General features: G+C 67.0%; 54 protein-coding genes, 1 tRNA gene, 1 other RNA gene and 1 pseudogene (1 of these 57 running past the window's edge). 27 read left to right on the top strand and 30 right to left on the bottom strand.

Annotated features, from left to right (window positions below):
- From BST15_RS00275 to hisN, 16 genes are all read right to left on the bottom strand, one after another.
- Positions 1-757, bottom strand: the 5' portion of a protein-coding gene (locus BST15_RS00275; RefSeq protein ID WP_046188479.1) for an NADH-quinone oxidoreductase subunit D. The gene continues 557 nt to the left of window position 1, outside the view; the window shows 757 of its 1,314 coding nt (coding positions 1-757); it begins with the start codon at positions 755-757; its stop codon lies off the left edge, out of view.
- Positions 757-1,452, bottom strand: coding sequence for an NADH-quinone oxidoreductase subunit C (locus BST15_RS00270; protein WP_082104073.1), 696 nt, complete (start codon positions 1,450-1,452; stop codon positions 757-759). The genes BST15_RS00275 and BST15_RS00270 overlap by 1 nt, the downstream gene beginning before the upstream one ends.
- The gene (locus tag BST15_RS00265) at positions 1,449-2,003 is read right to left on the bottom strand and encodes a NuoB/complex I 20 kDa subunit family protein (RefSeq protein ID WP_046188481.1); all 555 of its coding nucleotides are present in this window, start codon (positions 2,001-2,003) and stop codon (positions 1,449-1,451) included. The genes BST15_RS00270 and BST15_RS00265 overlap by 4 nt, the downstream gene beginning before the upstream one ends.
- 23 nt (positions 2,004-2,026) lie before the next feature.
- Positions 2,027-2,404 (bottom strand): NADH-quinone oxidoreductase subunit A, encoded by a 378-nt coding sequence (locus BST15_RS00260; protein WP_046188482.1) that lies wholly within the window; start codon positions 2,402-2,404, stop codon positions 2,027-2,029.
- A 328-nt stretch (positions 2,405-2,732) separates the two neighbouring features.
- Positions 2,733-3,137, bottom strand: coding sequence for an Rv3143 family two-component system response regulator (locus BST15_RS00255; RefSeq protein ID WP_234708210.1), 405 nt, complete (start codon positions 3,135-3,137; stop codon positions 2,733-2,735).
- Between the two features lie 87 nt (positions 3,138-3,224).
- Entirely contained in the window at positions 3,225-3,575 is a 351-nt protein-coding gene (locus BST15_RS21965) for a DUF6285 domain-containing protein (RefSeq protein WP_165757086.1), read from the bottom strand.
- The gene (locus BST15_RS00250; RefSeq protein ID WP_046188485.1) at positions 3,572-4,549 is read right to left on the bottom strand and encodes a phosphotransferase family protein; all 978 of its coding nucleotides are present in this window, start codon (positions 4,547-4,549) and stop codon (positions 3,572-3,574) included. Before BST15_RS00250 ends, BST15_RS21965 begins: the two co-directional genes overlap by 4 nt.
- Positions 4,546-5,787 carry an acyl-CoA dehydrogenase family protein gene (locus tag BST15_RS00245; protein ID WP_046188486.1) on the bottom strand — a complete coding sequence of 414 codons (1,242 nt, stop codon included), beginning with the start codon at positions 5,785-5,787 and terminating at the stop codon, positions 4,546-4,548. The genes BST15_RS00250 and BST15_RS00245 overlap by 4 nt, the downstream gene beginning before the upstream one ends.
- 24 nt (positions 5,788-5,811) lie before the next feature.
- Positions 5,812-6,426, bottom strand: coding sequence for a TetR/AcrR family transcriptional regulator (locus tag BST15_RS00240; protein WP_083070755.1), 615 nt, complete (start codon positions 6,424-6,426; stop codon positions 5,812-5,814).
- An 8-nt stretch (positions 6,427-6,434) separates the two neighbouring features.
- Complete coding sequence (locus BST15_RS00235; RefSeq protein WP_046188488.1) at positions 6,435-7,340, bottom strand: hydroxymethylglutaryl-CoA lyase; 906 nt, start codon at positions 7,338-7,340, stop codon at positions 6,435-6,437.
- Positions 7,337-8,542, bottom strand: coding sequence for a CaiB/BaiF CoA transferase family protein (locus tag BST15_RS00230; RefSeq protein ID WP_046188489.1), 1,206 nt, complete (start codon positions 8,540-8,542; stop codon positions 7,337-7,339). Before BST15_RS00230 ends, BST15_RS00235 begins: the two co-directional genes overlap by 4 nt.
- Positions 8,539-9,723, bottom strand: a complete 1,185-nt coding sequence (locus BST15_RS00225) for an alpha/beta hydrolase family protein (RefSeq protein ID WP_046188490.1) — start codon at positions 9,721-9,723, stop codon at positions 8,539-8,541. Before BST15_RS00225 ends, BST15_RS00230 begins: the two co-directional genes overlap by 4 nt.
- The gene (locus BST15_RS00220; protein WP_046188491.1) at positions 9,720-10,826 is read right to left on the bottom strand and encodes a homogentisate 1,2-dioxygenase; all 1,107 of its coding nucleotides are present in this window, start codon (positions 10,824-10,826) and stop codon (positions 9,720-9,722) included. Before BST15_RS00220 ends, BST15_RS00225 begins: the two co-directional genes overlap by 4 nt.
- 160 nt (positions 10,827-10,986) lie before the next feature.
- On the bottom strand, positions 10,987-12,195 hold the full coding sequence (locus BST15_RS00215; protein ID WP_046191514.1) for an acyl-CoA dehydrogenase family protein: 1,209 nt from the start codon (positions 12,193-12,195) through the stop codon (positions 10,987-10,989).
- Between the two features lie 49 nt (positions 12,196-12,244).
- The gene (locus BST15_RS00210) at positions 12,245-13,657 is read right to left on the bottom strand and encodes an acyl-CoA dehydrogenase family protein (protein WP_046686360.1); all 1,413 of its coding nucleotides are present in this window, start codon (positions 13,655-13,657) and stop codon (positions 12,245-12,247) included.
- A 136-nt stretch (positions 13,658-13,793) separates the two neighbouring features.
- Complete coding sequence (hisN, locus tag BST15_RS00205; protein WP_046190667.1) at positions 13,794-14,594, bottom strand: histidinol-phosphatase; 801 nt, start codon at positions 14,592-14,594, stop codon at positions 13,794-13,796.
- 23 nt (positions 14,595-14,617) lie between these two features.
- Here hisN and BST15_RS00200 point away from each other — a divergent pair, with 23 nt between their 5' ends.
- Positions 14,618-14,941, top strand: a complete 324-nt coding sequence (locus tag BST15_RS00200) for a hypothetical protein (RefSeq protein WP_046190666.1) — start codon at positions 14,618-14,620, stop codon at positions 14,939-14,941.
- Positions 14,942-15,039: 98 nt separating this feature from the next.
- Here BST15_RS00200 and BST15_RS00195 read toward each other — a convergent pair.
- Positions 15,040-16,413 (bottom strand): annotated as a pseudogene (locus tag BST15_RS00195) (FAD-dependent oxidoreductase); the annotation flags it as partial.
- A gap of 97 nt (positions 16,414-16,510) precedes the next feature.
- Between BST15_RS00195 and prfB the strand changes: the two are divergent.
- The 8 genes from prfB (at position 16,511) to BST15_RS00155 (ending at position 22,619) form a co-directional block, all read left to right on the top strand.
- Complete coding sequence (prfB, locus tag BST15_RS00190; RefSeq protein ID WP_046190665.1) at positions 16,511-17,626, top strand: peptide chain release factor 2; 1,116 nt, start codon at positions 16,511-16,513, stop codon at positions 17,624-17,626.
- Positions 17,627-17,631: 5 nt separating this feature from the next.
- Complete coding sequence (locus tag BST15_RS00185; RefSeq protein WP_046190664.1) at positions 17,632-18,534, top strand: mechanosensitive ion channel family protein; 903 nt, start codon at positions 17,632-17,634, stop codon at positions 18,532-18,534.
- Positions 18,531-19,070 (top strand): Rv3103c family proline-rich protein, encoded by a 540-nt coding sequence (locus BST15_RS00180; RefSeq protein ID WP_046190663.1) that lies wholly within the window; start codon positions 18,531-18,533, stop codon positions 19,068-19,070. Before BST15_RS00185 ends, BST15_RS00180 begins: the two co-directional genes overlap by 4 nt.
- A gap of 13 nt (positions 19,071-19,083) precedes the next feature.
- Complete coding sequence (gene ftsE, locus BST15_RS00175; protein ID WP_046190662.1) at positions 19,084-19,773, top strand: cell division ATP-binding protein FtsE; 690 nt, start codon at positions 19,084-19,086, stop codon at positions 19,771-19,773.
- A 1-nt stretch (position 19,774) separates the two neighbouring features.
- Positions 19,775-20,668, top strand: a complete 894-nt coding sequence (gene ftsX / locus BST15_RS00170; protein WP_046190661.1) for a permease-like cell division protein FtsX — start codon at positions 19,775-19,777, stop codon at positions 20,666-20,668.
- Positions 20,668-21,189 (top strand): SsrA-binding protein SmpB, encoded by a 522-nt coding sequence (gene smpB / locus BST15_RS00165; RefSeq protein WP_420093279.1) that lies wholly within the window; start codon positions 20,668-20,670, stop codon positions 21,187-21,189. The genes ftsX and smpB overlap by 1 nt, the downstream gene beginning before the upstream one ends.
- Before the next feature lie 76 nt (positions 21,190-21,265).
- Positions 21,266-21,654, top strand: a transfer-messenger RNA (tmRNA) gene (ssrA, locus tag BST15_RS00160).
- A gap of 179 nt (positions 21,655-21,833) precedes the next feature.
- The gene (locus BST15_RS00155; RefSeq protein WP_046190671.1) at positions 21,834-22,619 is read left to right on the top strand and encodes an SDR family NAD(P)-dependent oxidoreductase; all 786 of its coding nucleotides are present in this window, start codon (positions 21,834-21,836) and stop codon (positions 22,617-22,619) included.
- Between the two features lie 34 nt (positions 22,620-22,653).
- Here the strand turns inward: BST15_RS00155 and BST15_RS00150 are convergent, their stop codons facing one another.
- From BST15_RS00150 to BST15_RS00140, 3 genes are read right to left on the bottom strand one after another with little or no spacing between them, the layout of a single operon-like run.
- On the bottom strand, positions 22,654-23,664 hold the full coding sequence (locus tag BST15_RS00150; RefSeq protein WP_046190660.1) for a VOC family protein: 1,011 nt from the start codon (positions 23,662-23,664) through the stop codon (positions 22,654-22,656).
- A complete protein-coding gene (locus BST15_RS00145; protein ID WP_046190659.1) occupies positions 23,661-24,557 on the bottom strand; it encodes an alpha/beta fold hydrolase in 897 nt (298 codons plus the stop codon). Before BST15_RS00145 ends, BST15_RS00150 begins: the two co-directional genes overlap by 4 nt.
- Entirely contained in the window at positions 24,554-26,125 is a 1,572-nt protein-coding gene (locus tag BST15_RS00140) for a bifunctional 3-(3-hydroxy-phenyl)propionate/3-hydroxycinnamic acid hydroxylase (protein ID WP_046190670.1), read from the bottom strand. The genes BST15_RS00145 and BST15_RS00140 overlap by 4 nt, the downstream gene beginning before the upstream one ends.
- Before the next feature lie 104 nt (positions 26,126-26,229).
- Here BST15_RS00140 and BST15_RS00135 point away from each other — a divergent pair, with 104 nt between their 5' ends.
- The 4 genes from BST15_RS00135 (at position 26,230) to BST15_RS00120 (ending at position 30,534) form a co-directional block, all read left to right on the top strand.
- On the top strand, positions 26,230-26,862 hold the full coding sequence (locus tag BST15_RS00135; protein WP_046190669.1) for a TetR/AcrR family transcriptional regulator: 633 nt from the start codon (positions 26,230-26,232) through the stop codon (positions 26,860-26,862).
- A gap of 40 nt (positions 26,863-26,902) precedes the next feature.
- Positions 26,903-27,859, top strand: coding sequence for an acetaldehyde dehydrogenase (acetylating) (locus BST15_RS00130; RefSeq protein WP_165757085.1), 957 nt, complete (start codon positions 26,903-26,905; stop codon positions 27,857-27,859).
- On the top strand, positions 27,856-28,899 hold the full coding sequence (gene dmpG / locus BST15_RS00125) for a 4-hydroxy-2-oxovalerate aldolase (protein WP_046190657.1): 1,044 nt from the start codon (positions 27,856-27,858) through the stop codon (positions 28,897-28,899). Before BST15_RS00130 ends, dmpG begins: the two co-directional genes overlap by 4 nt.
- Positions 28,900-29,010: 111 nt before the next feature.
- On the top strand, positions 29,011-30,534 hold the full coding sequence (locus BST15_RS00120; RefSeq protein WP_046190656.1) for an aldehyde dehydrogenase family protein: 1,524 nt from the start codon (positions 29,011-29,013) through the stop codon (positions 30,532-30,534).
- A gap of 5 nt (positions 30,535-30,539) precedes the next feature.
- Here the strand turns inward: BST15_RS00120 and BST15_RS00115 are convergent, their stop codons facing one another.
- A complete protein-coding gene (locus BST15_RS00115; RefSeq protein ID WP_234808410.1) occupies positions 30,540-31,838 on the bottom strand; it encodes a PPE family protein in 1,299 nt (432 codons plus the stop codon).
- 108 nt (positions 31,839-31,946) lie between these two features.
- Here BST15_RS00115 and BST15_RS22990 point away from each other — a divergent pair, with 108 nt between their 5' ends.
- From BST15_RS22990 to BST15_RS00085, 7 genes are all read left to right on the top strand, one after another.
- Positions 31,947-32,078 carry a DUF488 family protein gene (locus BST15_RS22990; RefSeq protein ID WP_264002417.1) on the top strand — a complete coding sequence of 44 codons (132 nt, stop codon included), beginning with the start codon at positions 31,947-31,949 and terminating at the stop codon, positions 32,076-32,078.
- A 58-nt stretch (positions 32,079-32,136) separates the two neighbouring features.
- Entirely contained in the window at positions 32,137-33,489 is a 1,353-nt protein-coding gene (locus BST15_RS00110; protein WP_165757084.1) for an MFS transporter, read from the top strand.
- The gene (locus tag BST15_RS00105) at positions 33,371-34,918 is read left to right on the top strand and encodes a PucR family transcriptional regulator (RefSeq protein WP_046189952.1); all 1,548 of its coding nucleotides are present in this window, start codon (positions 33,371-33,373) and stop codon (positions 34,916-34,918) included. The genes BST15_RS00110 and BST15_RS00105 overlap by 119 nt, the downstream gene beginning before the upstream one ends.
- Positions 34,919-34,977: 59 nt before the next feature.
- Positions 34,978-36,234, top strand: coding sequence for an NAD(P)/FAD-dependent oxidoreductase (locus BST15_RS00100; RefSeq protein WP_046189953.1), 1,257 nt, complete (start codon positions 34,978-34,980; stop codon positions 36,232-36,234).
- Between the two features lie 54 nt (positions 36,235-36,288).
- Positions 36,289-36,738, top strand: coding sequence for a GreA/GreB family elongation factor (locus tag BST15_RS00095; protein ID WP_046189954.1), 450 nt, complete (start codon positions 36,289-36,291; stop codon positions 36,736-36,738).
- Between the two features lie 72 nt (positions 36,739-36,810).
- A tRNA-Ala gene (locus BST15_RS00090) sits at positions 36,811-36,883 on the top strand.
- A gap of 308 nt (positions 36,884-37,191) precedes the next feature.
- Positions 37,192-37,533: a hypothetical protein gene (locus tag BST15_RS00085; protein WP_052734828.1), complete on the top strand. Its 342-nt coding sequence runs from the start codon at positions 37,192-37,194 to the stop codon at positions 37,531-37,533.
- Positions 37,534-37,691: 158 nt separating this feature from the next.
- Here BST15_RS00085 and BST15_RS00080 read toward each other — a convergent pair whose 3' ends face one another.
- The 4 genes from BST15_RS00080 to BST15_RS00065 are packed head-to-tail and all read right to left on the bottom strand — an operon-like array spanning position 37,692 to position 41,565.
- Positions 37,692-38,651, bottom strand: a complete 960-nt coding sequence (locus BST15_RS00080) for a D-2-hydroxyacid dehydrogenase family protein (protein ID WP_198528318.1) — start codon at positions 38,649-38,651, stop codon at positions 37,692-37,694.
- On the bottom strand, positions 38,651-39,919 hold the full coding sequence (locus BST15_RS00075; RefSeq protein ID WP_046189955.1) for an amidohydrolase family protein: 1,269 nt from the start codon (positions 39,917-39,919) through the stop codon (positions 38,651-38,653). Before BST15_RS00075 ends, BST15_RS00080 begins: the two co-directional genes overlap by 1 nt.
- A 19-nt stretch (positions 39,920-39,938) precedes the next feature.
- On the bottom strand, positions 39,939-40,724 hold the full coding sequence (locus tag BST15_RS00070; RefSeq protein WP_046189956.1) for a class II aldolase/adducin family protein: 786 nt from the start codon (positions 40,722-40,724) through the stop codon (positions 39,939-39,941).
- A 52-nt stretch (positions 40,725-40,776) separates the two neighbouring features.
- On the bottom strand, positions 40,777-41,565 hold the full coding sequence (locus BST15_RS00065) for a FadR/GntR family transcriptional regulator (protein ID WP_046189970.1): 789 nt from the start codon (positions 41,563-41,565) through the stop codon (positions 40,777-40,779).
- Positions 41,566-41,669: 104 nt separating this feature from the next.
- On the opposite strand from BST15_RS00065, the gene BST15_RS00060 reads away from it, so the two are divergent.
- Together BST15_RS00060 and BST15_RS00055 are read left to right on the top strand one after the other, a co-directional pair.
- The gene (locus tag BST15_RS00060; protein ID WP_046189957.1) at positions 41,670-42,515 is read left to right on the top strand and encodes an MBL fold metallo-hydrolase; all 846 of its coding nucleotides are present in this window, start codon (positions 41,670-41,672) and stop codon (positions 42,513-42,515) included.
- Positions 42,512-43,768 (top strand): cytochrome P450, encoded by a 1,257-nt coding sequence (locus BST15_RS00055; protein ID WP_046189958.1) that lies wholly within the window; start codon positions 42,512-42,514, stop codon positions 43,766-43,768. The genes BST15_RS00060 and BST15_RS00055 overlap by 4 nt, the downstream gene beginning before the upstream one ends.
- 34 nt (positions 43,769-43,802) lie before the next feature.
- On the opposite strand, the gene BST15_RS00050 is transcribed toward BST15_RS00055, so the two are convergent.
- The 3 genes from BST15_RS00050 to BST15_RS00040 all read right to left on the bottom strand — a co-directional run bounded on the left by BST15_RS00050 (position 43,803) and on the right by BST15_RS00040 (position 47,177).
- Positions 43,803-44,600 (bottom strand): L,D-transpeptidase, encoded by a 798-nt coding sequence (locus BST15_RS00050; protein ID WP_046189971.1) that lies wholly within the window; start codon positions 44,598-44,600, stop codon positions 43,803-43,805.
- A 139-nt stretch (positions 44,601-44,739) separates the two neighbouring features.
- Positions 44,740-44,934: a YbdD/YjiX family protein gene (locus BST15_RS00045; RefSeq protein ID WP_083070752.1), complete on the bottom strand. Its 195-nt coding sequence runs from the start codon at positions 44,932-44,934 to the stop codon at positions 44,740-44,742.
- The gene (locus tag BST15_RS00040; RefSeq protein WP_046189959.1) at positions 44,910-47,177 is read right to left on the bottom strand and encodes a carbon starvation CstA family protein; all 2,268 of its coding nucleotides are present in this window, start codon (positions 47,175-47,177) and stop codon (positions 44,910-44,912) included. The genes BST15_RS00045 and BST15_RS00040 overlap by 25 nt, the downstream gene beginning before the upstream one ends.
- Positions 47,178-47,293: 116 nt before the next feature.
- Between BST15_RS00040 and BST15_RS00035 the strand changes: the two genes are divergently transcribed.
- The 4 genes from BST15_RS00035 to BST15_RS00020 all read left to right on the top strand — a co-directional run bounded on the left by BST15_RS00035 (position 47,294) and on the right by BST15_RS00020 (position 52,760).
- A complete protein-coding gene (locus BST15_RS00035) occupies positions 47,294-48,061 on the top strand; it encodes an SDR family NAD(P)-dependent oxidoreductase (protein ID WP_046189960.1) in 768 nt (255 codons plus the stop codon).
- Positions 48,062-48,083: 22 nt separating this feature from the next.
- Positions 48,084-50,249, top strand: a complete 2,166-nt coding sequence (locus BST15_RS00030) for an acyl-CoA dehydrogenase family protein (protein WP_046189961.1) — start codon at positions 48,084-48,086, stop codon at positions 50,247-50,249.
- A gap of 97 nt (positions 50,250-50,346) precedes the next feature.
- A complete protein-coding gene (gene poxB / locus BST15_RS00025; protein WP_046189962.1) occupies positions 50,347-52,083 on the top strand; it encodes a ubiquinone-dependent pyruvate dehydrogenase in 1,737 nt (578 codons plus the stop codon).
- A 281-nt stretch (positions 52,084-52,364) separates the two neighbouring features.
- Positions 52,365-52,760, top strand: a complete 396-nt coding sequence (locus BST15_RS00020; RefSeq protein ID WP_234708335.1) for a 2-isopropylmalate synthase — start codon at positions 52,365-52,367, stop codon at positions 52,758-52,760.
- Between the two features lie 20 nt (positions 52,761-52,780).
- Here BST15_RS00020 and BST15_RS00015 read toward each other — a convergent pair whose 3' ends face one another.
- Together BST15_RS00015 and BST15_RS00010 are read right to left on the bottom strand one after the other, a co-directional pair.
- Positions 52,781-54,259: a cytochrome P450 gene (locus BST15_RS00015; protein WP_046189964.1), complete on the bottom strand. Its 1,479-nt coding sequence runs from the start codon at positions 54,257-54,259 to the stop codon at positions 52,781-52,783.
- 220 nt (positions 54,260-54,479) lie between these two features.
- Entirely contained in the window at positions 54,480-55,955 is a 1,476-nt protein-coding gene (locus tag BST15_RS00010; protein WP_046189965.1) for a cytochrome P450, read from the bottom strand.
- Between the two features lie 165 nt (positions 55,956-56,120).
- Between BST15_RS00010 and BST15_RS00005 the strand changes: the two genes are divergently transcribed.
- Positions 56,121-56,723 (top strand): TetR/AcrR family transcriptional regulator, encoded by a 603-nt coding sequence (locus BST15_RS00005; protein ID WP_046189972.1) that lies wholly within the window; start codon positions 56,121-56,123, stop codon positions 56,721-56,723.
- Positions 56,724-56,771 lie beyond the last annotated feature (48 nt).

Genomic DNA, 56,771 nt, shown 5'->3' with positions numbered 1-56,771 from the left:
AGCCTGTCGAGCGCAGCACCGGACCGGTGATGCCCAGCGTCATGCAGCCGGTCAGGTCGAGGTAGCCGACCCCTCGGGTGCGGGCCTTCCAGATGTAGTTCTCGGTCAGCAGGTCCTCGATGTCCTTGAGCCGCTGGGGCATCAGTTTGAGGAAGTCGCGAATCATCGGGATCGCCTGGTCGGGCAGGTCTACCGACACCCCGCCGGGGCGGACGTACTGGTGGTTCATCCGCAGGCCGGTGATCGCCTCGAAAATGTCCAGGACCAGTTCACGTTCCCGGAAGCCGAACAGCATCACCGTGAGTGCGCCGAGCTCCATGCCGCCGGTAGCGAGCGCGACCAGGTGCGAAGACATCCGGTTGAGTTCCATCATCAGAACCCGAATGACGCTGGCGCGCTCGGGAATCTCCTCGGTGATGCCGAGCAGCTTCTCCACACCTAGGCAGTAGGCGGTTTCGTTGAAGAACGGTGACAGGTAGTCCATTCGGGTCACGAACGTGACGCCCTGGGTCCAGTAGCGGTTTTCCAGGTTCTTCTCGATGCCGGTGTGCAGATACCCGATGCCGCAGCGGGCCTCGGTCACCGTCTCGCCCTCAAGTTCCAGGATCAGTCGCAGCACGCCGTGCGTCGATGGGTGCTGTGGGCCCATGTTGACGACGATGCGCTCGCCGGGGTCGGCCGCTCGGGCGGCCTCTACCACCTGATCCCATTCCTGCCCACCGACATTGAGAACGGTGTGCGGCGTCTCGGTACTCATTACTTGTACGCCCTCCGCTGGTCTGGCGGCGGTATCTGCGCGCCCTTGTACTCCACCGGGATGCCGCCCAACGGGTAGTCCTTGCGTTGGGGGTGGCCGTGCCAGTCGTCGGGCATCTCGATGCGGGTCAACGAGGGATGCCCGTCGAAGATGATCCCGAAGAAGTCGTAGGTCTCCCGCTCGTGCCAGTCGGTGGTCGGGTACACCGCGAACAGCGAAGGAATGTGCGGATCTGCATCGGGGGCAGCGACTTCCAAGCGGACGCGGCGGTTGTGGGTGATGGATCGAAGCGGGTAGACCGCATGCAACTCGCGGTCGGTGTCGCCGGGGTAGTGCACGCCGGAGACTCCCAGGCTCAGCTCAAATCGCAGGGCCGGCTCGTCGCGCAGCAGCTGGGCCACCGCGGGCAGCGCGGCGCGATCGATGTAGAGGGTCAGCTCGCCGCGGTACACCACGACTTTCTCTACGGCATCGGCGAATACGATGCCGGTGCGCTGCAGGGCCTCGGAGAGGGTGTCGACGAGTTCATCGAAGTAGCCGCCGTAGGGCCGCGGGGTCTCGCCGGGCAGGACGGCCTCGGTCACCAGACGCCCGTAGCCGGATGTGTCGCCGGTTCCCGCGGCGCCGAACAGGCCGTGGCGGACCTTGATCACGTCTTCGGGTGCGCCGGCGCCCGCGTCGTCTGCCTCGCTCACCGCAGCAACCCCTTCAGTTCCCAGGTGGACGGTGCCGACAAGGCGGCCTGCTCAGTCGCGGTGATCGCCTGCTCCCGGTTGACTCCCAGGGGCATCGCGCGAATCTTCTCGTGCAGCTTGAGGATTGCGTACATCAGCATCTCGGGCCGGGGTGGGCACCCGGGCAGGTAGATGTCGACCGGGACCACATGGTCCACTCCCTGCACGATCGCGTAGTTGTTGAACATGCCGCCCGACGATGCGCACACTCCCATGGACAACACCCATTTGGGTTCCACCATCTGGTCGTAGATCTGGCGCAGTACCGGTGCCATCTTCTGGCTGACGCGGCCCGCGACGATCATCAGGTCGGCCTGGCGTGGTGAGGCCCGGAACACCTCCATCCCGAAGCGGGACAAGTCGTAGTCGGGCGCCATCGTCGACATCATCTCGATGGCGCAGCAGGCCAACCCGAAGGTGGCCGGCCACAGCGAGCCGGTGCGGAAGTATCCTGCGAGGTCTTCCACGGTGGACAGCAGGAGACCGCTGGGGAGCTGCTCTTCTAATCCCATTTCCTAAGCCCGCCTACTTCCAATCAGTCCCAGTTCAGGCCGCCGCGCCGCCAGACGTAGGCGTAGGCGACGAACACGATGAGGGCGAACAACACCATTTCGATGAGCGCGAACGCCCCGAGTCCGTCGAAGGCAACGGCCCAGGGGTAGAGAAAGACGATCTCGATGTCGAAGACGATGAACAGCATCGCGGTCAGGTAGTACTTCACCGGGAAGCGCTGTCCAGGCGGGGCGTGCGGCCCGCTGACCGGCTGGTCAGTGGGCTCGATGCCACATTCGTAGGCCTCGAGCTTCGATCGGTTGTAGCGGGATGGACCCACGAGCGTGGTGGCGACCACGGAGAATACGGCGAATCCGGCGGCGAGCGCGGCGAGGACCAGGATCGGCAGGTACAGGTTCATGCAGTGACGTAGTTCCCTTCCGGGAGCCGATGTGACTTCAGGCACAGCCTAGCCCGAGGCAACCAGGCGGTTGGGAAGAATCCGAAATTGCGGACAACTGTGACGGGCATCACCTGTAGCGGTAACGGGGACAGGGGATTTCGGAGCTGAGGCTGCCCTAACCCGGCAGGTCAGCGAGGCTCGACGAAGGAGAGGTGAAGCTGGGACTGCCGTGTGGTTTGGGCGGTTCAGCGAGGCTCGACGAAGCAGGGGTGAGGCTGGGACTGCCGTGTGGTTTGGGCAGTTCAGCGAGGCTCGACGCAGCAGGGGTGAGGCTGGGACTGCGGTATTAGCTGGGCGTCGGTGTGCGGAGCAGGCCCAGAACCGCGTGACTCAGTGCCATCGGGTCCAGCGGGTGCGCGACCGCGGCGTCGGCGTGTGACCACTTGGCCAGCCATGCGTCATCGGCCCGGCCGGTCAGCACCATGATCGGCGGGCACGGAGTGATCTCATCCTTGAGCTGCTTGCAGATGCCCATTCCGCCGGCCGGTGTGGCCTCGCCGTCCAGGATGGCCAGGGCGATGCCGCCGGCGTCCATCTGACGGATCACCACCGGCTCGGTTGCGACTTCGACGTAACTCAGTTCCGGTAGGTCCGGGTGCAGCCGCCGGCCCAGCGCGGCGATCACCCGAGCACGGGTCGCGGCGTCGTCACTGTAGACAAGTATTCGCAGCGCAGCGGTGGAGTCGGACACGGTGCAGATGCTACTGCGCATACCCTGCCGATATACCGGGTTTGGCGTAGCACTGTCGAAGTGGTTGTCGCGCAGTCACTCTACGGACTACTGGGCGTACCCAGGATGGTCGATCGCGAGTCGATGCCGTACCAGGGTGTACAGGCATGCGCTGACCGCTTCGGGCTGGTCATCGAGGTCGCCGGCCCGGATCGCCGCAGCCAGCTGCGCCTCGTCGCTGAAGCCCAGGGCGGTCAACGCATCCTGGACCACGGCGCCGGTGGTGTCGTTGAGCTCGCGTTCGACGATACGCAGCGCGTTGGCGGCCACCCGGGCGTGGAAGCGGACCTGGCCGTCGGTGGCAGCGTCGCTGTCACGGTGCACCAGGGCGGTGTCCAGGAACTCGGTGACCGCGGCGACGAGTTCGGCCGCGGTGGGCCGCCGGTCCCCGGCGCTCACGGCCGGACCCCGTCGAGCAGCCGCAACAGGTCCCATTCGGTTTCGGAGACCCGGCGGCCGATGGTCGCCAGTTCCACCGAGCGGGTTTGGCCGCTGAGGTGACGTTGGGCCTGGTAGCGGCAGATGATGCCCCATCGCAGCGTGCCCAGCAGCAGCCACCAGTCGAACCGACTCGGGTCCACGTGTACGCCGGTGGCCTGCGCGTAGGCGGCCAAGAGCGAATCGACATCACCGAGTCCGCCGGCGCCGCGTTCGGGTGGTGCGCCGAACCGCCAGGCGCGCAGGCAGAACCAGGCGAGGTCCTCAACGCCGTCGCCGAGGTGCACCAGCTCCCAGTCGAGCACGGCGGCCAGGTCTCCGGCGCCGGAGACCATGAGGTTGCCCATCCGGAAGTCACCGTGCACCAGCTGTGCGGGTACCGGTGCTGGCCGATCCGCGGCCAGCCGGCGCAGGGCCCACTCGAAGGGGGCGGTGGTGTCGGGAAGGGCATCGAGCTGGGCGCGGCATGCGGACAGCTGGTCTTCTGCGCTGAGCGTGACCGCGCCGGGGTCGGCCCGATGAATGGCGCCCAGTGCCTGTGCGCACTGGTCCAACAGGCGTGTGCGTCCCGCGTCGTCGAGTTGGCGCTCGATGCGGCGCACCACCGTCTCGCCCTCGATCAGATCGCAGATCAGGTACGGGTTCCCGAGTGCCGCAGGGGAGTTGTCGGCGATCAGTACGTTCGGTACCGGAGCGCCGGATGCGCCCGCGACGCGTTGCGCGTGGGCCTCGAGTTCCATGCTGGCGTAGAGCTCCTCGAGTGGACCGGTCCGCAGGATCAACGAGCGAGGCGCGTCGGTGCCGTTGACGGCATCGAAAGCCCAGGTGATGCGGCTGGCCCCGCCGGTCAAGGCGCGCAGGTCCTTGACGCTCACGGGGCCCAGCGCCGGTGCCAGCACGTCGGCCAGCCGGTGTGCCAGCTGTTCGGTGGTCATCGCCGTCGGTCGAACCCGAAAAGTCGCTGCGCGACCCGGCGGATCTGGATCTCCTCGGCGCCCTCGGTGATCCGGTAGCGGCGGTGGTGCCGATAGATGTGCTCGAACTGCTCATGGCGGGTGTAGCCGATGCCGCCGTGAATCTGGATGGCGCGGTCGGCGGCCTCGCATACCAGCCGGTTGGCCCGGTAGTTGGCCATCGATACCTTGTCGGAGACCTCCAGGTGATGGTCGCGGTCCAGGTGCCAGGCCGCATAGTTCACCAGCAGTCGCACCATCTGGGCTTCGGTCTGCAGTTCAGCCAGTGGCCATTGCACCGCCTGATTCACCGACAGGGGCTTGCCGAACACGATGCGTTGCCGGGCGTAGTCCGCGGCGCGGTCGATGCAGTACTGCGCTGCGCCCAGGCTGGAGGCCGCCTGCCGGATCCGGTTCTCGTGCAGGAATGTCTGAGCCACCTCCAGGCCGCCGTCGACCTCACCGAGCACCGCCTCGGCGGGCACCCGGACATTGCGCAGTTCGACCTCGCCGTGATCGCTGGGCATGTTGAAGGTCCACCAGTAGAACGGAACGCTGAAGCCCGGTGTGTCGGTGGGCACCAGGAAGGCGGTGATCCCGCGAGCCGAGCCGGCTTCGCCGGAGGTGCGAGCGAACACCAGGTCGTGGGTGGCCCGGTGCACACCGGTGTTGAAGCGCTTGGCGCCGTTGATCACCCAGGTGTCGCCGTCGAGCTCGGCGCGGGTCTCCAGCCACGTGGCATCCGAGCCGTGGTCGGGTTCGGTGAGGCCGAAGGCCATCGATCGCTCGCCGGTGATCATGGCCTGGGAGAATTCGCGGCGTTGTTCGTCGGTGCCGAACCGCTCCATCATGATCACCTGGGGGAAGTTCCCGACGATCGATGACTCGTCCTGCAGATCGTTGTGCAGGCCCAACCCCTTGTGCGCCAGGTGTTCACGGATCACCGCCATGTCGACGTTGCTGCCGTCGCGGCCACCCAGTGAGGCCGGCAGCCCATAACGCAGCCAGCCGGCCGCGTCGGCGCGGCGGCGCATCTCGTCGAGCAACTCCTCCCACTCGCGCCGGGGTGTGCCACCGTTCTCCACGTCGGTGCGGGCGAACTCGCGCCGATGGTCGAAGTACTGCATGTGGTCGGCCTGCAGCGGAGCGATCTCGCGCTCGATGAAGTCGTCCATCTCGGCAAGCAGGCCGGGAAGGTGGTCCGGAAGTGTGAAATCCATGGCGGCTCCTTCAGTTCTCAGCGGTCATCGGCCGTACAGGGTCTTTCGCCAGATCGTCGCCAGCGTCGCGACGGCGTCACTGTCGCTGATCTGCCAGCCCGGTCCTGAGGGGCCGACGAACACGACGGTGAAGTTCTCGAACAGCAGCGCAATGGCGGCGGCGATGTGATCGGGGTTCAGGTCGGCACCGTAGCCCTGCTGTTGGGCGTGGCGCACCGAAGCGGCGACGATCTCCATGCCGAACCGGCGGAACTCGTTCTGCAGTGCGGCGAAACGTTCACTGGTCGCCGCCAGCTGCGCGACCGCGATCATGACGCCGATGTTCGGCTTGAACATGGCCCAGTAGGCGCTGGCCACCGACGAGAAGAACTCGGTGTCTTCCGGGGACTCCGGCAGTCGCATCTTCAGGCCCGACGGTTCCACCACCTGGGTCAGAAACGACTCGGCCAACGCGGCCAGCAGGTCTTCCTTGTCGTGGAAGTACCGGTAGAGCACCGCGGTGGATTTTCCGGCGGCCGACGTGATGTCGGCCAGCGTGGTGCCGTGAAAACCGCGTTCGGCAAACAGTTCTCGGGCGGCCTGCTCGATGGCGCCGCGCGTCAGGCGGCCCTTCGAGCTGAGCTCCCGCTGGGTAGACATCGAGGCGCTCAGTCCCGCTTCCGGTCGCCGGCGGCCAGCAGGGCGCTCGGCAGCCCGTGGCCGACGACGGTGCTGGCCACGCCTGCCGCGGTGATGGCGGCGTCCAGGTCGATTCCGGTGTCGATGCCGCAGTCGCCGAGCAGGTATACCAAGTCTTCGGTGGCGATGTTGCCGGTGGCGCCCGGAGCGAACGGGCAGCCGCCGAGACCACCGGCCGAGGCGTCAAGGCGGGTGATGCCGGCCTGCACTGCCGCGTAGGCACTGGCCAACCCGGAACCGCGCGTGTTGTGAAAGTGCGCCCCCAGCGGGATGTCGCCGATCAGCGGCTGGACCGCTGCGATCAGGTCGGTGACCCGGCGCGGGGTGGCGGTGCCGATGGTGTCGGCGATGGCGAGCCGGTCGACCCCGAACGCCCGTGCCGATGCGGCGATGTCGGTGACGCGGCCGGGATCTGTGGGGCCCTCGAACGGGCAGTCCCAGGCGGTGGCGATGATGACCTCCACCGAGGCGCCGGCATCATGGGCGATTCCGGCGATGTCGGTGGTGGCCGCGACGGCCTGTGCGGTGGGGCGCCCCACGTTGGCGGTGCTGAACTCGTCGGAGGCGCACACCACGTACTCGATGGACTTCAGTCCGGCCGCCACCGCCCGTGCCGCACCGCCGGGGCTGGCGACCAGCGCGGAGAACTCCAGGCCGGGGTAGCGCCACAGTTCGGCGGCCAACTCGGCGGCATCGGCCAGGGCCGGGACCTTGGTGGGGGAGACGAACGAGGTGACCTCGACTTCGCGCACACCGGTGGCGGCGATCGCGGCCAGCAGTTCGAGCTTGGCGCTCAACGGGATCGGTGCTTCGATCTGCAGGCCGTCGCGCAGCGCGACCTCGCGGATCGCGACGTGGCGGGGCAGTGTGCTCACAGCACGCCCTCCCTGCGTAGGTCGTCCAGCTCCGCATCGGTCTTGCCGAGCAGCTCGATGTAGACCTCGTCGTTGTGCTGGCCGGGCCGGGCCGACCCGGCGTTGCGGATGGTGCCGGGGCTCTCCGAGAGCACGGGCATGACACCGGGTCCCAAGACGGTGCGCTCGGCGCCTTCGTCCCAGTGCTCGGCGAGCATGCCGCGGGCCCACAGCTGCGGGTCCTTGACCACCTCTGCGACGGTGTTGATGGGTCCGGAGATCACGCCGGCATCGCTCAGCGTCGCGATGATGGCATCGGGTGCCCGCTGGGCCGCCCATGCGCCGATGATCGCGTCGAGCTCGTCCTGATTGCGGCCACGCGCGCCGTGATCGGCGAACCGCGGGTCGGTTGTCAGCTCTGGCTGTCCCATGGCCTGGCACAGCCGGGCGAAGACACTGTCTTGGTTGGCGGCGATCACCACCCAGCTGCCGTCGGCGGACTGGTAGATATTGGAGGGGGCGATGCCTTCCAGGCGGGTGCCGGACGGCCCGCGGACCACGCCGCCGACGTCGTAGTCGGGGATGGTGGATTCCTGGATGGCCAAACAGGATTCGGTCAGTGCGACATCGACCACCTGGCCCACGCCGGTGACGCTCCGGCGGTACAGCGCGGCGAGGGCACCTTGGGCGGCGAACATGCCTGCGAGGCTGTCGCCGAGGGACAGTGCCAGCCGCGGCGGCGGACCGCCGGGAAAGCCGTTCATGTGGCGCAGTCCGCTGGCGGCCTCGGCGACCGAGGCGTAGCCGGCCTTGTGGGCGTCCGGCCCGGTCTGCCCGTAGCCCGAGACCCGCACCAGGATGAGACCCCGGTTGTGCCGATGCAGTACATCGAAGCCCAGTCCCCAGCGCTCCAGCGTGCCGGGGCGGAAGTTCTCCACGACGATGTCGGATCTCTCGACGAGCTCAAGGAACAGTGCGCGGCCCTTCTCGGTGCGCAGGTCCAGGGTGATGGCCTTTTTGTTGCGGGCGTGCACGGTCCAGAAGAAGTGGTGGCCGTCGACTTCGGCTTGCCCCCAGGTGCGCAGCGGATCGGGCCTGCCGGGCAGTTCGATCTTGATGACCTCTGCGCCCATGTCGCCGAGCAGTCGCCCAGCGAAGGGGCCGGAGATCAGCGTGCCGAGCTCCAGAACACGGATCCCGTCCAGCGCACCTGTGGTGTTCATTGTGACGAGCCTACGAAATCATGCTGGGCCAGCCAATCACTGACGATCGTTACGGCCTGTCGCAGCGCGTCGCGCTGATCCGGGCCGGCGTAATAGTGGTTGGCGCCGGGGATTTCATGCATCGCCTTATCGCCGGTGCCGATGGCCTCGAACAGTCGGCGGGTGTGGCTGGGTGTGCAGGCGTCGTCCGCGAGGTTGCCGATCACCAGGGTGGGCACCGCGATATCTGCTCCGCAGTCCAGTCCGTCGCCGTGGGCGTCGTCGTAGCTCCATTGCGACAGCCAGCTGCGCAGCGTGCAGAACCGGGCCAACCCGACCGGGCTCATGTTCACCACCGCGGGCTCGCCCAGGTAGCAACTTCCTGGGGTGCGATCGTTGGGATCGACCGTCGGATCCAGCCAGCGCGGGTCGGCCATGGTGCCGTGCACGACGAACCCGAACTCCTGATCCGGCAGGCCGGCATCGGTGAACTCGGCCAGCTTCGCCTTGACCCAGGCGGTGATCCTGCGGTTGCGGGCGATCTGGGCGGCCCGGTAGCGGTCCAGGAACTCCGCGCTGTAGGGCGGCTGGTTGGGGTTGTCCGGGTTGTAGAGGTCCAGTTCCGGGTCGCGTTTGGTGGGGTCGGACTCGTCGAGGATCGACGCGTCCAGCCATTCGGTGAGCGTGCCGTGGCGGCTGATGTGTGCGGCGAGCAGCATCACACCGTCGGCCGGGATCAGGTTCAGTTTGGTCAGGTCGGGGCCGTCACCGGAGGGGCTTGCCGTCACCGTCGGGTGCTGCGCCTGCTGTTGGTAGAACAGCGACAGCGAACCTCCGCCGCTCCAGCCGGCCAGCACCACCTTGCGGTAGCCCAGTCGGTTCTTGGCGTCTTTGATGCATTCGCCGAGGTCTTCGACCACCTTCTCCATCAGTAGCGCGGAGTCGGTGCCGCGGAACCGGCTGTTGCAGTAGATGACGTGGTGTCCGGCGCGGGCCAGGGCATTGACCATCGGCAGATAGGCGCCGCCGCCGATCGGGTGCATGAACACCAGCACGGTGTCGCTGGGTGCGGATCTGGGGCGCAGCAGATAGCTCTCCAGAACCACCAATTCGGCGACGCCGCCATAGACGTCGCGGACACCCGAATTGTTCTGGTAGGCAATCAGGTAGGGGATTCGGTCGTAGTCGTGCTTGACGGTCATGCGTGCTGTCCTAGGTCGGCGGCGAGAACTTCGGGGGAGGGCGTGAGACGGCGCCGGGTGTCGATGGCGATGACTTGCCAGTCCACCCGTTGGTATTCATCGAATTTTCGCCGGGACCTTTCGCGGGCCTTCTCCGGCGCGCCGTGGTGCACGCCTTGGGGTGCGTGGCTGATCAGGCCCGGGGGCATGGGAATCCCGTAGAGCGATCCGCCGTGGAAGAACGCGATCTCGTCGTAGTCGACGTTGCGGTGGTACCAGGGGGTGCGTTCGGTGCCGGGCACGGTCTCGGCGGGCTTGGGCAGGAAGTTCATCACATACACCCCGGTGGCCTGCATGAACAGGTGCACGGTGGGAGGCAGGTGCACGCTTTCGGAAGTGATCACGTTGTAGTCGGCGATGTTGAACGAGAACGCGAAGTTGTCCCCGCGCCAGCCCTCTACGTCGAGCGGATTGTGTTGGTAGTGAAGCGTTGTCGGCCCGCCGTCGTGGATGAGCCGGACTTCGTAGCTGTCACGTCCGTCACCGAAGGGGTCTTCCTCGGCCGGGCCCGGTTCGGGGATCACCACCAGCGAGGGGTCGAAGGGAAAATGCCTGCCCAACGGACCCGGCGGCGGCACCTGGAATTCGTCGGTGGCCTCGATCATCAACCAGGTCGACTCGGTGGCGGGAAGCTGCCGCCAGGTGGTCGCCTTGGGCAGATACAGCCAGTCGCCCTCGCGGTAGTCCAGCGGGCCGAATTCGGTCTCCAGTCGCCCGGAGCCGGCGTGCACGAAGCACAGCAGGTCGCCGTCGACGTAGCGGACGTGAAACGGCATGGCGGCGCTGCGCCGCGACAGCTTGATGCGGCAGTCGGCATTGCTGAACAGCAGCAGCGGGTCGCCCGCGGCGTCGGCTGCGTCGGTGGGCGCCAGGAGCGCGGCCAGGACGTCGACCGGCCGCAGCGGGCCTTCGGCGCGATAGGCGGTGGGGTCGTGGCGGCGGTACATGTTGGCGGTGCGCCCGGTGAAGCCTCCGCGACCCAGTTCGTCGTCTTTGAGGCCGTCGAGGTCGGCGTGGATGCGGCGCGGTGTGGTGCCTTTGCGCAGGTGGACAAAGGATTCCATCAGCGACTCCCGGGGATCGACAGCAAAAGTAAAAGCAACATTACTTTTTCTTTTGGTCCGCGGCAAGGGTGCAGTGCGGTGGGCGACCAGACGCAGAATCGCACCCGCGGGGCCCCGCGGGTGCGATTCTGCGTCTGCTCAGCGCTAGAGGAGAGCTGGGCTACTTGAGCTCGGCCGACGTCAGGCCCAGCAGCCGGCGGGCCACCACCAGCAGCTGAATCTGCTGGGTGCCCTCGAAGATGTCGAGGATCTTCGAGTCACGGCTCCACTTCTCCAACAGGGTCTGCTCGGAGTAGCCCAGCGTGCCGGCCATCTCGACGGCCTTGAGGGTGATGTCGGTGGCGACCCGGCCGGCCTTGGCCTTGCCCATCGACGCCTCTTTGGAGTTGGGGATGCGGTTGTCGGCCTGCCATGCCGAGCGCAGCGTCAGCAGGTTGGCCGATTCCCAGTCGGCCTCCATGCGCAGGAACTCCGCAGCCGGGGCGCTCTGGGCGTGCGCAGGCTTGTCGTAGCTGACCTCGATGCCCGCCGCGGTGAGCAACTTGCGCAGCTCTTCCAGCGCAGCGCGCGCGACCCCGACCGCCATCGCGGCCACGATCGGCCGGGTGTTGTCGAAGGTCTCCATGACCCCCGAGAAGCTCTTCTCGGTGTTGATGTCCGGGCTGCCCAGCAGGTTGTCCTTGGGAATGCGGGCGTTGTCGAAGCGGATCACCGCGGTGTCGGAGGCCTTGATGCCCAGCTTGTGCTCCAGGCGTTCGACCGTCACGCCGGGGTGCTCGCGCGGCACGATGAACGACTTGATGGCCGCCCGCCCCAATGCCTTGTCCAGGGTCGCCCACACCACGATGTGGGTGCAGCGCGATCCGGCGGTGACGAAGATCTTCTCGCCGTTGATCACGTACTCGTCGCCATCGAGGGTGGCCGTCGTGCTGACCGCCGCGGAGTCGGAGCCGAAGCTGGGCTCGGTGATCGCCATGGCGGCCCACACCTTGCCCAGGCGCGCGAGCTGCTCGTCGGTGGCGACACCGGAGATGGCCGCATTGCCGAGTCCCTGATAGGGCACCGACAACATCAAAGCGACGTCGCCCCAACTCATCTCCAGTACCTGCAGCATCGCGGCCATGTTGGACGCGTTGCGGTTGCCGGTCTGCTCTCCGGAGGCGCGGAAAGCCTCGGCGCCGGCCATTGCGTTGTCGCCGGTTCCCGAGACCCCGTCGAACAGGGTCTCGAGGGTGTCCAGTTCGACCGGATAGGCGTGCTCGCGCGCGTCGTATTTGCGCGAGATCGGGCGCAGTATCTCCGCCGCGCCGGCGTGGGACATCTCGATGACTTCGTGCAGTTTGCGGGGCAGTTCCAGATTGATTGCCATGGTCAGACTTTCGTTGTCGCTGCGGATAGGCCGGGTGGCTCGGGATGGCTCAGATGACCAGGACGCCCTCGGCGATGCCGAGCGCGCGCAGATCCCGGTACCAGCGCTCGACCGGGTGCTCCTTGGTGTAGCCGTGGCCGCCGAGCAGCTGTACTCCGTCCAAGCCGATCTGCATGCCCTTGTCGGTGGCGATCCGCTTGGCCAGTGCGGCCTCCCGGATGAACGGCAGGCCCTGCTCGCACCGGGAGGCGCCGCGCCAGGTCAGCAGCCGCAGTCCGTCGAGCTCGATGGCGATATTGGCGCACATGAACGCCACGGATTGGCGGTTGGCGATCGGTTCCCCGAAGGCCTCGCGCTCCTTGATGTAGGGCATCACGTGGTCGAGCACGGCGTGGCTGGTGCCGACGGCCACCGCGGCCCAGCCCAGTCGCGACAGCGCGATCGCCTGTGAGTAGTCGGCATCGGCTGCGGCATCTTCGCCCAGGCGGGCGGTCAGGGGTACCGACACCTTGTTCAGCTCGATCTGGCCCAGGGCGGCGGCGCGAAGGCCCATGCTGGGGTCGGCCTTGACGGTCAGGCCGGGGGCTGAGGACTCCACGATGAACAGCGCCGGCTTGCCGTTGAGTTGGGCGGCGACGATGAACAGCTCCGCGTCGGCGGCGGCCGGAACCAAGGACTTCACGCCGTCGAGCCGGTAGCCGCTGGGGGTGCGCACCGCGGTGGTCTTGAGGTTGGTCGGGTCGAACAGCGGATGCGGTTCGACGATCGCGACGCAGGCCTGCGGGACGTTCTCCCCGGCGAACTCCGGCAGGTAGGTGGCCTGCTGGTCGGCGCTGCCCCAGTGGGTCAGCGCCGAGGCCACCCCGCCGGGGGCCAGGATCGGCAGTGCCAGGCCCATGTCGCCATATGCCAGCGCCTCGGCGACCAGCACGTTGGTGACCGCCGAGCGGTGTGCGGCGATGCCGTCGAACTCCTCGGGGATGTTGATTGCCGTGATGCCCAGTTCGGTGGCCTTGCCGAGCAGCTCGCGCGGGTAGTCGAGGGCCTCGTCGGCGTCGTGGGCCGCCGGGCGCAGCAACTCGGCGGCGAACTCCTCGACGGTGTCGATGATCATCTGCTGATCGTCATCGGGGGTCAGGTCGAAGTAATCGCTGCCCTTCGCGCCGTTGGCGCCGGCGGGGGCGGCGAGTCGGGCCGGCGCCTTGCCCAGGCCCTGGACCTTCTTGAACTGGCGGGTGGAGGCTCCGGCGACGGAGAACACCGTCTTCACGCCGTAGTGAAGCCCTCGGTTCAGTGGCTCCCGGAGGCGGTAGCGGTCCAGAAAATCCTGGCTGACCAGCGGCGTGACCAGCGACAGGGCGGTCGCCATCGGGCTGCGCTTGCGCGGAACCGACCCGACGCCGCTGGCGCGGCTGTTCAGCCGGACCTTTGAGCCGTTGGTGGCGGGGGCGATATCAGTCATGTCAGAGCCTCACTCGAGGGAAGGTATCGATGAGGTCACCTTACTCCGAAGTAAGATGACTCGTAAGTAAGGTGTGACGTAGTCCTCAGACGCAGACGTCAGGGGCAGTCCGGCATCGCCCCCGCTGATCGCAGGCTCAGTCCGTGGTGAGTGCCGCCATCACCTGCTTGTGCAGGGCGGGGTTGGCGGCGACGGCGCAGTTGCCATGCGGGCCCGGATTGCCGGACAGGTCGGTGAACACCCCACCGGCCTCGCGCACCAGGATGTCGACGGCGGCCAGGTCCCAGACCGACACCGCCGGTTCGATCGCCGCGTCCACCGCACCCTCGGCGACCAGGCAGTAGGCCCAGAAATCGCCGTAGGAGCGGGTCCGCCACACCGACGCCGTCAGACTCAGGAACTGCTCGCGCAGGCCACGCGCCTCCCAGTAGTTCAGCCCGGCGAACGTCAGGCTCGACGAGTCCAGGTCCGCCACGGCCGACACCGACAGTTGTCGCGCGGGCGCCCCGGCGACAGACCCGAATGCACCCTGGCCGCTGGTGGCCCACCAGCGCCGGTGCAGCGCCGGGGCGCTGATCACCCCGAGGATCGGCACGCCGTCCTGCAGCAAAGAGATCAGGGTGGCCCACACCGGCACCCCGCGCACGAAGTTCTTGGTGCCGTCGATGGGGTCGATGATCCACTGGCGCCCGCTGAAGGCGGCGGTGCCACCGAACTCCTCACCCAGAATCTGGTCCTGTGCGCGCTCGGCGGCCAGCACCTCACGCAGCGCGGTTTCCACGGCCTGGTCGGCATCGGTCACCGGGGTCAGGTCGGGCTTGGTGTCGACCCGCAGGTCCAGTGCACCGAACCGCGCGAGGCTGATTTCGTCCGCCCGATCGGCCAAGGCCAGGGCGAGGGTGAGGTCGTCATCGAGATTGTCGTTGATCTGCGCCATGGCGAAAGTCCTACCATGGCCGCATGTGGGAGTTCGGGGCGCTGCTGTTGCTGCTGGCTGTGATGGGTGTCTTTCTGGCGCCGCGATTCCTGCGGTCGGGGCCACGCGGGGAAGTTCTGGAGGGCACCGTGCTGATCACCGGAGTCAGTCCGCGGCCCGATGCCACGGGCGACCAGTACGTCACGATCAGTGGTGTCCTGCACGGTCCGTCGGTCGCCGAACACGACGTTTACCGGCGTTACGTCGTCGATGTCAGCACCTGGCCCAGCGTGGGAGAGCTGCTGCCGGTGCGTTATTCGCCGCGCAACCCCGACAACTGGAGCCCGCTCGCGCCACCGGGGCAGTGACTGCCCGGCGATTACTGCGGCTGCGACTCCGGCAGTGGAACCGCGCGCGACGTCAGCTCCACCGCATCGCACTCGGCGCAGGATTCCTGCGCACTGGGCCCATGGCCGACCTGCAGCATCTCCTCGACGCTGGCCAGCTTGACCCGCGGCCGGCCGTGCGGCTCACCGATGGAACGCTCGTGAGCGTCGATCAGCTGCCAGTGCTCGGCGGTGACCAGATGCGGTTGGCGCGACAGTAGCCAGCGGTGCAGCTGTACCTCGTGGTCGGCGTCGCGTTCGGGCAATCCCGTTTCGGCCACCCGCGCGGCCAGGTCGGCGGCGAGGGTGTCGACGGTGGCCTGCGAGTCGCTCTTGTTGGAACCGATGACCCCCGAAGGCCCTCGCTTGATCCAGCCGACCACGTACTCGTTGTCGGAGCCCTCGACGCGTCCGGCGGTATGCGGGATGGTGCCGCTGCGCTCGTCGAACGGCAATCCCGCGATCGGTACCCCGCGGTAGCCGACGGAGCGCACCACCAGCTGGGTGGCCAACACCTCGCGCTCGCCGGTGTCGCGCGCGCTGACCCAGCCCTGGTCGTCGGTGACCAGCTCGTTGCGGCCCAGCACGATCTCCTCGACCCGGCCCTCGCCGCGAATCTCGATCGGCGAGGTGGCGAAGCGGAACACGATCCGGCGGTGGCCCGGGCGCAGCGGGCGTCCCACGTAGGTGCGCAACACCTTGACGTTCTGCTTGGGATGCTTGGCGGCCGCTTCGATGTCCTCGTCGGTGATACCGGCGAACTCTGCGGCGTCGATCACGACGTCCACATCGTCGAGGCCCTTGAGATCGCCCAGCTCACGCAATTCGGGGCTGGTGAACGTGGCCTGCAGCGGTCCGCGTCGTCCGATGATCACCACCTCTTCGATGCCGCGCGGCCCCAACGCATCCAGGGCGTGATCGGCGATGTCGGTGCGGCGCAGCTCGTCGGGCTGACTGACCAGAATGCGGGCCACATCCAGGGCCACGTTGCCATTGCCGACGACGATGGCGCGACTGCAGCTCAAGTCGGGGGCGTGATCGGCGAAATGCGGATGCGCGTTGTACCAGCCGACGAAGTCCACCGCGGCGACGCTGCCGGGCAAGTCTTCCCCGGGGATGCCCAACTGCCGATTCGACTGCGCGCCGATCGCGTAGATCACCGCGTCGTAGCGCGCGGCCAACTCCGCGGGCGTCACATGCTCACCGACGGTCACATTGCCGTAGAACCGGAACCGCGGATCGGCCGCGGTCTTCTCGAACTGGGCACTGATGGACTTGATCTTCGGGTGATCGGGCGCCACTCCTGAGCGCACCAGGCCCCACGGCGTCGGCAGCATCTCCAGCATGTCGATGCGCACGTCGACCTCACCGCCTGCGGCCAGCTTGAGCAGGGATGCCGCGGCGAAATAGCCCGATGGGCCGGAGCCGACGATCGCGACGTGATAGGGCCGCATCCTTGAACCTACTTTCGGAGTCGGAAGTCGTTCATGCACCCGCCTAACCCCGATGCTAGAGGTCGCACCCCAAGGGCCGCCGGTAACCTCGATAAACGTGGAACCTGACCGCGCACCCGACATCGCCGCCCTCGACACCACTTTGACCACGGTCGAGCGGGTGCTGGACGTCGACGGACTGCGCAGCCGTATCACCGACCTCGAGCGCGACGCGTCCGACCCGAATCTGTGGGATGACCAGGCGCGCGCCCAGAAGGTGACCAGCGAGTTGTCACACGCCCAGGCCGAGCTGCGCCGGGCGGAGGAACTGCGCCAACGCGTCGACGATCTCCCAGTGCTCTATGAGATGGCCGCTGAGGAAGAAGGTGCGGCCGCCGCCGACGCACTGGCCGAAGCCGACGCCGAACTGGCCAAGCTGCGCGAAGACATCGACGCCTTGGAAGTCCGCACACTGCTGTCCGGGGAATACGACGAACGCGAAGCGCTCGTCACGATCCGCTCGGGTGCCGGCGGCGTGGACGCCGCCGACTGGGCCGAGATGCTGATGCGGATGTACATCCGGTGGGCCGAGCAGCACAAGTACGGCGTCGAGGTGTTCGACACCTCCTACGCCGAAGAGGCCGGGATCAAAAGCGCGACGTTTGCGGTGCACGCGCCCTTCGCCTACGGCACCCTGTCGGTGGAACAGGGCACCCACCGGCTGGTGCGGATCAGTCCGTTCGACAACCAGGGGCGCCGGCAGACGTCGTTCGCCGAGGTCGAGGTGCTGCCGGTGGTGGAGACCACCGACCACATCGACATCCCCGAGGGCGACGTGCGGGTGGATGTCTACCGCTCCAGCGGGCCCGGCGGACAGTCGGTGAACACCACCGACTCCGCGGTGCGGCTGACCCACATCCCCACCGGGATCGTGGTGACCTGTCAGAACGAGAAGTCGCAGTTGCAGAACAAGGTTTCGGCGATGCGGGTGCTGCAGGCCAAGCTGATGGAACGCAAACGCTCCGAGGAGCGGGCCGAGATGGACGCCCTCAAGGGCGACGGCGGCAGCTCGTGGGGCAACCAGATGCGCTCCTACGTGCTGCACCCCTATCAGATGGTCAAGGACCTGCGCACCGAGTACGAGGTCGGCAATCCGGCCGCGGTGCTCGACGGCGACATCGACGGCTTCCTGGAGGCCGGCATCCGCTGGCGCAACAGGCCGGAAGAGGACTGACCCGCATGACCTTGGCCTTTTCTCCGGGGCAGCGCTGGAGCGAGTTGTGGCGCGGGGAGATCGGTGAATGGGTCATCACCAAGGGGCTGCGGATCGTCCTGCTGCTGATCGGGGCGGTGCTGGCATCGCGCTTCATCACCTGGACGGCGCAGCGGGTGACCCGCCGGCTCGAACACGGTTTTGCCACCAGTGACGCGCTGGTGCGCTCGGAAGCCTCCAAGCACCGCCAGGCCGTCGCCTCGGTGATCTCCTGGGTGTCGGTGGTGCTGCTGTGCGTGGTGGTCGGCGTGCAGATCACCACCATCCTCGACATTCCGATCGGATCGTTGGTGGGGCCGGCCGCCGTAATCGGTGGTGCGATCGGCTTCGGAGCGCAGAAGCTGGTGCAAGACCTCCTGAGTGGCTTCTTCATCATCACCGAAAAGCAATACGGCTTCGGTGATCTGGTGCAGCTGTCGATGACCGGGGCGCCGACGGAGGCGCTGGGCACCGTCGAGGAGGTGACGCTGCGGGTGACCAAGCTACGGACTCCCAACGGCGAGGTGTTCACCGTCCCCAACGGCAACATCGTCCGCTCGCTGAACCTGTCCAAGGACTGGGCGCGTGCCGTGGTCGACATTCCCGTGCCTACCAGCGCCGACCTGACTCGGGTCAACGAAGTGCTGCACCAGGTGTGTGAGCACGCCCGCGAGGCCGATGCTCCGCTGCGGGATCTGTTGCTGGACCAGCCCTCGATGATGGGCGTGGAGAGCCTGGAGGTGGGCGTGGTCAACCTGCGGATGGTGGCGCGCACCCTGCCCGGCAAACAGTTCGAAGTGGGACGACGGCTGCGGATCCAGGTGGTGCAGGCGCTGGCCTCGGTCGGTGTCGCCGCCGCCGGTGAGGTGAAGCCGGTGCAGACGCCATGAAACTGCGCGTGGAAAAGCCCGACGATTCGGCGGCCCGAGCCGGCCAGTCTCGATGGAAATGGCCGTCACACTTGTTCGGCGGCCGGGTCCGCACCTCCACCGTGGTGCTGATCATCGCCTTCGGCGCGGTGTGGTGGGTTTATGGCACCTACCGGGAGGAAGCGAAGCCGCCGCCCGCCCCGCAAGTGGTTCCGCCGGGTTTCATCCCCGACCCGGCCTACACCTGGGTGCCGCGCACCAGGCTGCAGCAACCACCGGTGACCATCACCGAGACCATCACGCCCACACCCACCACGGTCGAGGCGCCTCCACCCGAGGAGCCGCCGGCCGTCGAGCCGCCGCCGCCGTCGCCGGTGCCGGGATTCCCGTTCTGCCCGCCGCTGTGCCCCCCGCCCAGTCCGGTCCCTCCCGAGCAGCCGGGACAGGTGCCCCCGGCCGCCGAGGTGCCGCCCGTGCCGACGCAGCCCGCACCGGCGGCCCCGCCCGGCGCGCCGACGCCGTCGGCTCCGCCCGGCGCCGGCGCCCCATCCGGCTAAACTGCGTGCCGTGATGATCACGCTCGACCATGTCACCAAGCAGTACAAATCGTCGGCCCGTCCGGCGCTCGACAATGTCAGCGTCAAGATCGACAAAGGCGAGTTCGTCTTCCTGATCGGCCCGTCCGGCTCGGGCAAGTCGACGTTCATGCGGTTGCTGCTGGCCGAGGAGACGCCCACCTCGGGTGACATCCAGGTGTCGAAGTTTCACGTCAACAAGTTGGCCGGCCGGCACATCCCCAGCCTGCGCCAAGTGCTCGGGTGCGTGTTCCAGGACTTTCGGCTGCTGCAGCAGAAGACGGTCTTTGAGAACGTGGCCTTCGCGCTGGAGGTGATCGGCAAGAAGCCGGAGATGATCAACCGGGTCGTCCCCGAGGTTCTGGAGATGGTCGGACTGTCGGGCAAGGCGAACCGGCTGCCCGGCGAGCTGTCCGGTGGTGAGCAGCAGCGCGTCGCGATCGCCCGGGCCTTCGTCAACCGGCCGCTGGTGCTGATCGCCGACGAGCCCACCGGAAACCTCGACCCGGAAACGAGTGAGGACATCATGGACCTGCTGGAGCGGATCAACCGCACCGGAACCACGGTGCTCATGGCGACCCACGACCACCACATCGTCGACTCGATGCGCCAGCGCGTCGTCGAGCTGTCGCTGGGGCGTCTGGTGCGCGACGAGCAGCGCGGTGTCTACGGAATGGACCGCTGACGTGCGCTTTGGTTTCCTATTCAACGAGGTCCTGACCGGGCTGCGCCGCAACGTCACCATGACGGTGGCGATGATCCTCACCACGGCCATCTCGGTCGGACTGTTCGGTGGCGGTCTGCTGGTGGTGCGTCTGGCCGACCAGTCCCGCAACATCTACCTGGACCGGGTGGAGTCGCAGGTGTTCTTGGACCCCGAGATCGCCGCAGGCGACCCGAACTGTGAACAGCCGGCCTGCAAGGCACTGCGCGAGCAGATCGAGACCCGCAACGACGTGAAGTCGGTGCGCTATCTGAACTCCGACGACGCCTACGCCGACGCCATCCGGAAATTCCCCGAGTTCAAGGACGTGGCGAGCAAGGATTCCTTTCCGGCATCGTTCATCGTCAAGCTGGAGAACCCGGAGCAGAGCAAGGACTTCGACGCCGCGATGCAGGGGCAGCCGGGCGTGCTCAGCGTGCTCAACCAGAAGAAGCTGATCGACCGACTGTTCGCCGTGCTCGACGGGCTCAGCAGTGCCGCGTTCGCGGTCGCGCTGGTGCAGGCGATCGGGGCCGTGCTGCTGATCGCCAACATGGTGCAAGTGGCCGCCTACACCCGGCGCACCGAGGTCTCCATCATGCGCCTGGTGGGTGCCAGCCGCTGGTACACGCAGCTGCCGTTCCTGGTGGAGGCGGTGCTGGCCGCGACGGTGGGTGTGATCATCGCGATCATCGGGTTGATGGTCGTACGCGCGCTGTTCCTCGACAACGCGCTGAGCCAGTTCTATCAAGCGCATCTGATCGCACGGATCGACTACGCCGACATCCTCTACATCTCGCCGATCCTGCTGCTGCTGGGCGCGGCGATGGCCGCCGCCACCTCCTACGTGACGCTGCGGCTCTATGTCCGGCGGTAGTGATGGCTAAGAAGGCCTCGGACAAGGGCAAGGGCAAGAAGCCCGATAAGCAAATCGTCGCGTCGAATCGCAAGGCGCGGCACAACTACACGATTCTCGACGTCTACGAGGCCGGGGTGGTGTTGGTGGGCACCGAGGTCAAGAGCCTGCGCGCCGGTCAAGCCTCGCTGGTGGACGCGTTCGCCACCGTCGATGACGGCGAGGTGTGGCTGCGCAACATGCACATACCCGAGTACCACCACGGCACCTGGACCAACCACGAGCCGCGGCGCACCCGCAAGCTGCTGTTGCACCGGCGCCAGATCGACATGCTGATCGGCAAGATCCGCGACGGCAACCTGACCCTGGTCCCGCTGTCGGTGTACTTCTTCGAGGGCAAGGTCAAGGTGGAACTGGCGCTGGCACGCGGTAAGCAGGCCCATGACAAGCGCCAAGACCTTGCCAAGCGTGATGCGCAACGCGAAGTCACCCGGGCGCTGGGGCGCCGCGCCAAAGGCATGTGCCCGCCGGTGCGGGAATGAACCGGCGCCGATTTGTCGTTGCAACCGCGTACCATGAAGTGTCCGCCGAAAGCCGGTGGGCAAACACCCAGGACAGGGGGCTGAAAGGTTTCGACTGCGTGTGTCGAATCAAGGGAAGCGTGCCGGTGCAGGCAGGAGACCACCGTTAAGCGTCGCTGTAAACAAGTAAGCGCCAAGGCACTTACGCCGGCTAAGGTCGCTCTTCAGAGCGACTTCGCCCTCGCTGCCTAAGCGAGGCGGGCCTGTCAGACCGGGAGCTCCCTCGGCCCGGACCCTGGCATCGACTAGAGGGATCCACCGATACGTCCGGTCGCGGGATGTATCGGGACACCAACAGCGACTGGGATCGTCATCTCGGCTTGTTCGCGTGACCGGGAGATCCAAGTAGAGGCATAGCGAACTGCGCACGGAGAAGTCTTGAGGGAATGCCGTAGGACCCGGGTTCGATTCCCGGCAGCTCCACCACTAAAACAGGGACGGGCCAGGACGAAAGTCCTGGCCCGCCTCCGTTTCGGTACGACGTCAACCTGGGTGCCATTGCACCGGGAAGTCATCCGCGCGGACTTATCCTGTTCGCGTCCCGCCCGGTGGGCGAGGCCTCGATCGCGAGGAAGCAGGAGACCTTTGGCCGAGATGATGCGCAGATGACGGACGGCTCAACGCAGGGACGTGGCCGCCTCCTGGGAAAGTCGGCGGTGATCACCGGCGCGGCCTCGGGTATCGGTCGGGCCACCGCGGTGCTCTTTGCGCGCGAGGGTGCCCGCCTGGTCCTGACGGACATTCACGGCGAGCCGCTGTTGGAGCTCGCCGACGAACTGCGGCGCGGCGGGGCGGAGGTTGAGACGGTCGTCGGTGACGTCTCGATTCAGAGCGACGCGGAGCGAATGATCGCGGCGGCGGTCGACCGATTCGGACGGCTCGACGTGCTGGTCGCCAACGCCGGCGTCATCCCGCTCGGCGATGCGCGAGAAGTGACCGCCGCCGACTGGGACAACGTGATGGCCATTGATGGGCGTGGCATGTTTCTCACCTGCAAGTTCGCCATCGAGGCGATGTTGCCCACCGGCGGTGGCGCGATCGTCTGCCTCTCGTCGATCTCGGGGCTGGCCGGGCAGAAGCGGCAGGCGGCCTACGGGCCCGCGAAGTTCGTGGCGACCGGTCTGACCAAGCACCTGGCGGTCGAGTGGGCCGACCGGGGGATCAGAGTCAATGCCGTTGCCCCGGGAACGATTCGCACCGAACGGGTCCAACGGTTTCCGCAGGAGCCCGGCGGGGCCGAGTACTTGGCGGCGGTCGAACGCATGCACCCCATGGGCCGGATCGGAGAGCCGGCCGAAGTCGCCAGCGCCATCGTGTTCCTGGCTTCCGACGACGCGTCGTTCATCACCGGTGCGGTGCTGCCCGTCGACGGGGGATACCTGGCCTGCTGATCCCAGGGCTGGCCGTAGGCACCGTGGACCCGATTCAGTTGTCGGCAATGCCCGCGCCGGCAAGCGCGGGCACCGTGTCCTCGCGGCGCAGGGTGGACTGCAGGCCGGTTTTGAAGCGTTCCAGGATGTCGATGACGGTCTGGCCTTCTGGCGTGTGGCCCCAGATGCTGATGCCCTGATGGGTGCTCGGTTCCCAGGTGGCCTCGTCGACGACGATCGGGTTCCAGCCGAGTTCGAACTCGAATCCCGACGGCGTGACGGCGTAGAACGACAGTTCCTTGTCGTTGGTGTGCTGGCCCACCGACAGTGCCATGTCGAAGCCCAGCTGCTTGACCCGTTGGTAGGCGGCGGTCATGTCGTCGAGCTGGGCGACCTGCACATTGCAGTGCTGGATGGCGGTACGAATGGGATTGAGCGGAAGGCGATTGACCGAGGCGATCGCCACGCTGTGATGGCGTGCGTTGACCCGCAGAAAGCGGATCTTGAACTTCAGGCCGTTGATGGTCTCGTCGATGTAGTCCGACAACCGGGCATCAAAGACGGTGCCGTAGTAGCCGCGCATCTGATGCGGCTTCTTGGTGGCGATGGCCACGTGGCCCATCCCGTCCGCACCGGTGATAAACCCGCCTTGCGCCCCGAGGCGCAGCGGTTGGGCCGCCGGCTGCCCGACGACGTAGATCTCCTGATCGAGTCCATTGGGTCCCGGGAAGCGAACGAACCGTTCCACCCCGCGCAGGTCGGCCTCCTCGGCAGAGCCCTCGCTCAGCGGCACGCCGTGGTCGCGCACGCGTGCCTCGATGATCTCGAAGGCGCCATGGTCGTCGACCTGCCAGCCCAGCGCTGTGGCGTCTTCGGCCGGGCCGCGCTGGAGCAGGAATCGGCACGCGTTGTCGTCCAGCCGGAATCGCAGGGCGCCCGGTAGCGCGTCATCGACGTGCATGCCGATCGCCTCGCCCCCGAAACGTCGCCAATCGCTGAACTTCTCGGTCTCGACCACGACATAGCCGAGGTGGACCTTTCCGAACACGTCGGCTCGGCCGGTCATCGGTGCGCCCAGGTCGAGGTGGGCGCGAGAAACTCCGACACCAGATCGTTGAACAACTCGGCCCGTTCCCATTGCATCCAGTGCCCGGTGCGCGACGTCATGACCAGCTCGGCGTTGGGCATGAGGTTCAGCAGCAGGGGACCGCCCGAGGGGCGGTTGACCTTGTCGTCGCGGCCCCAGAGGACCAGCGTCGGGGTGCGCAGTTGGGCGAGCCGGCGGTCCCGGGTGAGGTCCATCCGCCACAGCGTGCGTGGGCTCGAGGGCCGCCTCAGGGGCGGGTCGGCCACCACCTCCGGATCCAGCGAGGCCTGGTAGCGCAGATCGATCAACTCATCAGGCACGGCCGCTCCGTCGTACACCAGATAGGTCCGAATGAAGTGCGCGAGCTTCTCGCGGCTGGGCCCCTTTTTTCCGTAGTAGGACAGCAGGCACTTGAGGCCGTCGGTCGGCAGGCCGCGGGTGGTCCCGATTCCGCCGGGTCCCATCAGGACGAGTTTGCCGACCCGGCCGGGGTGGTCCAACGCCATCCGCAGTGCCGCGGCGCCGCCGTAGGAATTGCCGACCAGATGCGCTGTTCGCAGATCCAGGGCGTCGAGCAGGCCGACCAGGGCGGTGGCGAGGAATCCGAAGGGGTCGGCGTGATCGACGTGTTTGGTGGAGCGTCCGTAGCCGGGCATGTCGGGGACGATCACCCGGAAGCGTTGCGCGAGTGCGTCAATGTTGCGGGAGTAGTTGGAGATCCCGGTGGCGCCCGGACCACCACCGTGCAGCATGACGACCGCGGGTTGGTCGCCGCCGGTGTCGGTGACGAAGATGTCCGCCTCGCCCACCCGGACGCTGGACTGGGCGGCCGCAGTCAAGGCGCCTCCTTCGGAGGGAATGGTGCTGCTCATGCGTGATCCTTCGCGGGTAGGGGGTGGGTGCGAAATCCTGCCGGGGGCTCGGGCAACGGCCGCCCGGATGCGGCCGCGGCATAGACGAACTTGTCCGGGCGCACCGCGACGGCGGATGCCCTTTTGGCCGTAAGCCAACGGTGCAGGGCGCCATCGCAATCCACCACGGAGCCGTTGGCGGGAGCGGAGCCCGCCGGGCTGATGCGGATCACCGGAACTCCGGCCGAGCGCCAGGACTGCGGCGACACCTCGCCGGTGTGCAGCACCGCCCAGTCGGGTCCGAGGACGTCATCGAGGCGGGTCCGGGTCCCGTGTTCGTCGAGCACCCAGGGTTGGGGAATCAACCAGCCGACCGCGGAATGTCCGTTGCTGGCCAACAGGCCTGAGCGGTAGCGTGCGTCGGGCAGCCAACGGTGATCCCGCACCCATGTGGTGAAGTAGGGAACCTTGCTCAGTGTGCGGAAGATGTGGTTGCGAAGCTTGGCGCGCAGGGGATTTCGCTCGACGATCAGCTTGCCGGTCTTGACTGCGCGCCCGGTGACTTCCTTCACCTGCGGCAGCCGTTCGGCCTGATAGCTGTCGAGCACGGACTCGGGCAGCGAGCCATTGAGTACCTCGGCCAGCTTCCAGCAGAGGTTGCCGACATCGCGGACCCCGGCGCACATGCCCTGACCGATCCATGGCGGCATGGCGTGCGCGGCGTCGCCGGCGAGGAAGATCCGGCCCGCCCGCCACTGGTCGGCGAAGCGGACATGATGGCTGTAGCAAGCGAATCCAAGGATCTCGACGTCGTCTTTGGTGATGCCTTGGGCGTCCAGCACCGCCCAGATGGCCTCCTCGCGGAGGAATGACTTCTCGTCCTCCTCGTCACGCACGGGAAACTCCCAGCGGTGATGTCCGAGCGGGGTCGGGCAGTCGACCGTCGGTCGTTGCGGGTTGCAGTGGAAGCGCAGTTGGTCGTGGCCGGGCCACTCTTTGATCACCTTGGTGTCGATGACGATCCAGCGTTCGGCGAAGGTGCGGCCGCCGAAACCGATTCCCAGTTGGCCCCTGATGGGACTGGAACCGCCGTCGCAGGCGATCACATACCTGGCTTGGACTCTGCTCTGGGTGCCGGTAGGCAGCTCGGTCAGCGACAGCTCGACGCGATCGGGAAACTGGCGAAGCTGGCCGCATTCGTGCTCAAGCAGCACGGTCACGTTGGAGAATCGCTCCACCCCGGCTCGCAACGCGTGGTCGACCGCCGGTTGGTAGATGAACTGCTGGGGCGGATGGCCATTTCCGCGATCAGCGGGAAGCAGTGTGACGAACGGCGCGCCGGCGGCGTCGACGAAGTGAGCGCCGGCGCCGGGTTGCATGTCGGCGGTGAGTCGCTCGGCCAGGCCGACCTGCTGCCAGATGCGCATCACCTCTTCGTCGGTGGAGATCGCGCGGGCACGGAAGTAGACGTCGGGATCTCGTTCGATCACCACGACCCGCAGGCCGGCCTGGCCCAAGAAGTTGGCGGCGGTGGCCCCGACCGGGCCGTACCCGACTATCGCGACGTCGTACATCGCTTGATCAACCATGGTTTCTCGCATCCCTGCTGGTCGTCGTCGACCGGAGCGCTTGTTCCGTAGTGATCGATACGGTAATGTAGTGATCGCTACGGAGTCAAGGGATGGGAATGGTCATGGCAGGCGAACAGCCTCGGCGCCGTCAGCGCCGAGCGGACGGGGAGTTGTCCCGTACCCGCATCCTCGATGCCGCCACGGAGATCGCGGCCGAACGCGGCTATGAGGGCACCAGCATCGGCGCGGTGAGTTCCAAGTGCGGGCTCCCGGCCAGTTCCATCTACTGGCACTTCAAGGACAAAGACGACCTGATGGCCGCGGTCATCGAACGCAGTTTCGCCAATTGGCTCCAGGTCTGGCAGCTACCGCCCGATGTCATCGCCCGCGACCGGCTCGTCGAGGTGGCCGTCGGTACGGCCAAGGCGCTGTCCGATTCCCCGGACTTCCTGCGGCTGGGTCTGATGCTGGCCCTCGAGCGCCGACCGGTAGAACCGCGCGCCAGGGCGATGTTCGTCAAGGTGCGCCAGCAGGCAACCGACGCGCTCACGGCCAGCATCGCCGACATGGACCTGGGTCTGACTGCGGCCCAAGTGAACCAGCTGGCCGCCTATGCCATAGCCGGAGCTGACGGGTTGTTCATCGCCAAGGAGATCGGTGGCGACAGCGTGGACCTGATCTCCCTGTTCGCCCTGCACGGCAGGGTGCTCTACGACACCGCCCTTCGCATGATCGACGACAACGACCAGCGATGACCACGGCTCGGTGACGTTTCACTTCGTCTGAAGGACAGCCATGGGAACGCAACCTCGGACACCGGTGGCCATCATCGGATCCGGAAACATCGGAACCGACCTGATGCTCAAGATCATTGGCGACGACGGTCCCTTGAGAGTGGGGGCGCTGGCCGGAATCGATCCCGATTCCGACGGCCTCGCCCGGGCGCGTCGTCTCGACGTGCCGGTCACCACCGAAGGCGTCGACGGGCTGCTGAAGATGCCGGAGTTCGACGACATCGGCCTGGTCTTCGACGCCAGCTCCGCCACCGCGCATCGGCACAACTGGGCCACACTGCGTGACACCGGCCGCCGGGTGGTCGACCTCACCCCAGCGGCGCTCGGGCCGTACTGCGTACCTGTGGTCAATCTCGCCGAGCACCTGGATGCACCGAATCTGAACATGGTGACGTGCGGGGGACAGGCCAGCGTGCCGATCGTCGCGGCCATCAGTCAGGCCGGCATCGTCGCCTATGCAGAGACCGTCGCCGCCATCGCCTCAAAGTCCGCCGGACCAGGGACCCGCGCCAACGTCGACGAGTTCACCGAGACGACCGGCGCGGCATTGCGGACCCTCGGTGGCGCTCAGCGCGCCCGGGCGATCCTCATCCTCAGCCCGGCCGACCCCCCGACCATGATGCGCACCACGGTGCATTGCCTGGTCGACGGTGATGTCGACCACCGCGTCATCGAGACGTCCGTCCTGAGCATGGTGAAAGACGTGCAGGAATACGTGCCCGGTTACCGGCTCAAACAGCGGGTGCAGTTCGACACCGTCACCACCGACGCCCCCCTACTCATTCCCGAGACCGGAAAGTTCATCGGCACCCGCGTGACGGTTCTGCTCGAGGTGGCCGGCGCCGCGCACTACCTGCCTGCCTATGCCGGAAACCTCGACATCATGACCTCGGCCGCCAAAGCCACCGCCGAGCGGCTCGTCACTCACGCAGACCAGGCGGCGGGAGCCGCCCGATGACCTCGATCTACGTCAGCGATGTCACCCTGCGTGACGGGATGCACGCGGTCAGGCACCAGTACACCACCGACCAGGTCACTGCGATCGCCACCGCCCTGGACCGCGCGGGGGTGGACTCCATCGAAGTCGCCCACGGCGACGGGCTGGGCGGCTCGACATGCAACTACGGGTTCGGTGCGCACACGGACCTGGAGTGGATCGAGGCCGCCGCCACCGCTGTCAGGCGGGCACGTATCGCGACCCTGCTGCTGCCGGGAATCGGGACCGTGCGTGACCTCAAAGACGCCCATCGTGCCGGCGCCACCACCGTGCGGGTTGCCACCCATTGCACCGAGGCGGATATCTCGGCCGAGCATCTGCGCGCCGCAGCAGAACTCGGCATGGACCCGGTCGGATTCCTGATGATGAGCCATATGGCGCCGCCGGAAGCGCTGGCAGCGCAGGCCAAGCTCATGGAGAGCTACGGTGCGCGCTGCGTCTACGTCGTCGACTCCGGGGGCGCCATGCTCATGCGCGACGTCGCCGCACGCGTCGGAGCGCTGCGGCAGGTGCTCGACCCGTCAACGGAGATCGGCATCCATGCCCACCACAATCTGTCCCTGGGCGTGGCCAACTCCGTCGTCGCGGTCGAGAGCGGCGCGGTCCGTGTCGACGCGTCGCTGGCCGGAATGGGGGCAGGCGCGGGCAACGCGCCCCTGGAGGTGTTCGTCGCCGCGGCGAGCCGCATGGGGTGGGACCACGGCTGCGACCTGCATGCCCTCGAGGATGCCGCCGACGACATGGTCCGCCCCCTGCAGGACCGTCCCGTTCGGGTGGATCGCGAGACGCTGACACTCGGCTACGCGGGGGTGTACTCGAGCTTCCTGCGGCACGCCGAAGTGGTGGCGGCCCGCTACGGCCTCGATGCCCGATCGCTGCTGGAAGAGGCCGGTGGCCGCGGGCTGGTGGGGGGCCAAGAAGACCTGCTCGCCGACATCGCCCTGGACCTGCTATCAACGCGGCAGCCGGAGCCGTCGGCCCCAGCAATTCCGGCCCACTGATTTCGGCTCAACCCGGGACTCGCGGGCGTACCGTCACCCTATGAAGCCCACGGTGGCGGTCATCGGTGCCGGGATGTCCGCCACCCCCAGGTACTAGACCGGGAGCACATCATGACCGCAGTGCAGTCCAGGGCAGATTCGACGATCACCGTGCGCAACCCTGCGACCGGAGCGGTGTCGGGCACGGTACCGATCGATGACCCGGCGACGGTGGCCGCCAAAGCGGCTCAGCTGGTTTCGGCTCAACCGGAATGGGAGGCCCTGGGTCCCCTTGGGCGTAAGCGGTGGCTTTTGGCGTGGCAGGACTGGATCCTGGACAACGCCGACCACATCACCGAGGTGCTGATCTCAGAAACCGGAAAATCGCACGGCGATGCCAGCATCGAGGCCGTCGCCACGGCAGACGCCATCGCTTACTGGGCAAGCCATGCCAAAGAGTTCCTTGCCGACCGTCATCCCAAGGCGCACAGCCCGCTGTATCGGGTGAAGCGATTCACCACCGCCTATCGGCCGTATCCGTTGGTCGGGGTCATCACGCCGTGGAACTTCCCCTTCGCGATGCCGGGCCTCGACGTGCCGCCTGCGTTGGCAGCCGGCGCCGCCGTCTTGCTCAAACCGTCGGAGGTGACTCCGCTGTCAGCGGTGGAATTCGTGCGTGGATGGACTGAGATCGGTGCGCCACCCGTGCTGGGCCTGACCACCGGCTACGGCGAGACCGGCCAGGCGCTGATCGAGCACGCCGACTTCCTGCAATTCACCGGATCTACTGCCACCGGACGCAAAGTTGCCGTGGCGTGCGCGCAACGCCTGATTCCCTACGGACTGGAGCTCGGCGGAAAGGACCCGGCGATCGTGTTGGCCGACGCCGACCTCGATCGCGCCGCCAACGGTATTGCCTGGGGCGGATTGTTCAACTCGGGCCAAGTATGTGTGTCGGTGGAGCGCGTCTACGTCGAAGCTCCGGTCTACGACCAGTTCGTCGCGAAGTTGGCGGCACGCGTAGGTGAGGTTCAGCAGGGCCACGACGGCGACACCGGGGCGATGGCGACCGAAGCGCAACGCGACATCGTCGCGCGGCATGTCGATGAGGCCAGGGCTGCCGGAGCCCGAGTTGTCACCGGCGGCTCAGCCACGGGGGTGGGGACCTACTTCGCCCCGACGGTGATCGCCGATGTCGACTCGTCCATGACGTGCATGACTGAGGAGACGTTTGGGCCGACGCTGCCGGTGATCAAGGTCGCCGACGAGAACGAGGCCGTCCGGCTCGCCAACGACTCGCCGTACGGATTGTCGGCGACGGTGTGGACGGCCGACAAGCGACGCGGCGAGCGGCTGGCACGCAGGTTGGAAGTCGGCGCAGTGAACGTCAACGACGCGTTGGTCAACGTCTTCTGCCCCGGGCTGCCAATGGGTGGCTGGAAGGAGTCCGGAGTGGGTTACCGGGCCGGCGGCGCCTCGGGAATCCTCAAATACTCTCGGCAGCAGGCTATTACGTCCCCGCGGCTGCCCACCCAGAAGTCTGAACTGCTGTGGTACCCCTCATCCAAGCGCCGGATGGCGGTCGCGCTGGGAGCCATGCGGGTGTTCGCGGCGCGGGGAAGGCGGCGCTTCGGGCGTAGGCCGAGCAGCGGCTAGGACACCTAGCGCTTGTCAGAGTCGTGATTCCACGTTTCGGGCAGGAGGGGTGCCGCCGGTCCGGGGCCGAATGTGTTGCCGTGCAGGCGCGCAAGTCCTGTAGCGCCTGCATCGCTTCGCTGCGCTGTTCCGGTGAATCCCAGTGTTCCCGCGCCGGATTCCGACTGGGCGTGTGTCGTCGTCGCGTCGGAGGATCCGGTGTCCACGGCACCTAGCGTCATGGTGGCGTCGGCGTACTCCCTCATCTGCGCTCGACGCCGCCGCCGGGCCCGCAGCGGCGCGCGGGCTGCCGGTGAGCGGGCCGCGGCGGCGGCCGAGGCGCCAGGGGCTGGCGCCCTGGACGGGTCGCGTCCGGTCAGAGTGGGCCCGGAGCCTTCGGCGTGGCCCCCGCTCACCAGGTAGGCGAACGCTTCGGCGCCGCTCGCCGGCATGGCTGGACCGGTGGTCGTGGCACTGGCCGGGCCAGCGGAGGTCCCCGCGGAACCGGTGATACCGCCCCCGACACCCACGGCGGCGGCGAACGGCTGGTGGGCCGGTCGGGCCAGGATCAGGTGCGGTGCGGGGGCGGGTTCGGGCTGCGGTTCCGCGATGACCGGCTCCGTCGGCGCCTGCATCCTTGCGATGAAGTCGTTGATGGCGTTGATCAGCAGCGGCAGCACGATCGGTATCCGAACCGGGATCGTCACGATGAACAGGAACGTCGACCAGAACACGAGGTTCCAGAAGATGAACCAAAACCAGCGGTTCGCCTCCTCGATCGGATCCGTCGGCTCGTGGTCGTCGCCCCCGGTCCCGGTGTCCGCGGCCAGGATCGGCGGCGCCGGGTCCGAGTCGGGTAGCGACGCAAGGGCAGCACCGGAGGTCGCCTCGTAGGTAGCCATCACGGTGGCTGCCTGCACCCACATGCGGGTGTAGTCGGCCTCGTTGAGTGTGATCGGGATGGTGTTGATGCCAAAGAAATTTGTGGTGGTCAACACCGCGTGGACAGCGTGATTGTGTGCCAGCTCTGCCGGGTGGGGCATGGCGGCCACGGCCATGCTGTAGGCGGCCGCAGCGACCTCGTGCTGGGCGCCGGTGCGGGCGCTGTCGATGCTGGCACGCGTGAGCCACTGTAGGTAGGGGGCGTGCGCAGTGGCGTACCTGTCCGCGCTGGGGCCTCGCCAGGCCGCTGACCGCACGTCGCCCAGCATGGCGATCAGTTCGGTGGCCGCAGCCGAGTATTCGAAGCTCAGAGCCGACCAGGCGCCCGCGGCGGCCAGCAGGGCGGCGGGACCGGGACCGCCCCTCAACAGTGCGGAATGCACCTCGGGAGGGGATGCAATCCAACCACCGTTCACGCCAGACACCAATTTCTACGAGCGGCACTGATAAATAACCTCAAGATAGCATTGCCTAACCTAATTTCTGGGTCCTTGGCGGCGGGAACTAGGGCCGCCCTGCGCGCGCTGGCCCGCGGTAAGAAGACCGTCACGTTGGTAACGGCGAGCCGGGAGGTGGACGGCAGTCACGCCGCGGTATTGGCCAACCTGCTCGCGCGTCAGTGATTGGGTGCGGAGCAAGCCTCCCGATTCAGCGATTAGCGAGACTGTCTAAAGTCATCGGGTGACCTCCGATTCCCCGGCCGCTCGACCGCGGTTGACGCGGGAGATCTGGGTACTGCTCGTCGCGAACTTCTTGATCGCGCTCGGCTACGGGCTGGTGTCGCCGGTTCTGCCGGTCTACGCCCGCCATTTCGGGGTGAGCATCTCTGCGACGACATTCCTCATCACCGCGTTTGCCTTGACGCGATTACTCTTCGCGCCGGTCAGCGGCCTGCTCATTCAGCGACTGGGCGAGCGTTGGGTCTATGTCGCGGGCCTGTTGATCGTCTCGGTGTCCACCACGGCCTGTGCCTTCGTGCAGACCTACGGGCAACTGCTGTTCTTCCGCGCCCTCGGCGGCGTCGGCTCCACGATGTTCTTCATCGCGGCGGTGGGCCTGATGATCCGGATCAGCCCCGAAGACGCGCGCGGCCGAGTCGCAGGCCTGTTCGCCACCGCGTTCCTGCTGGGCACGGTGGGCGGTCCGGTATTGGGCAGTCTGACGGCAGGTTTCGGCCTCAGTGCGCCCTTCTTGTTCTACGGTTCGGTGCTGATCGTCACGGCCACCGGCGTCTTTGTCAGCTTGCGCCACTCGCATTTGGCGGAAGCGGCAGAGCCGACGGGGCCCACGGTGTCGGTGCGGACTGCGCTGGGCAATCGCGCGTACCGCTCGGCGTTGCTGGCGAACTTCGCCACCGGCTGGTCGGTATTCGGCCTGCGGGTCGCGTTGGTCCCGTTGTTCGTCACCGAAGTCCTGGGCCGCGGCGCCGCCTTCGCCGGCCTGACGCTGGCGGTGGTGGGGGTCGGCAACGTCTGCGCGGTGCTGCCCAGCGGTCAGCTCTCCGACCGGATTGGCCGCAAGGGGTTGCTGATCGCCGGCTTGGCCGCATCGGGCGTCACGACGGTCCTGCTGGGGGTGAGCGCATCGCTGGTGGTGTTCCTGGTGGTGGCCTACCTGACCGGGGTGGCATCGGGAATCTACGGATCGCCGCAGCAGGCCGTGATCTCCGACCTGGTCGGTAACCAGGCCAGGGCGGGCACGGCGGTGGCGACCTATCAGATGATGGCTGATTTCGGGTCGATCGTCGGTTCGTTTGTGGTCGGCCAGATCGCCGAGCGGATGTCCTTCGAGTGGGGATTCGCCGTCAGCGGAGTGGTGTTGCTGGTGGCGGCGCTGACCTGGTTCTGGGCGCCGGAGACCCGCGCGAGCAGCCCGATCGGCGAGACCGCCGACACGACGTGGCTAGGCTCGGTTGATGGTGACGCTGGACCGGCTGGTCAACGTGGTGGGCAGCTACGGGGTTCGCCTGAGGTTCTGCTCGATCCCGAGGACGACGCCGCTGAGCAGTGTCGTGATGCACGAGGTTGCCGGTGAACGGGCCGTCGTCGGCGATGTTCTGCTGGCGGTCGGTGCCCGCTCGGTAAAGGAGGCCGTGCGCTGGGCGGTCGCCGCCAAGGCGGTCGCCGTTCTGGTGCGCGATGTCGACGACAAGGCCTCGTTTGTCGGCGAGGGTGAGGCGCTGGCCGTGCTGGTGGTGGACGCGGCGGTGTCCTGGAGCGAGCTGGCCGCGGTGGTCTACGGACTGGTGCTCGAAGGTCGCGAGACCGATTCGGGGCGCGGACCGACGGACCTGTTCGCCGTGGCGGACAGTCTGGCCGAGGCGGTTGCCGGTGCCGTCACCATCGAGGATCAGGTCGGACGGGTCTTGGCCTACTCGCGCGGACAGCGCAACGCCGACCCGGCTCGCTCGGCAACAATCTTGAATCGGCAAGAGTCCGAGCCACTTCGGGAACTGTTTCACAAGCGCGGCGTACTCGCGCATTTGGATCTTCACGACGAGCCGCTGTTCGTAGCGGCCGATCCGGAGCACGGGTTGACCGGGCGGATGGTGGTGGCGGTGCGTGCCGGCCGGGAACTGTTGGGGGCGGTTTGGGTGGCCTGCCCCGCCGCGTTGAGCGGCACGCGGCTGACCGCCCTGGCTGACGGCGCTCGTACGGTGGCATTGCATGTATTGCGGTCACGAGCCAGTGCGGACTTGGAGCGTCAGGTCGAATCGGATTGGGTGACCAGGCTTTTGGATCATCAGACCGACGCTTCCGACGCCGTCGCCCTGGTTGCCAGGTTGGGGCTGCCGCCGTCGCCGCTGCGGGTGATCGCCGTGCACACCCGGATCGCCACGCAGCCGCACGCCGGGCTGTTGTTGGCCTTCGAGGCTGTCACCACTGGCTTCGGCTGGTCACGGCCAGGCCGAAGTGCGCTGGCCGCCAACACCGTCTACACCCTGCTGCCGGCCGAGGACGCCGACGCCGCACGGCAGTGGGTGCGGGGCCTGGTGGGCGCGCTGTCGCCGCACGCCAGCGTGCTGGCCGGAATCAGTGCGAGTGCCACTGCCACCGAGCTGGCCATGGCGCGTCGCGAGGCCGAGGAATGCCTAGCCCTGCACGAAGCAAGCCCGGACAGCATTCCGCCCGCCTACGACGAGTCCTGGGGCGAGATCGTCCTGCGCCGGCTGCACACCGCCGCCCGAGCCGGCCGGGTGCCCACCCGAGGGCCGGTCGGCGAGCTGCGCCGCCACGATGCCACCCACAACACGCCGTATGTGGCCACGCTGCGGGCCTGGCTGGACGCGCAGGGCGATCTTGCGCGGGCTGCCGAGCAGCTGGGCGTGCACGAGAACACGGTTCGCTATCGGCTGCGCAAGATGGCGGAGGTCACGCCGCTGGGCCTGGAGGAGCCGCGAACCCGATTCGCGGCGATGATCGAACTGGCCGCCGGAGACATGTCGGAAATCGACAAACACTGACGGTGCCGTTGTGAGAATCGGGCAAACCAGATGCCCGATGACGGTCGCATCATGGAGAGATGGGTGCGACCAACCGGATCGACGGCGCGCCACGATCGGTGATCGTGGTGGGTGCCGGCATCGTCGGGTTGTCCACCGCCTGGTTTCTGCAGGAACGCGGTGTCGACGTCACCGTTGTCGACCGTGTCGGGTTCGCGGCGGGCTCCTCGTGGGGTAACGCCGGCTGGATCTCTCCGGCCCTGGCGATTCCGCTCAATGAGGCGGCGAACCTGCGCTTCGGCCTGCGCTCACTGTTGAGCCCTACCGCGCCGCTGCAGGTGCCGCTGACCTCCGGCCCGGCGCTGTGGGCGTTCTTGGCTCGGTTTGCCGCCAATAGTCGTCCCGCGGCGTGGCGGCGTGCGGTACGGGCCAACGCGCCGCTGAGCGCGGAATGCCTTGAGGCCTATGACGTCCTGCTCGCCAATGGCGTGGACGCCCCGATCACCGATGCCCCGATCACGGCGATCTTTCGGACCTCGGCCGACGCCGAGCGACTACTCGAGGAACTGCGCCGATTCTCCGAGGCCGGCCAACCGGTGTTCGGCACCGAACTCACCGGAGCGGCCCTGGCCGAGCGGGTGCCGTTGGCGTCCTCAGCCGTGGCCGCCGGGGTACAGATCGACGGCCAGCGCTTCCTTGACCCCGGCCGATTCGTGACCGCCCTCGGTGGCGTGGTGGTGCAGCGTGGCGCGGCCCTGCGCATTCTCGACGTGGCCGATGTGGCGCCCCAGGGGGACCGAGTGGTCGTGACCAGCCGCGAGGGCACGACCCTGACAGCGGACGCGGCGGTGATCGCCAGCGGTGCCTGGCTATCGCGACTGGTGGCGCGCTGGGTTCGGGTGCCGGTGCGGGCCGGACGCGGCTACTCCTTCTCGGTGCCGGTGGACGGGCCGGTCACCGGGCCGATCTACCTGCCCGATGCGCGGGTGGCCTGTACGCCGTTGAACGCCCGGTTGCGAGTCGCGGGCACCATGGAGTTCGGCGATGCCGACGGGCCGATCATCCCGGCCCGCGTCGAGGCGATCGTGGCCGCGACCCGGCCGCTGCTTGACGGTGTGCACTGGGACGAGCGCACCGACGTGTGGGTGGGTCCACGCCCGGTCAGTCCGGATGGGCGCCCGCTGGTGGGGGAGGTGTGTCCGCGCACCGTCTATGTCGCCGGTGGGCATGGCATGTGGGGCATGACGCACGGTCCGGTGACGGGTCGCCTGCTGGCCGAGCAGATCACCACCGGCAAACAGTCCGCCGTGCTGCGTGACCTCGATCCACTGCGCTGACCCGTCGGGTCGGTGGGTTCGGCAATCAAATGCTGTTGTGAAGGAGAACTGTCAATGACTGATACGCACGGTGTGTGGATGACCCCGCAGGCCAAAGAGCGGCTGCTGGCTGAACTGGCGGAATTATCTGCACCGCAAGAGGTCTCGGCTGCAGAGGAGATCGATGATCAGCAGGCGCGACAGGCGCGCATCCACCAGATTCACGACCTGCTGGCCGTTGCCGTAGTGGGGCAGGACCCCCCGGATGACGGAGTCGCCGAGCCGGGCATGGTGCTCACCGTCCGCTACGGCGACGGCGACACCGAGACCTTTCTGCTCGGGGTGCGTGATGACGATCAGAGCGGGCTGGAGGTCTACTCCCCACAGTCGCCGCTGGGCATGGCGATCACCGGAGCACGGCCGGGGGAGGAACGCAGCTACACGGTGCCCAGCGGGGCTCGGGTGACCGTGACGCTGCTCGACGCCGTGCCGTACGGACGGCATCAGACCCAGCGTCCGGTCTGAAAACAGGCCATCTGCGCAGCTGTTTTGAACCTTGGCGTGGCTGTGGTGTAGCTTCGATGAGCACGACAACGCGGGGCTATGGCGCAGCTGGTAGCGCACCACACTGGCAGTGTGGGGGTCAGGGGTTCGAGTCCCCTTAGCTCCACTCATTTCGATGGGTATTGGTTCACTCCGCGCCGGCGGCGCGCAATTCTGACAAGATCGTCAGGTGAACGCAGGGTCACGAACTTCGATCCGCATCGTTACCCTAACGAGTCAATTGGCCGCCATGGTTACTTACACGCCTGTGATACGGTTCTTTTTGCAGTCATCAGATTGCGTGTCCGGGGGGGCAGGATACTAATCATCGGAGTTTACGTGAAGAGCCTCGGGAGACTCGTTACAGCGATATTCGCCGGTATCGGCTTTTATTCGGGTGCGTTAATTGTCGGTGCGCCAGCGGGTGCATTCCCCATGGCGCCGCTGCCCAGTGGGGGGCCGGTGTGTGCGGGTGGAGTGATCGCTCAGACCGCCGGTGACGGTGGGGTGCCGGCCGGAGTCGCCGGTGCCGCCGGCGCTGCCGGTGCGCTCCCGTGCGCGGCCGATGTGACCACACTTGCGGGACCAGTGCCTATGGGGCTTCCTGGGCCGGTCCCCCCGATTCCGATCGCCCCGATCCCGGTGGTGCCCGGACTGCCTCCGCCCGTGCCGCTGGTGGCACCGGGGCCGGCAGGTGCCGCTGCGGCCAGTCCGATTGCCGGATTGGCGACGGACGCCATCAGTGCGCCGATCGGGTTGGCCGGCGGAACTAAATAGCTCGTCGCAGAAAAGGTCCGCGAACATCAGTTCGCGGACTTTTTCTTTATGCCTCGGTCGGTGCGAATTCGGCGGCGGAGAATGCTTTGTGGAATCGTTATTCCGGTGCGACTGATCCGTTACGAAAAACTGCTACAGAAAAACGCGGGCAAGTTGGGTCACGGCTTTATCCGCCGCGGTGGGTTGCCGACGCAGTAACCGACGATGTCGTCGACGATGTCGCGATAAAAGATGCCCATGCAGTTCTCGGTCACATAGCCCAGGTGCGGGGTCAGCACGGTATTGCCCAGCAGGGTCAGTGGGTGACCGGCCGGGAGGGGCTCCTGGTCGTAGACGTCGAGCCCGGCCCCGCGGATGCGGCGTGCGCGCAGCGCATCGATCAGCTCGGCCTCATCGATGAGCCCACCGCGAGAGGTGTTGACCAGGATCGCGCTGGATTTCATCGCACCCAGCTCCTCGCGGCCCACCAGTCCGCGGGTTGCCGCCGACAGCACCAGGTGAATCGAGACGACGTCGGCGGTCTCGAACAGGGCCCGTCGTTCGAGCAGCTCCGCCGGAGCCTTTGCGGCGCGCTCGGGGGTCAGGTTGGGGCTCCAGGCAGTCACCCGCATCCCGTAGGCGTGGCCCAACGCGGCCACCCGCTGGCCGATCCGGCCCAGCCCCACCAGGCCAAGTGTCGCGCCGGCCAGATCCGAGCCGACAGTGTGCTGCCATCTACCGCTGCGCAGTGCGGCGTCCTCGGCGATCAGATGGCGTTGCAGGGCATGGATCAACGCCCAGGTCAGCTCGACCGTCGGCGTGATGGCGCCGCCAGTTCCACACACGGTGATTCCGAGGTGGTGGGCGGCGGCCACGTCGATGGCCGCGTTGAAGGGTCCGGTGGTGACCAGCAGCTTCAGCGCCGGCAGCCGGGCCAACAGCTCGGCGCCGATAGGGGTGCGTTCTCGCATCGCCACCACCACCTCGCAGCCGGACAGGCGCGCGACGAGCTCGTCGCCGGGGTCGAGGTGCTCGCGAAGCGCCAGCAGCTCGACCGGCCGGGGAATGGGTGACCAGTCCACCGACTCGGCGATGCCCTGATAGTCGTCGAGCACGGCGACCCGCAGGGGCGGTGCCATCAGAACGCGTCCGGGTCGCGCTGGACTGCTTCGGGAACCGGGTGGCGATACAGGCGAGAAGCGTTCTCCCACGTCAACTTCCGGATCACCTCGGCGGGCAGGTCGCCGATCTCTTCGTGGATCACCCGCTGGGTCTCGGGCCACGTCGAATCGCAGTGCGGATAGTCGGCCTCCAGCATGATGTGGTCGGTACCGATGCGTTCGTGCTGGCAGAACGATGACTGGTCTTCGACCGCGCAGAACCAGAAGTTGCGTTGCAAGACCTCGGCCGGGGTGAGCGTCTCGCCGAGGTCCTGCCACGTTCCGTACATGTCGTGATAGCTCGACATGTGATCAAGCCGGTCCAGCAGGCCTGCCACCCAACCGATCCCGCCTTCGGACAGGCAGATCTTCAACTCGGGGTATCGGCTGGGCAACCCCGAATACAGCCAGTCGACCGCGGCTGAGATGGCGTAGGAGAAGAACAGGACGCCGGCGACATCGGGCGGAGCGTCATCGGTGGTCGACGGGGAGGTGCCCGACGAGCCGATGTGCAGGTTGACCACCGTTCCGGTCTCTGCGCAGGCTGCGATCATCGGATCCCAATGCCCGGAGTGGATCGACGGTAGGCCCAGCAGAGCTGGACTCTCACTGAAAGTGACGGCGCGAAAGCCCCGTTCGGCATTCTCGTGGATCATCGCCGCGCCCAGGTCCGGATCCAGCAGCCAGGGCAGCTGGCAGCCGATGATGCGGTCGGGGTAGGAGCCGGCCCAGACCTCATGGTGCCAGTCGTTCCATGCCCGCACCGAGGCCAGCGCCAGTTCACGGTCGGCCGTCGTGAGCTGCAGTCGCTGGCCGGCGAACCCGGGCAGAAAGGACGGGAAGTTCAATGACGCGTAGACCCCGTTGAGGTCCATGTCGTGGATTCGGGCGTGGATGTCCCAGGCGCCGCGGCGCATCTCGTCGAATCGGGCCGGTTCGAAGCCGTACTCCGACACCGGCCGGCCCACCACGGCATTGAATCCGACGTTGGGCAGCGACTGGCCGTCATACATCCACGTTTGGCCGCCGGACTCGGTCTCGATCACCCTGGGTGCCCGGTCGGCGAACTTGCGCGGCACTCGGCCCAAGAAGGTGTCTGGGGGTTCGACGATGTGGTCATCCACCGAGATCACGGTGTAGCGCCGCGGCGCGCGCGGGGGTTCGGGCAGGAAGGTCACGGTGCGCTCGGCGCCGGACTTCGCGGTGGTGAAGCCCAGGTCCGTGCTGAGTTCGTCGATCGATTTCACCCAGGAACCTCAATGTCGGTCAGTCAAGCACGTGCGGGTCGGCCTTGATGGTCATGCGGGTCGCGCCGGCCCAGTAGACATCGGCGGCACGTTCGATCAGTGACGCCTGCATGCCGACCATGTCAGAGCGCCTCATGGGTTCAGGGGTCCGGCCGGTCAACATGACGTGGTAGGCGAGCTTGCACACCCGCTCGATGGTCGCCGACCGGTACACCGCCTCGGCCAGCGTGCGCCCGGTGACGATCACCCCGTGCGACGCCAGGATCGCCACGTGAGCGCCGCCGATGTGCCCCACCAATTCCCTTGCCCGCGAAGCGGTATCGACCTCGCCCTCGTACATGTCGACCAAGCACAGATCATCGAGAAACAGTGAGCCGGTCTGATGGACCAACTCCGGCAGCATCTGCAGCGACGCCAGCAGGCTCACGTAGTAGGGGTGGTTGTGCACCACCACCCGTGCCTCGGGGCGGGCGCGGTGCAGCTCGGTATGGATGTGAATCGCCGGGGTCACATCCCAGCGGCCGGCCACCACCCGGGCGTCCTGGTCGACGGTGCAGATGTCCGAAGCGGTCAGCTCTGCCCACCACAGGCCCCAGGGATTGACCAGCATCTCGCTCTGGCCGTCGGGCTGCCAGGTGATGTGGCCGGCCATGTTCTCGGCAAACCCGATGTCGGCGAGGTGGCGAAACGCGACGGCCAGAGCCTGGGCATCGCTCAGTTCGACGCCGATAGGCGGGACCACCGACGGAGACCAGACCGCCGCGCCGCCGGCACGGTCGCACTGGACGCCGACCGACTCCGTCATGAACAAATCATATGGAAATAAGACTTCTCGTCAACGACGGATCGCGACGGCGCTACACCTCGTCGCCGCCGGAGCCGTGCAATCCCCGGGGCCGGACCATGGCGGGGTTCACGATCCCCGAGCGGCCGGGGTAGTGCTGGGCGTGCAGCAGGTGCGCCGCGGCAAGGTCGCGGGCCCGCTGGGCGTCACCGACGTCGATGGCGTCGATCACCTGACGGTGGTCCTCCAAGACGGCGCGGCGCTCCGGAATCGGCACCGTGGAATGGTCGGTGACCTGACTGGACCAGCTTTGCTCGTGAGCCGACCACAGGGCCTCGAGCGCGCCGGCCATGACCAGCATGGTGGTGTTGCCACACTGGGTGACCAGCGCCTCATGGTAGCGGCGGCTGGCGGAGGTGACCTTCTGCAGATCATCGACTGCGGCCACCGATTCCTCGTGCAGGCGGCGCAGAATCGGCACCACGGTGCTCTTGCGGTCCGGTCGCTGCGCGCAGAGGGCGGCACACGCCGGCTCGACCTGCAACAGTGCGGTGCCCACGTCGGCGAGGCTGACCCGGTGGGAGCCCAGGACCAGGCCCATGGTGTAGGCAACATTTGCTGGAGTGGGGCGATGGATCACCGCTCCGCCCAGTTTTCCGCGGCGCACGGTGAGCAGTCCCTCGGCTTCGAGTATCCGCATGGCTTCCCGTAATGACGGCTTGCTGATCGCGAACTCGACCAGTAGCTCGTCCTCCTTGGGCAGGACGTGATCATCGGGGAGCTCGCCGGCGAGAATGCGCCGGCGAAGCTCGTCGGCGACCTGTTCGGCGAGCCGGCGAAAGCGGACGGTGGGTGCTGCCACGCGTCGAGTCTGCCAGACCGAAGGGTCGCCGAACCCGTTGAGCGAATCAGCCACTTCCAGATGATTCGTGGCATACGATCGCCCTGCGAGAAGGGGACCATGGGGTGCAGCACTGGACCGTCGGCGACATCGACATCCATGCCGTCCTGCAGGCGGTCATCCCGATCCCGCCTGGTCGGCTGTTCGCCGGGGCGCCGCAGTGTTGTGCCGATGATGCGCTGCCGGACTACTGCGACGAATCAGGCAACATCCTGATGGCGATCCAGTCCTATCTGATCGAGTCCGGTCCGGTCCGCGTGCTGGTCGACACCTGCTTCGCCGAGAGCTTTCTGCGGTCCCGGAACATGCCGGATCGCTTCGACGAATCCTTGGCCGCCACCGGATTCGGCGCCCAGGACATCAGCGTGGTGGTGTGCACGCATCTGCATCGTGACCACGTCGGTCGCAACACCGCCGAGCGTGGGGGCGCCTGGGTGCCGACGTTCCCCCGTGCTGAGTACCTGGTCACCGCGGCCGAGCACGCGCATTGGTCAGAATCCACGGGGGAGGACCGAGCGGCACCGGAATGCGTTGAGCCGTTGGCGCAGCAGGGCAGGCTCCGCCTCGTCGCACCGGATCATCACATCACCGAAAACATTGGGCTGGTCCCCACCGCCGGTCATACGCCGGGCCACGTCTCGGTGCGCATCGAATCCGCGGGCGCCATCGCCTACATCAGCGGCGACGTCGTGCACCATCCGGTTCAGATCGGCGCGCCCGAGATCAGTGCACTGCCCGACGCCGACCTGCATGCCGCCCGCGCCAGTCGGCGTGCACTGCTGCGCCGGGTCGCCGACGAGCGGGCGCTGCTGCTCGGATCGCACTTCGCCGCCCCGTCGGGCGGTTACGTCAACAGCGCCGGTGCTGGTCTGGCGTGGCAACCACTGGTAGAGCGAGAGGGAGCACGATGACCGAGACACAGCACCTGCTGCCGGAGGGATTCGACTTCACCGATCCCGCACTGATCGGCGAGCGGATCCCGCATGAGGAGTTCGCACTGCTGCGCAAGACCGAGCCGATCTGGTGGAATGCTCAGCCCTTCGGTGTCTCCGGATATCCCGATGAGGGCTACTGGGTGGTGACGAGGCACGCCGATGTGCGGGCGGTGTCGCTGCAGGACGACGTGTTCTCCTCCCACGAGAACACCTCGCTGATCCGCACCAACACGACCGAGAACCAAGAGCTGCACGACGCCAGCCGCGACAACATCATGCTGTTTCTCGACGGGCCCAAACACGCCAAACTGCGGCGGATAGTGTCACGGGGATTCACGCCGCGAGTGGTTGCCGGAATGCGGGATTCGCTCGACCGGCAAGCGCGAGAGATCGTCACCAACGCCGCCGCGCACAACAGCGGTGACTTCGTGACCGAGGTGGCATCGCAACTGCCGTTGGCGACCATCTGTGAGCTGATCGGCGTCCCCGCCGACGAGCGTCAACAGGTCTTCGACTGGAGCAATCGCCTGGTGGGCGGCGGCAACGGCGAGGAGGAGGCCGGCGTCGACGGCACGCTGGCCGCGGCCGAACTACTCGGCTACGCCTATCAGATGGCCGAGGATCGCAAGGCTCACCCGCGTGACGACATCGCGACCGCCCTGGTGACCGCGACGATCGACGGTGAAGAGCTCACCGCAATGGAATTCGGCTACTACGTGATGATGCTGATGGTGGCCGGCAACGAGACCACCCGCAACGCCACCTCGCAGGGAATGCTGGCGTTCTTCGACCATCCCGACCAATGGCGGCTGTACGTGGCTGAGCGTCCCACGACCATGGCCGAGGAGGTGGTGCGCTGGGCCACCCCGATCATCTCCTTCCAGCGCACCGCGTTACGTGACGTTGAGCTGGGCGGTGTGCAGATCCGCAAGGGCCAACGAGTAGGAATGTTCTACGGATCGGCCAACTACGACGACGAGGTTTTTGAGGACCCGTTCACGTTCAACATCCTGCGAAGCCCCAATCCCCACTTGGGTTTCGGGGCACCGGGAGCGCACTATTGCATCGGAGCGAACCTCGCCCGTATGCAGATCAACCTGATCTTCGGAGCGCTGGCCGACATCATTCCCGACATCCACCAGCTCGACCGCGCATCGCGTTCGGTGCTGCCCTGGATCAACGGGATCGATGCCATGCAGGTGGAGTTCGGCAGCGCCGCGACGCCGTAACCGGCGTCGCGGCGGCTCACCGTCAAGCTCCTCGTCACTCGTTGATGATCACCGGGTCACCGATGTTGACCCGGTCGAAGTACCACTCCGCGTCCGTGGGGCTCAGCCCGATGCACCCGTGGCTGACGTTCTCCATACCCAGCGAGTGCAGTGCCCACGGTGCGGAGTGCACGTAGAGCCCGCGCCGGGTGATCCGGACCGCTTGCTCGACCTCGAACCGGTAGCCGTCGGGGGAGTCGATCGGGATGCCGACGCTGCTGGAGTCCATCAGCACCTTGCGATCCTTGCCCAGCACGGTGTAGTTGCCGGTCGGAGTCTCGTACTCGGCCTTGCCCATGGTTGCGGGCATGACGCCGTCTTCGCCCCAGTGCGGGCGGTGGTGCGGCGTGGGCAGCGGTCCGGCTTCCTCACCGTCGACGGTCACGGTGAAGGTGTGCGACGAGATGCTGGCCACACCAACCACCTTGGGGCCGGTGCTGAAGTCGACCGACAACTTGCCGACCGACAGTGCCACGGTGCTGTGCGCCGGCCAGTAGTGGTCGGGAACCCACTGCACTTCGGTGTCGTCGACCCAGTCAAAGGTGCCGGTCATCGGCGGGGTGGACCGAACCGCGATTGCGCGCTCGGCGGCGCTGCGGTCCAACACCGGGGAGGAGAACGTCACCACCACCGGATGCGCCACTCCCACCACGGCACCCGATGCCGGCTGAATCGAGGCGATGCCGGCGCCCGGCGGTTGGCTGGCCGCCGCCGAACTCGTTCCGGGCGGCGTCACGAGCGTTGTGACCGCGACCCCGATCACCACCATTGCAGAACGCACCGAACTCCACATCGTCGGCATACCTTCCCGATCTTCTCACTTGGGTTATTGCCGTTGATGGTAGGGAGATTCGCGCCCGGAACCGTCTCGCACATGCCCACGAGACGGTCAAGGCTTCATTAAGGTTTGGACACGGGCCGCGGCCCACTCGTCAGCAGCAGCGTGCCCCGGGGTCGGCGCCGTGGCGGCGTCGCCAATACTCGCGTTCGGAGAGCACCGGCTCGCCGGGGTGGGCGCGGCGGCGGTACTGCAGATAGCGGCGGTAGTGGTTGTCGCCCATCAGGGACGACCAATACCAGCCCACGTGACCAAGAGCCCGGGCTAGCGCGGCGACAGCGCGTCCCATTGCGCCTGCACCTTTCGTTCGGCCGGCGTGGGAATCAACCCGGTAGGGGCAAAGCGCCGCGATGGCACCGGCGGTGACTCGGAGGTGGGCGCTGCGCCGCGTATTGCGCGCAGCGACACAAGAATTCCGGCGATGACGACCACCGCCACCAGGGCGGCGAACACGATCGACAGCGTGCCCTGAATGAAGGTGTTGCGCACGACATCATGCAGCGCAGCGGCGTTGCTGGCCGACCCGAAGGACGTCTCTCCGGCGCGTTCGGCGGCCCGGTAGGCGAAGTGTTGGGTCCAGTATCCCACCCGCGGATCGCCGGAGAAGATCTTCTGCCATGACGCCGTCATGGTGACCGTCAGATCCCACAGCAGGGGAATGCCGGGAATCAACGCCCATTTCAGGCCGGCGCCGTCGCGCCCGCGCTTGATCACGATCACGGTCACCACGGTCAGCGCTATCGCCGCCAGCAGCTGATTGGCGATGCCGAACAGCGGGAAGAGGGTATTGATCCCGCCGAGTGGATCGGTGACCCCCATCAGCAGGATCGATCCCCAGCCGGCCACCACGGCCATGCTGGCTGCCCACGCCCCGATTCGCCAGCTCGGATCGGACAGCCGCCGCAGCGGTCCGCCCAGGTTGCTCAACGCATCCGAGAGCATGAACCGCGCCACCCGGGTGCCGGCGTCAACGGTGGTCAGGATGAACAGGGCCTCGAACATGATCGCGAAGTGGTACCAGAAGGCCTTGAGGCCCGGGCCGCCGAACACCTGTCCGAGCACGTCGGCCATCCCCAGCGCCAGAGTCGGCGCCCCCCCGGTACGCGAGACGATCGACTGCTCGCCGACAGCGGCGGCCGCCTCGGCGATCTGCTCACCGGTCACCGGCGACCCGCTCAGGCCGAGTCCGTTGACGTAGGCGGCGGCGCTGGCGGCGGTGCCGCCCGTTGCGGCGACCGGAGCATTGAGCGTGAAGTACAGGTGCTGGTCCAGAATCGCCGCGGTGATCAGGGCCATCACCGCCACAAACGATTCGGTGAGCATGCCGCCGTAGCCGATCAGCCGCATCTGGCTTTCTTTTTCGAGCAGTTTCGGGGTGGTACCCGAGGCGATCAGCGAATGGAATCCAGACAGCGCGCCACACGCGATGGTGATGAACAGGAACGGGAACAGTGACCCGGCGAAGACCGGCCCCTCGCCGGTACGGGCGAACTCCGAGACGGCCGGAGCCGACATCAGCGGCCGCGCGATCAGGATGCCGACGGCCAACAAGGCGATGGTGCCGACCTTCATAAACGTCGACAGGTAGTCACGCGGCGCCAGCAACAGCCACACCGGCAACACCGACGCCGCAAATCCGTAGCCGATGATGCACCAGGACAACGTCACCGGGGACAGGGTGAACCACGCAGCTCCCCACGATGTTTCGGCGACCCACTTGCCGGATGCGACAGCGCCCAGCAATGCGACGACCCCGATCAGCGACACCTCGGACACGCGGCCGGGCCGCAGGAACCGCAGATACACACCCATGAACACCGCGATCGGGATGGTCATCGCGATCGAGAACACGCCCCAGGGACTGACCGCCAAGGCCCGCACCACGATCAGCGCCAGCACCGCGATCAGGATCACCATGATCACCAGCACCCCGATGATCGCTGCTGCGCCGCCTACCGCACCGAGCTCCTCGCGTGCCATCTGTCCCAGCGAGCGGCCGCGCCGCCGCACCGAGCACCACAGCACCAGATAGTCCTGCACGCAGCCGGCGACCACCGCGCCGATCACGATCCAGATGATGCCTGGCAGATAACCCATCTGCATGGCCAGCACCGGTCCGACCAATGGTCCGGCCCCGGCGATGGCCGCGAAGTGGTGGCCGAAGAGCACCCGCCGGTCCGTCGGCAGATAGTCGGTGCCGTCCTCGAAGATCTCCGCGGGAGTGGCGTGCTCGTCGCGCGGGCATACGATCTTGCGTTCAATAAGCCTTGCGTAGAAACGGAATCCGATCAAATACGTGCAGAATGCGGCGACCACGAACCACACCGCGTTGACCGCCTCGCCGCGGGCGAAGGCGATCGATGCCCAGGCCACCGCGCCCGCGACGCCCAACGCGCCGAAAACCAGTTTGTGGCGCGCCGAGATGGGCGAGCGGTCGATCACCGCGACCGCGGGTAGTTCGGGATCGGTATGCAGGTATGTCAGCGGCCCGTCGTGTCGCTCGACTACCTGCGGCGCCGTCGGTGCGGCCACGGTTGCCTCCTTGGGACCTTCAGTGATGCCCGAGGGGCAGCGGTTTCCGAGCGGAACGATAACTTGTCCTAGATTCTCAACTAGGACAATTCGGTCAACGGGCGTCAGGGGCGGGCATGGACATCAACGGCAAGAAAGTCGTCATTGTCGGCGGCGCCTCGGGGATGGGCCGCGCCAGCGCGGAGCTGCTGGCCGCCCGCGGAGCCGACGTCGCCGTGCTTGATCGCCAGGGCTCGGAGGGCCAGCAGGTCGCGGACGGCCTAAAGGGCGGGGCCGGTGCCTTCTTTCCGGTGGACATCACCGATTTCGGCGCGACCGAGAAGACCCTGGCCGCCGCGGTCGCCGAGCTGGGCGGCCTGCACGTCATCGTCACCACCGCCGGCGGTGGCATCGCCAAACGCACCCTTTCCAAGTCCGGCCCACATGATCTGGAGTCGTTCCGCGCGGTGGTCGACCTGAACCTGGTCGCGACCTTCAACATCAACCGTCTCGCGGCGGCACACATGAGCCGCAACGAGCCCGAGGATGACGAGCGGGGCGTGATCATCAATACCTCCTCGATCGCCGCTTTCGAAGGCCAGATCGGTCAGGTCGCTTACACCGCTGCCAAGGCGGGCATCGCCGGGATGGCGCTGACCATGGCCCGCGACCTGGGTTCGGTGGGTATCCGGGTGCTGGCGATCGCGCCCAGCCTGTTCGCCACCGGCCTGACCAAGGGCATTCCCGAGGAGTTCGCCAACGCTCTGACAAAAGACGCGGCATTTCCCAAACGCCTCGGCCGGCCCGAAGAATTCGCCAAACTGGTTGTCGCGGTCGTGGACAACCCGATGCTCAACGGGCAGTGCCTGCGGCTCGACGCCGGGCAGCGGTTCGCACCCAAGTAAACGAAAGTCAGGAGATCCCCCCATGGGCATCGCAGTAACCGACGACCATCGCGAACTGGCCGAGGTGGCCCGCGGATTCTTGACCGCGCAGAAGGCCCGCGCCGCAGCGCGTGCGCTGCTGGATGCCGCCGACGAGGCGCGGCCACCGTTCTGGAGTGAACTGGCCGCACTGGGCTGGCTGGGTCTGCATATCGGCGAGGAGTTCGGTGGCTCGGGCTTCGGGTTGCCGGAGTTGGTGGTCGTCGTCGAGGAACTGGGGCGGGCGGTGGCTCCCGGCCCCTTCGTGCCGACCGCCATCGCCTCGGCGGTGATCGCCGCGGCCGGCACGTCTGAGCAGCAGAGCCGTCTGCTCCCGGGACTGATCGACGGTTCCGTCACCGCAGGGATCGGGCTGGGCAGCGATGTGGTCCTCGACGGTGGCGTGGCCTCCGGTGACGCGGGGGTGGTGCTGGGCGCGGGCCTGGCCGACGTGCTGCTGGTGGCCGCGGGCGAGGACGTGTTGGTACTCGAGCGAGACCGGGCCGGGATCAGTATTGACGTCCCGGGCAACCTGGACCCCACCCGCCGGTCCGGACGGGTGACCTTGACCGGTGTCGGCGTCAGCGCCGACGACGTGCTGGCAGGGGCACGCGAGTCGGCACTGGCACGAGCCCGGCTGCTGCTGGCCGCCGAAGCTGTCGGCGGTGCCGCCGACTGCACCGATTCGGCCGTCGATTACGCCAAGGTGCGCGAACAGTTTGGCCGGACGATCGCGACGTTCCAGGCCATTAAGCACCACTGCGCCAACATGCTGGTCGGGGCCGAGTCGGCAACCGCTGCGGTGTGGGACGCCGCGCGTGCCGACGGCGAGGACGAGTACGCCTTCCGGCTGGCCGCAGCGGTTGCCGCCACGCTGGCTTTCCCGGCCTACGTGCGCAATGCCGAACTCAACATCCAGGTGCACGGGGGCATCGGCTACACGTGGGAACACGATGCCCACCTGCAGCTGCGCCGTGCCCTGACCGTCAAGGCGTTGTTCGGCGGTGACGCGCCGGCGCTGGCGGTCTTCGAGAGTGCCGCGGCCGGAATCACCCGGGCCAACAGTTTGGACCTGCCGCCCGAGGCCGAGGAGTTGCGCACCCGGATCCAAGCCGACGCGCGCGAGATCGCCGCGTTGAGCGGCGAGGACCAATTGGACCGGCTCATCAGCACCGGCTACGTGATGCCGCACTGGCCCAAGCCGTGGGGCCGGGCCGCCGACGCGGTGGAGCAATTGGTGATCGAGCAGGAGTTCACCGCCGCGGGAGTTCAGCGGCCCGACTACTCGATCACCGGCTGGGTGATCCTGACCCTGATCCAGCAGGGCACCGATTGGCAGATCCAGCGCTTCGTGGAAAAGGCGCTGCGTCAGGAGGAGATCTGGTGCCAGCTGTTCTCCGAGCCCGACGCCGGCTCGGACGCCGCCGCGGTCAAGACCAAGGCGACTCGGGTGGAGGGCGGCTGGAAGATCAACGGCCAGAAGGTGTGGACCTCCGGTGCGCACCTGTGCCGGCGCGGCCTGGCAACGGTCCGGACCGACTTCGACGTCCCCAAGCATGCCGGGATCACCATGGTGATCATCGACATGCAGGCGCCCGGCGTGCAGGTGCGGCCGCTGCGTCAGATCACCGGTGGATCCGAGTTCAATGAGGTGTTCTTCAACGATGTCTTTGTGCCCGACGAGGACGTCGTCGGCGAGGTCAACGAGGGCTGGAAGGTGGCCCGCGCCACCCTGGGCAACGAACGGGTCAGCATTGGCGGTGGCGGTTCCTACACCGCCGGAGTGGACCAGAAGCTGATCGCCTTGGCGCAGCAGCATCGGAATTCGGTGGCTGATGCCGCGGTGCGGGTCGGGCGATTCGTCGCAGACGAGCACGCGTTGCGGCTGCTGAATCTGCGCCGCGTGGCGCGCAGCATCGCCGGAGCGGGTCCGGGCCCGGAGGGCAACGTCACCAAGCTCAAGCTCGCCGAGCACATGGGTGACGGAGCGGCCATCGGGGCGGACCTGCTGGGTGCCGACGTCGCCCTGGATGACGGACCGGGCGCGATGGCCGGGCGGATGGTGATGGGGGCGCGCGGTATCGCGATCGCCGGCGGCACCTCGGAGGTGACGCGTAACCAGATCGCCGAGCGGATTCTGGGGATGCCCCGCGACCCGCTGATCAAGTAGCGTTCCCCCTGACGCGAGGGTGCGTGTTTGCGCAGCGACACACCCCGGATGAACCGGCAATCTGCGCACACTCGGCTCGCGGTGAGGAGGACGCGATATGGCCACCGTCGCCGACCACGTCATTGCCACCCTCCAACGCAGCGGGGTACGCCGGGTCTTCGGACTACCTGGGGACAGCCTCAACGGATTCACCGATGCCATTCGCCGGGCCGATGACTTCACGTGGGAGCAGGTCCGGCACGAGGAGACCGCCGCTTTCGCGGCTGCCGCTGAGGCAGCGCTGCTGGGTGGCCTGGCGGTGTGTGCGGGCAGCTGCGGGCCCGGCAATCTGCACCTGATCAACGGCCTGTTCGACGCGCAGCGCAGCAGGGTTCCCGTGTTGGCGATCGCCGCCCACATTCCGCTGGCGGAGGTCGGATCCGACTACTTCCAGGAAACCCACCCGCAGAACCTGTTTCGGGAATGCAGCGTCTACTGCGAATTGGTCAGCACGCCCGAGCAGGCGCCGCGCATCCTGGAGTTGGCGATGCGTGCCGCGGTCGAGGAGAACGGCGTCGCTGTGATCGTGGTGCCCGGAGAGATCTTCAGCCACCGACTGGACGAGACGGCCTGGGGGGCCCGTCCGGTGCTGCGCACCGGGGCGGTGTGCCATCCCGACGAGTCGGCACTGCGGGCGGCCGCGGCCATGCTCAACGCTGCCGCCAACGTCACGATCCTGGCCGGCGCGGGAGTCTCCGGTGCCCATGACCAGGTGGTCGAACTGGCGCGCACCTTGGCGGCGCCCATCGTGCACGCGCTGCGCGGCAAGGAATACATCGAGTACGACAACCCTTTTGACGTCGGCATGACCGGACTGCTCGGCTTCGCCTCCGGCTACAAGGCGATCAGGGAAGCCGATGTGCTGCTGATGCTCGGTACCGACTTCCCCTATCAGCAGTTCTATCCCGACCGTGCGCTGATCATCCAAGTCGACATCCGGGGGCGAAACCTGGGCCGACGCACCCCGATTGATCTCGGGCTGCTTGGCACGGTGGCCGACACCGTGGCTGAGCTGCAGCCGATGCTGGCAACCAAAAGCGACCGCACCCACCTGGAAAGGTCGCTCAAGCACTACCGAAAGAGCCGCAAGCGACTGGACGCGCTGGCGTCCAATGATCGCGATCGCACGCCTATCCGTCCGGAATACGTTGCCGCGGTAGCTGATCGATTGGCCGCACGCGATGCGGTGTTCACCGTCGATGTCGGTTCTCCGGTGGTGTGGGCGGCGCGCTATGTGACCATGAACGGCCATCGGCGGCTGATCGGCTCGTTCAACCACGGCACCATGGCCTGCGCGCTGCCGCATGCCATTGGCGCACAGTCCGCCGACCGGGGGAGGCAGGTGATCGCGCTGGCCGGTGACGGTGGGCTGGCGATGCTGTTCGGGGAGTTGCTCACCCTGACGCAGAACCGCCTGCCGGTGAAGGTCATCGTGTTCAACAATTCATCGCTGAACTTCGTCGAATTGGAGATGAAGGCGGCCGGAATCGTCAACTTCGGAACCGAGCTGGACAATCCCGACTTCGGCGCCGTGGCACGGGCACTGGGCATGTTCGGACGTCGCGTGGAACAGCCGGGCGATCTGGAAGGGGCACTGGCCGAGGCGTTCGCCTACGACGGCCCGGCCCTCGTCGATGTGGTCACCGCCCGCCAGGAACTGTCGATCCCACCGGCGATCACCGCCGAACAGGCCAAAGGATTCTCGCTCTATGCGATCCGCACCATCCTGGCCGGTCGCGGCGATGAACTGCTCGACCTGGTGTCGACCAATGTTGCGCGCCGCATCTTGAATTGATCTCGATACCGCCGCCGGTTGATAAATGCCTTGCGACCCTACTGGCACGCCACTAGCCTCGAAGACATCATGCGTTATCTCGATGTAGTAGCCAGCACCCACAGCGGGATCTGATCCAGACCGACCCCCGCTGTGGGTCGGAAGCTATTACCCGTCGGTCGCTCGACTTGAGCAGAAAAGACCGCACCATGACAACAAAGACATCGTTCGCAGAACAATTCGAGAATCGTCTCCCGCGCGAACTGCGCGGCCCGGCTGCCCGTCTCACACGAGAAGGATTCGTGGCCACCTACGGGCGCTGCGCCGGGCCGCTGAGGCTGGGCCGGTGGCGCTGCCTGGACGCCGACCAGCCCGCGGCGCGGCTGGGGCTGCAAGGGCGGACCTACCAGGCCACGATCGCCATCGGTGACCGGGCCGGCACCTGCACTGCGGCGGCGCACGGCCCGTTGGCGGCGCTCACCGAGATGCTGTACGCGCAAGGAATCACGCTGGAAATTCTCGGATTCCACCAGCTCGACTGCGGCACCGAGACGGCGACGTTCATTCACGGCTCCAATGGCCGTGAGACAGCCTGGGCGGTGGGATTTGCCCCCGATGCCGCAAGCTCCGCCGTGGACGCGGTCGTCACCTGCGTCAACCGGCTTCTGACGGCGGGTTCAGCGCCTCCTGCTGGATGAGCGAGCGGCTGCGGCCGAAACTAGAGCCGGCGCAAGACGATCGGCATCCCGTCTGCCGGAACGGGCATGCCGCCGTAATCCCAGCGTGTCTGGTAGCCGGGACGCGGCAGTTCCAACCGGTACCGCTGCAGCAGCCGGTGCAAGATCGCCTTCACTTCCAGACGGCCGAACGTCATCCCGATGCACTTGTGGGCGCCCCCGCCGAACGGATTGAACGCGTAGCGGTGCCGCTTGTGCTCGTTGCGTGGTTCGGTGAACCGCTCCGGGTCGAATTTCATGGGGTCCGTCCACAATTCGGGTAGACGGTGGTTCAACCCGGGGTAGGCGATCACATTGGTGCCCGCAGGGATGTAGTGGCCCAGCAGCTCGGTGTCGCGGACGGTCTGGCGCATCGCCCACTGCACCGGTGTCACGAGGCGGATCGACTCGTCCATCACCAGATCGAGTGATTCCAGCTTCTCCAGAGCTTCGATGTCGAGTGGCCCATCGCCGAGGCGTTCCGACTCGTCACGACAGCGTTGCTGCCAATCCGGGTTGCCCGCGAGGTTGTAGACCATGGAGGTGGCCGTGGACGTGGACGTGTCGTGGGCGGCCATCATCAGGAAGATCATGTGGTTGACGATGTCGGCGTCGGAGAAGCCGTTGCCGTCCTCGTCCTCGGCGTGGCACAGCGCGGTGAGCAGGTCGTTGCCCTCACTGGCGCGGTGCTCCCTGACTCGGGCGGTGAAGTAGTTCTCCAGGAGTTCACGCGCCTTGAGTCCGCGCCACCAGGTGAAGGGCGGCACGCTCGTGCGGATCAGCGCGTTGCCGGCCCGCGTCGTCGTCGTGAACGCCTTATTGACCTTGGTGACCAGCTCGTGGTCGGTGCCGGGTTCGTGCCCCATGAAAACCAGCGCGGCGATGTCGAGGGTGAGCTCCTTCATCGCGGGGTACAGCAGGAATCGGGGGTCGTCGGTGACCCAGTCGTTGGCGATCACCTGGGACGCGACCAAGTCGATCTGCTCGACGTAGCCGACCAGGCGGGGCCGCACGAACGCTTCCTGCATGATCCTGCGGTGGAACATGTGTTCCTCGAAGTCCAGCAGCATCAGCCCGCGATTGAAGAACGGCCCGATCACCGGGACCCACCCCTGTTGGGAGTAGTCCTTATTGCGGTTGGAGTAGATGATCTGCGTCGCATCGGGCCCCAGCGCTGCGACGGCGGGCAAGACGGGCGAATCGCCGAACACCAAGGGGCCTTGCGTCTGATACAGGTGCAACAGGAAGTCGGGCCCGCCGCGCATCATCTCGACCATGTGACCCAAGATGGGCAACCCGGAGTCCCCCAGGACCGGTTTGAGACCACTGCCCGGGGGAGGCTCGGCGAGCCTTTTCTGCGGGAACTCCCGGTTCAACAAGCGCTTCTCCAGCGCCCCCAAACCCGGGAAGTTGTTGAACGACGGGGTGAGCCGGCGCTTGGCCTGGTCGATCAGGTACTGCGGCGTGTTGATCGTCGTCACAGACGCTCCTTCGCGGCGCCCGACGGGCTGTGGCGCCCGTCACTTGATCGTCCATCCTGGGATCAAACTTGACGACTGTCAAGGATGGGTCCGGGCGGGCGTGGCGCACGGCTCCACCACCGCGCGAGCAGACGCGGAATCGCACGCCGAAGCGGCAGTCGGTGCGATTCCGCGTCTGCTCGGGGTACTTGCCCCTTGCGGAGGGCTCAGCGAGCGAACATCAGAGCCGGCGCAGGGTGATCGGCATACCGTCCATCGGGATGGGCATGCCGCCGTAGTCCCAGCGCGGCTGGTAGCCGGGGTGTGCCAACTCGATCCGGTACTGGCGCAGCAACCGGTGCAGCACCGTCTTGATCTCGAGGCGGCCGAACACCATCCCGATGCACTTGTGCGCGCCGCCACCGAACGGGGCCCAGGCGTAGCGGTGCTTCTTGTGCTCTGAGCGCGGCTCGAGGAACCGCTCCGGGTCGAACTGGCGAGGATTGGTGTACAGCTCAGGCAGCCAGTGGTTCATTCCCGGCCACGTGACGATGTTGGTGCCGGCGGGCACGAAATGGCCCAGCAGGTCGGTGTCGCGCACCGCCTGCCGCATGTTGAACGGCAGCGGGGTCACCAGCCGCAGGGACTCGTCCATGATCAGGTCGAGGGTCTCCAGCTTCTCCAGGGACTCGATGTCCAAGGGGCTGTCGCCGAGTCGTTGCGACTCGTCGCGCGCGCGTTCCTGCCAATCCTGGTGCGCGGCCAGGTGATAGATCATCGTGGTCACCGTCGACGTGGTGGTGTCGTGAGCGGCCATCATCAGGAAGATCATGTGGTTGACAATGTCGGCGTCGGAGAAGGAGTTGCCGTCCTCGTCGGCGGTGTGACAGAGCACGGTGAGCATGTCGGTGCCCTCCACCTTGCGGCGCTCCTTGACCCGCTCGGTGAAGTAGTCCTCGAGCAGCTTGCGGCCCTGCAGACCCTGCCACCACTTGAACGGGGGCACACCGGTGCGAATGATGGCGCCGCCGGCGCGGGTGGTCTGCTCGAACGCGCGATTGACCTTGGTGACCAGCTGGTGGTCGCTGCCCGGCTCGTGGCCCATGAACACCACCGAGGCGACGTCGAGGGTCAGCTCCTTCATCGCCGGGTACACCAGGAAGCGGCCGTCGTCGGTGGGCCAGTCGGCCACGATCGCCGTGGCCACCCGGTCGATGTCCTCGACGTAGCTGGCCAGCCGGGGGCGGGTGAAGGCGGACTGCATGATGCGCCGGTGCGCCATGTGCTCATCGAATTCCAGCATCATCAGGCCGCGGTTGAAGAACGGCCCGATCACCGGGAGCCAGCCCTTCTGCGAGAAGTCCTTGTTCTTGTTGACGAAGATCGTCTGGGTGGCCTCGGGGCCCAGCGCGACGATCGACGGCAGGATCGGGGAGTCGGCGAAGGTGATCGGTCCCCGGGTGTTGTACAGGTGCAGCGGGAAATCGGGGCCCAGGCGGAACATCTCGACGATGTGGCCCAGCAGCGGCAGGCCGGAGTCGCCCATGATGGGCTTGAGGTCGCTGCCCGCGGGCGGTTCGGCAAGAGTGTGCTGCGGCCAGTCGACGTTCATCAGCCGCTTTTCGATCAAACCCATGCCCGGGATGGTGTTCATGGTGGGAGTGAACCGACGTTTGGCCTGGTCCAGCAGGTAACGCGGGGTACTGATGGTGGTCACGAACGCTCCTTAGCGGCCCGGACAGGTTGTGGTAACCGTCACTTGGCCACTAATACTTGGGTCAAGTTTGACGCCTGTCAAGTTTGAATCCGGCTCGGCGTGGTGCAAGGTGCAAAGGTGAATACCGAAGACGGTGCAGCCGGGCGGTCTCCCGACGATCTGCCCATGCGGCGCGGCGACAAGCAACGCCAGGCGATCGTGCAGGCGGTGCGGGAGCTGCTGGAGGAAAAACCCTTCGCCGAACTGTCGGTCAGCACCATCAGCGACCGGGCAGGGGTGGCACGCTCGGGCTTCTACTTCTACTTCGACTCCAAATACGCCGTGCTGGCGCACATCCTGGCGGAGGCGACCCACGAGCTCGAGGAGCTGACGCATTACTTCGCCCCGCGGGGTGCCGCCGAGTCGCCGGCGGAGTTTGCGCAGCGCATGGTGGGCAGCGCGGCCGCGGTCTACGCGCACAACGACCCGGTGATGTCGGCCTGCAACCTGGCGCGCAACAGCGATGCCGAGATCCGCGAGCTGCTCGACGCCCAGATCGACGCGGTGATCGAGCAGATTGTCGCGGTGATCAAAGAGGAGATCGCCGCAGGCACCGCGCACCCGATCAACGACGACCTCCCGGCGTTGGTGCGGACCCTCGGCGCCACCACCGCCTACATGCTGTCCGGCGACAGTGCCTTCGTGGGGCCCGACGGCGACGTCGGCCGCGGTGTGCCGGTGCTCGAGTCGCTGTGGCGCAATGCGTTGTGGGGCGGACGAAGGGGCTAGCTGTTGTGACCACGGACGTTAGGTACGGCGTGGCGTGGTGACATGAAG

Origin of the sequence: Mycolicibacter arupensis (genome assembly GCF_002086515.1) — a bacterium.
Taxonomy (GTDB): Bacteria; Actinomycetota; Actinomycetes; order Mycobacteriales; family Mycobacteriaceae; genus Mycobacterium; species Mycobacterium arupense.
The sequence above is the reverse complement of the archived record's forward strand: the minus strand, read 5'-3'. Positions and strand labels throughout refer to the sequence as shown.

Coding starts and splice junctions, on each gene's coding strand:
- BST15_RS00155 (WP_046190671.1), top strand. CDS start 21,834: ATGACGGACGGCTCAACGCAGGGACGTGGCCGCCTCCTGGGAAAGTCG.
- poxB (WP_046189962.1), top strand. CDS start 50,347: ATGGCCACCGTCGCCGACCACGTCATTGCCACCCTCCAACGCAGCGGG.
- BST15_RS00120 (WP_046190656.1), top strand. CDS start 29,011: ATGACCGCAGTGCAGTCCAGGGCAGATTCGACGATCACCGTGCGCAAC.
- BST15_RS00145 (WP_046190659.1), bottom strand. CDS start 24,557: ATGAGCAGCACCATTCCCTCCGAAGGAGGCGCCTTGACTGCGGCCGCC.
- BST15_RS00240 (WP_083070755.1), bottom strand. CDS start 6,426: ATGTCTACCCAGCGGGAGCTCAGCTCGAAGGGCCGCCTGACGCGCGGC.
- BST15_RS00080 (WP_198528318.1), bottom strand. CDS start 38,651: ATGGCACCGCCCCTGCGGGTCGCCGTGCTCGACGACTATCAGGGCATC.
- BST15_RS00250 (WP_046188485.1), bottom strand. CDS start 4,549: ATGACCACCGAACAGCTGGCACACCGGCTGGCCGACGTGCTGGCACCG.
- BST15_RS00225 (WP_046188490.1), bottom strand. CDS start 9,723: ATGACCGTCAAGCACGACTACGACCGAATCCCCTACCTGATTGCCTAC.
- BST15_RS00140 (WP_046190670.1), bottom strand. CDS start 26,125: ATGGTTGATCAAGCGATGTACGACGTCGCGATAGTCGGGTACGGCCCG.
- BST15_RS00150 (WP_046190660.1), bottom strand. CDS start 23,664: ATGACCGGCCGAGCCGACGTGTTCGGAAAGGTCCACCTCGGCTATGTC.
- BST15_RS00045 (WP_083070752.1), bottom strand. CDS start 44,934: ATGGGACGCGCTGTCGCCGCGCTAGCCCGGGCTCTTGGTCACGTGGGC.
- BST15_RS00095 (WP_046189954.1), top strand. CDS start 36,289: ATGACTGATACGCACGGTGTGTGGATGACCCCGCAGGCCAAAGAGCGG.
- BST15_RS00100 (WP_046189953.1), top strand. CDS start 34,978: ATGGGTGCGACCAACCGGATCGACGGCGCGCCACGATCGGTGATCGTG.
- BST15_RS00035 (WP_046189960.1), top strand. CDS start 47,294: ATGGACATCAACGGCAAGAAAGTCGTCATTGTCGGCGGCGCCTCGGGG.
- BST15_RS00265 (WP_046188481.1), bottom strand. CDS start 2,003: ATGGGATTAGAAGAGCAGCTCCCCAGCGGTCTCCTGCTGTCCACCGTG.
- BST15_RS00050 (WP_046189971.1), bottom strand. CDS start 44,600: ATGTGGAGTTCGGTGCGTTCTGCAATGGTGGTGATCGGGGTCGCGGTC.
- dmpG (WP_046190657.1), top strand. CDS start 27,856: ATGACCTCGATCTACGTCAGCGATGTCACCCTGCGTGACGGGATGCAC.
- BST15_RS00245 (WP_046188486.1), bottom strand. CDS start 5,787: ATGGATTTCACACTTCCGGACCACCTTCCCGGCCTGCTTGCCGAGATG.
- BST15_RS00135 (WP_046190669.1), top strand. CDS start 26,230: ATGGCAGGCGAACAGCCTCGGCGCCGTCAGCGCCGAGCGGACGGGGAG.
- BST15_RS00130 (WP_165757085.1), top strand. CDS start 26,903: ATGGGAACGCAACCTCGGACACCGGTGGCCATCATCGGATCCGGAAAC.
- BST15_RS00005 (WP_046189972.1), top strand. CDS start 56,121: ATGCGGCGCGGCGACAAGCAACGCCAGGCGATCGTGCAGGCGGTGCGG.
- BST15_RS00180 (WP_046190663.1), top strand. CDS start 18,531: ATGAAACTGCGCGTGGAAAAGCCCGACGATTCGGCGGCCCGAGCCGGC.
- BST15_RS00085 (WP_052734828.1), top strand. CDS start 37,192: ATGGCGCCGCTGCCCAGTGGGGGGCCGGTGTGTGCGGGTGGAGTGATC.
- BST15_RS00215 (WP_046191514.1), bottom strand. CDS start 12,195: ATGGCAATCAATCTGGAACTGCCCCGCAAACTGCACGAAGTCATCGAG.
- BST15_RS00105 (WP_046189952.1), top strand. CDS start 33,371: ATGGTGACGCTGGACCGGCTGGTCAACGTGGTGGGCAGCTACGGGGTT.
- ftsE (WP_046190662.1), top strand. CDS start 19,084: ATGATCACGCTCGACCATGTCACCAAGCAGTACAAATCGTCGGCCCGT.
- BST15_RS00260 (WP_046188482.1), bottom strand. CDS start 2,404: ATGAACCTGTACCTGCCGATCCTGGTCCTCGCCGCGCTCGCCGCCGGA.
- BST15_RS00055 (WP_046189958.1), top strand. CDS start 42,512: ATGACCGAGACACAGCACCTGCTGCCGGAGGGATTCGACTTCACCGAT.
- BST15_RS00210 (WP_046686360.1), bottom strand. CDS start 13,657: ATGACTGATATCGCCCCCGCCACCAACGGCTCAAAGGTCCGGCTGAAC.
- BST15_RS00030 (WP_046189961.1), top strand. CDS start 48,084: ATGGGCATCGCAGTAACCGACGACCATCGCGAACTGGCCGAGGTGGCC.
- BST15_RS00200 (WP_046190666.1), top strand. CDS start 14,618: ATGTGGGAGTTCGGGGCGCTGCTGTTGCTGCTGGCTGTGATGGGTGTC.
- BST15_RS00185 (WP_046190664.1), top strand. CDS start 17,632: ATGACCTTGGCCTTTTCTCCGGGGCAGCGCTGGAGCGAGTTGTGGCGC.
- hisN (WP_046190667.1), bottom strand. CDS start 14,594: ATGGCGCAGATCAACGACAATCTCGATGACGACCTCACCCTCGCCCTG.
- BST15_RS00220 (WP_046188491.1), bottom strand. CDS start 10,826: ATGGAATCCTTTGTCCACCTGCGCAAAGGCACCACACCGCGCCGCATC.
- BST15_RS00230 (WP_046188489.1), bottom strand. CDS start 8,542: ATGAACACCACAGGTGCGCTGGACGGGATCCGTGTTCTGGAGCTCGGC.
- BST15_RS00070 (WP_046189956.1), bottom strand. CDS start 40,724: ATGACGGAGTCGGTCGGCGTCCAGTGCGACCGTGCCGGCGGCGCGGCG.